This window comes from Streptomyces sp. NBC_01460, assembly GCF_036227405.1.
GTDB lineage: Bacteria > Actinomycetota > Actinomycetes > Streptomycetales > Streptomycetaceae > Streptomyces.
Genome location: NZ_CP109473.1, coordinates 4,237,680 through 4,295,064, shown reverse-complemented (window position 1 = coordinate 4,295,064; position 57,385 = coordinate 4,237,680). Strand labels below are relative to the sequence as shown.

Below are 57,385 nucleotides of genomic sequence, written 5' to 3'. Positions count from 1 at the left end.
CTCAGGGGGCCGGTCAGGAACCCGTGGTGCGGACAGCGACGTTGCGTGACTTCCGCGTACCGCCGTATGCGCAGGTGCCGATGGAGCCGCGCCCGCCGCACCCGGGCAACGTCGTGGTGGGCGACGAGCCTCCGGAGGGGTACACCCCCACCGAGCGCGACCTGCCTGTGATCAACCGGGGCGACACCGTCCAAGTGCGGACCGTTCCCGGGACGCGGACCGCCGACGGCTCCGGCCGCGGCCCGCTGTACGTCGTCGGCGACGTCCATGGTTACCTGGACGAGCTCCTGGGCGCCCTGCACCAACAGGGCCTCGTCGACGCCGACGGCCGGTGGGCGGCCGGCAACGCCAGGCTCTGGTTCCTCGGCGACTTCACCGACCGCGGTCCGGACGGAATCGGGGTCATCGACCTGGTCATGCGCCTCTCCGCGGAGGCCGCGGCGGCAGGCGGGTACTGCAAGGCCCTCATGGGCAACCACGAACTGCTCCTGCTCGGCGCCAAGCGGTTCGGCGACACCCCGGTGAACTCCGGGGCGGGAACGGCGACCTTCCAGGCCGCCTGGCTGCTCAACGGCGGCCAGAAGACGGACATGGAGCGGCTCCAGGACGTCCATCTCCAGTGGATGGCCCGGCTCGACGCGGTCGTCGAGGAGGACGGGCATCTGCTGATGCACTCCGACACGACGGCGTACCTCGACTACGGGTCCACCATCGAGGACGTCAACGACACGGTGCACGCCATTCTCACGCGGAACGACGCCGACGAGTGCTGGGACCTCTTCCGCAAGCTCACCAAGCGGTTCGCCTTCCGGGACGAGGGCGGCGCACAGGCCGTCCGCGAGCTGATGGCGACGTACGGCGGCCAGCGCGTCGTCCACGGCCACAGCCCCATTCCGTACCTGCTCGGCGAGGTCGGGTCCGAGGAAGGCGAGGACGTGCCCCGGCCCGTGGTCGACGGCCCGCACGTCTACGCGGAGGGGCTCGCCATCGCCATGGACGGCGGAGTGACCATGGCCGGAAAGCTGCTGGTCGTCCAACTTCCCCTGCATGGCTGACGGCTGCCGGGGAAGACGCTTCACCACCTGACGGCGTCGACTGCTGGGCCTATTTCCGGAAACCCCCTGTCACCCCGCGCCGTACGCGCTCTACCATCGGCGTATCAGTAGCAGGCTCTCCTCCGTTTCCGCCCGATCGCCCGGCCCGCACGGTCGGTCAGGCCCTACGGAGCATCGGGGGATGCAGATGAAAAGCGCTCCGCACCTGCTGGCCGAGGACCGCCCCGAGTACGAGCGGATCCTTGCCGACGCGCTGCGTCACGCCCACGAACGCCCGGATCTGGACGGAGTCGGCGACCGTCTCAACACGGAACAGCTGCGGACGATGGCGTTCAACGCCACGCCCCTGATCACGGCGGCGGCCGCCACCGAGTACGACCACTACGTGAAGGTCCGCGGCGAGCTCCGCGGGCCGGACGACACGGATGCCCACGCGTCGGTGCCGGGAACCGCCACCGACGAGGCCGAGACCGCGGGGGCCGGGACCCTGGCGGTGATCGCCGTGCTGGCGCCCGTCCTCGCGGGTGCGGCCGCCCTGATATTCCTGCTGATCGGATACCCGCTCACGGCGCTCAGACCCGCTCCGGCCTTCGCCCGGACCATGGTCGCCGCCGGCTGGTTCTTCGCGGCCGTCGCCGCGGCGGCCATCCTCGTCGCCGCGGTGGGGCTCCTCGTCACGGCCCTGCGTAACGGCGCCACCGCGCTGCCCGCCGTGGACGAGGAGGAGGAACTGCCCGAGGACGTCGCGCGCGCCCGGGAGGCCTGGCGCCACGCCCTGCTGGAACGCGGCATCCTGCCCTTCTTCCGAGACGCCCTGGCCGACCCCACGGCGGGGCCCGCGTCGCGGACGCCGCACCGCTCGGTCAACCGGATCCCGAAGATCGGCTACAGCAGGCCCGACTTCTCCGGGCCGGAGGACGGCCCTTCGGCCGGCCCGCGCCCGACCTTCACCAGCCCCGACTTCACCAGCCCGGACTTCGGCGGCCCGGAGCACCAGCCGGAGTGATCTGGCCGGGCCCGGGCGCCGCCCCCGCCGTCGGGCAGGGACGGCATCGCCGTAGGGGCCGGGACGGCGCCGCCGCCCACGAGCCGCGTGGGCGCGGAGGTCAGTCCGCGATCGGCAGATAGACCCTGTTGCCCGCCGCCGCGAACTCCTTGGACTTCTCGGCCATCCCCGCCTCGATCTCGGCCTGCCCGTCCCCGTGCTCCCGGCGGATGTCGTGGGAGATCTTCATCGAGCAGAACTTGGGCCCGCACATCGAGCAGAAGTGCGCCGTCTTGGCAGGTTCGGCCGGCAGCGTCTCGTCATGGAACTCCCGCGCGGTGTCCGGGTCGAGCGCCAGGTTGAACTGGTCCTCCCAGCGGAATTCGAACCGGGCGTCGGACAGGGCGTCGTCCCACTCCTGCGCCCCGGGGTGGCCCTTGGCGAGGTCCGCCGCATGAGCGGCGATCTTGTACGTGATGACACCGGTCTTCACGTCGTCACGGTTCGGCAGCCCCAGGTGCTCCTTGGGCGTGACGTAGCAGAGCATCGCCGTGCCCCACCAGGCGATCATCGCCGCGCCGATGCCCGAGGTGATGTGGTCGTACGCCGGGGCGACATCGGTGGTCAGCGGGCCCAGCGTGTAGAACGGCGCCTCCTCGCAGATCTCCTGCTGGAGGTCGATGTTCTCCTTGATCTTGTGCATCGGGACGTGCCCCGGGCCCTCGATCATCGTCTGGACGCCGAACCGCTTGGCGACGGTGTTGAGCTCACCGAGCGTGCGGAGTTCGGCGAACTGCGCCTCGTCGTTCGCGTCGGCGATGGAGCCGGGGCGCAGGCCGTCACCGAGCGAGTACGTCACGTCGTAGGCCGCGAGGATCTCGCAGAGGTCCTCGAAGTGCTCGTACAGAAACGACTCCTTGTGGTGCGCGAGGCACCAGGCCGCCATGATGGACCCGCCGCGCGAGACGATGCCGGTCTTGCGACGGGCAGTCAGCGGGACGTACGGCAGCCGGACACCGGCGTGCACGGTCATGTAGTCGACGCCCTGTTCGGCCTGCTCGATGACGGTGTCCTTGTAGATCTCCCAGGTCAGCTCCTCGGCCCGGCCGTCGACCTTCTCGAGTGCCTGGTAGAGGGGGACGGTGCCGATCGGCACCGGGGAGTTGCGCAGGACCCACTCACGGGTGGTGTGGATGTTGCGGCCGGTGGAGAGGTCCATGACCGTGTCGGCGCCCCACTTGGTGGCCCAGGTCATCTTGTCCACCTCCTCCTCGATGGAGGAAGTGACGGCGGAGTTGCCGATGTTGGCGTTGACCTTCACCAGAAAACGCTTGCCGATGATCATCGGCTCGATCTCCGGGTGGTTCACGTTGGCCGGAAGGACCGCGCGGCCCGCGGCGATCTCCTCGCGCACGACCTCGGGTTCGACGTTCTCCCGGATCGCGACGTACTCCATCTCCGGTGTGATCTCGCCCCTGCGGGCGTACGCGAGCTGGGTGACGGGCCGGCCGTCACGACTGCGACGCGGCTGCCGGGGGCGTCCGGGGAAGACCGCGTCGAGGTTGCGCAGGCCGCCGCGCGGCGAGGTGTGCTTGAGCCCGTCGTCCTCGGGTCGCGCGGGGCGGCCCGCGTACTCCTCGGTGTCCCCGCGGGCGATGATCCAGTTCTCCCGGAGCGGGGCGAGCCCGCGGCGTACATCGGTGTCGGTGGTGGGATCGGTGTACGGCCCGGAGGTGTCGTACAGCGTCACGTGCTTGCCGTTGGTGAGGTGCACCTGACGGACCGGCACACGGAGGTCCGGGCGCGAACCCTGGACGTACCCCTTGTGCCAGCCGATGGACTTCCCGGCCTCGTCGTTCTTCGCGTCCTGCGCATTCCGCGCATTCTGCGTCGAGGCAGGCGTGCGTGCGTCCGCTGTGGTCATGAGACCTACTCCCTACGCCGGCATTACCCGGTAACAGGTTCGGCGGTCGGCGCAGCGTGTCCCGTACGGATGTACGGAGGTCAGCGCCCTCTCAGCCCGGTGCTCCGAGCTCCCGCGTGTGCAAATGTGCCCCCACGCTAACCTCCCGTCTGGCGTGCTGGCCAGAGGGCCTCCCCCGTTCTTGGGATGATCGCGGGGTGACGTCCCCCGGAAGCGCCCCCGAACCCCACGGCCCCGCCTCAGGCAGCACGCAGAGTCATGCGCACGGCCACACACACAGCCACGGCCCCGCCGCGCCCGTGTCCAAGCATCTGCGCAAGGTCATCGCGGCCGTGGTGATCCCCTTCGCCACCGCGGTCCTGGTCGGTCTCGTGGCGTTCTGGCCGGGTGGAGCACCCGCCCACGAACGCACCGGTGTCGGCTTCGACCGGCAGACCCAGGACGGGCGGGTGACGAAGGTCGTGGCGGTCGACTGCGCGGACGTCAACGCCTCACAGGTGCCGCCGACCGGCGACACCTCCACTCCCTCGGGCCGGGAGGCCGTCAACGAGCGGACGGGAGAGTGCAAGAAGGCCACCGTCGAGGTGACGACCGGTGAGGACAAGGGCCGTACGTTCGTCGAGGTCATCCAGCCCGACGCACCGCGGCAACTGCACGAGGGCCAGGGGGTGGTCGTGGCGTACGCGCCGGACGCGCCCCGTGACCTGCAGTACTCCGTCACCGATGTGGACCGCACGGTGCCGATGGCGCTGCTCGCGGGAATCTTCGCCGTCGCGGTGGTCGTGGTGGGCAGGCTGCGTGGGCTGATGGCGCTGATCGCCCTCGCCGTCTCGTTCGGCGTGCTGACCCTGTTCATCCTTCCGGCGATCCTGCAGGGGTCGAATCCGCTGGTCGTCGCCGTGATCGGGGCGAGCGCCATCATGCTCATCGCCCTCTACACCTGTCACGGCCTGACGGCCCGTACCTCGGTGGCCGTGATCGGCACGCTCATCTCGCTGCTGCTGATCGGGCTGCTGGGCTCCCTGTTCATCGGATGGGCGAGCCTGTCCGGCAACACGGACGACAACACCGGCCTCATCCACGGGCTGTACCCGGACATCGACATGAGCGGCCTGCTCCTGGCCGGTGTGATCATCGGATCTCTCGGAGTGCTCGACGACGTGACCGTCACCCAGACGTCGGCCGTCTGGGAACTGCACCAGGCCGACCCGAGGATGGGCGTGCGCGGGCTCTACCGGGCGGGCATCCGGATCGGCCGCGACCACATCGCCTCCGTCGTCAACACCCTCGTGCTCGCCTACGCGGGCGCGGCGCTTCCCTTGTTGCTGCTCTTCTCCATCGCGCAGAGCAGCGTGGGCACGGTGGCCAACAGCGAACTGGTCGCGGAGGAGATCGTCCGCACGCTGGTCGGGTCGATCGGGCTGGTCGCCTCGGTGCCGGTGACGACGGTGCTCGCGGCCCTGGTGGTCTCCGCGGACCGCACGGGGCTCGGCGCGGAAGCCGGAGCTCCTGCACCCGCACGGACCGGGAGGGGTCGACGCCGCAAGGCGTGAGCCGGGGCACCGGACGCATGCCCCAGGGCCGCCGGTGTTCGATGTTCAGCCGGACCCTCCTGCTCAGCCGGCGTTCTGTTCCTTGGCGAGGATGCGTCCCAGCGCCTCTTCCAGATTGCCGTCGAAGTCACCCAGCGTGTGCTCCTGCCCCAGCGGCACCAGCTTGTCCGTCCGGTCGAGGAAGGCCACAAGAGGCGCCGTACCGGCCCTGAAGAGCGCACGGTCCGCGCCGACCTGAAGGCGGATGTGCACATCCGACAGCCCTTCGGGCTCGGTCGGGCCGATGTGCACATCACCGTCACCACTGGGGCTGTTGAGACCGTCGAGCAGCAACTCGCGGCCGAACGCCCAGGTGACGGGGGCGTCTCCGGGCAGGTGGAAGGTCATCCGGATCGCGTACGGATCACTGACCTCGTACCGGAGCTCCACCGGAATACGGAAGGAGAGCTCCTCGGAGACGAGGAAGCTCATCATGACCTCTGCTTGAACCGACTCGCGCATCGTTCAACCCCGCAGTAGATGAATCTGGCCAGGAATGATCCCCCATGGCCCTATTGACGCCATCGTGGTGCACGCGATAGCAGATCACAAGGAGTGATTTTTCAGATACTGATAGAGAACACGAACGAGCGCAAGAGGGTGGTCACTTCGCAGCGTAGTTGTTCGACTGCGGGGAGCAACCGTTCTTCTTGGTGCAGGGGGAGAGAAACAGCCATCGCCGCCACAGCCGAACCGACAGTGATCGGAATGGCCGCACAGACCGTTCCCATGGCGTACTCCTGGCGTTCGATGACCGGTTCCGTACGTTTCATCGATCTCAGTCGGGTCAGCAACGCCTGACGGTCTCTCACGGAGTAACGGGTCAGCGGCCGGACGGGGTGGCGGTCCAGATGATCCTCACGCGCCCGCTCGTCGAGCTGCCCCAGGAGGCACTGGCCGAGGGCGTGGGCATGGCCCGTCTCACGGAACGAGGCCCACTCGCGCACCGCGGGAACAGCGGGGGTGTCCGCGACGGCGACCATCTCGATCTCGCCATCCTTGTACAGGGCGCAGTACACAGGGGCCCCGATGACGTCCGCCCAGTGCGCGAGCGAGTCGACGATCACTCCCGGACGCGGGGTCGCCGGGCCACCGCTCAGCCGTTGAGCCGCGGCACCGAACAGGAAGACGCCGTTCTCCCTGCGCAGATAGCCCTCATGGGTCAGGGTCCGCAGCAGGTGATAGGCGGTGGGGAGGGGAAGCCCGGCCTCCCGGGCGAGCTGCTTCGCCGGGGCACCGTCCCGATGCGTGCCCACAGCCTCCATAAGTCTCAACGCGCGCTGAACCGAACCGATCAACGTCGGGACAGCGGTACTCGATGCCGTGGTCACAGGTCGCCCCCAGGCATGGTGACGGGCTGTCAGCCCTCCCGCGGAGGCCGCCCCCACGGGCGCCGCGAGCCTGGGGTCCGGAGACCGGACGGTCGCACAAACCACTGGGCAGGATGGTGACGGACCGTCATTTCCCAGCTGGCGGCAGCGGTACGCCACTGTATCGGCGTGCACGTCCAGGAGAGAGGTTTCGTCCTGGACTTAGCTCAGCTGGGCTAATCACGGAGTGGGTGCCCGCCACGCGGCACGTCACTCTCCGTCACAATTCCCGCTCCACCCGGGCCGGTATCCGCCTCCGCCGCAGCTACCAGTCGCTGCGCTCGGACGAGGACATGAACTTGCGTACGACGAAGATCAGGCCGCCCACGAGGACGACGAAGACCAGCGCCTTGAAGAGGAGGCCGATGACGAAGCCGACCACACTGGCGATCAGCCCACCGAACACCACGATCGCGATGAGGGGCACCGCGACCCACTTGACCCACCAGGGCATCCCCGCGAAAATCTCCCGCACCGCCATCGCCGCTACCTCGTCTCTCTGAGTTCCTTGCTCCGATGCTAGAGGCGCGGGGATGGCGGACGGGGGTCCGGGATCCCTTGAAGTCCCCTGAACGATCCCCTAGGGAACCCTGGGGCCGGTGGACCGCCCTACCCGGGGGAGCGCGGTGCCGGCGTAGCCCTTGAAGTGGCCGCCCTGGTGCATGCCCTGCGTGCTGCCCTGGGGCGGTCGCCCTTGAGGTGCCGCCTTTGAGCTGGCTGCTCAGCCCTCCGGCGGGGAGAAGACCACCATGACCCGGAGGTCCTCGGTGACGTGGTGGAACTTGTGGGCCGCCCCCGCGGGCACGTAGACGACGCTTCCCCGTCCCACCTGCGTGGTCTCCGTGCCGACCGTGATCGAGGCGCGTCCGCTGACGACGAAGTACACCTCGTCCTGTCCGTGCGGCTGCTGGGGATCGAGCGCCCCGGCGTCCAGGGCGTAGAGGCCGACGGACATGTTGCGTTCCCGGATGAACTGCAGATAGGCGCCGTCATTGGCAGCCCGTTCCGCCTCAAGCTCGTCCAGTCTGAATGCCTTCATCATCCGTCCGCCCCTCGCATCCGTGCCGCCCTGTCCCGACGGTGACCACCATCGATCATGTCTGCCACGATCAGACACATGAAGAATTTCGTAGTCAAGACGATCGCCAACGCGGGTGCTCTGGCCGTAGCCATCTGGTTGCTCAACGACATCACGCTGACCGGGGACAACACCGGGCGCAAGGCACTCACGCTGATCCTGGTGGCCCTGTTGTTCGGCCTGGTGAACTTCGTCGTCAAGCCCGTCGTGAAGCTCCTCACGCTTCCCCTCTTCATTCTGACGCTCGGGCTGATCACACTCGTGGTGAACGCCCTGATGCTGATGCTCACCTCCTGGCTGGCCGGCGTCGTCGATCTGAACTTTCATGTCGACGGCTTCTGGACCGCGGTCCTGGGTGGCCTGATCATCTCGGTCGTGTCCTGGGCACTCAACGTGGTCCTCCCCGACGAGGACTGATCCGCCTGGTCACACCGCGCGGAAGGACCACTGGAACACCGGCGGGACGAGGAGACGACCATGAGCACCACGGGTGACGGGACACGGGCCGTACGGGCGGGTCTGCCCGAACCGGAGCAGTACGAGCCCACCCTTCCCGGTCCGGTCTTCGCCGCTCACTTCCATCTGTCCGGCGATCCGGTCGGCCCCTACACCTACGGCCGGGACACGAATCCGACCTGGACCCGTCTGGAGCGCGCCATCGGCGAGCTGGAGGCGCCGGGGGAGAAGGTCGGCACCACGGTCTTCGCCTCCGGGATGGCCGCCGTCTCGGCCGTGCTGCTGTCCCAGGCGCGCACCGGCGACGTCGTGGTCCTGCCGGACGACGGCTATCAGGCGCTCCCCCTGGTGCGGGAGCAGCTGGAGGCGTACGGCGTCGAGGTGCGGACCGCACCGACCGGCGGCGATGCCCAGCTGGAGCTCCTGGACGGGGCGAAACTGCTGTGGATCGAGACACCGTCCAACCCCGGTCTCGACGTCTGTGATGTGCGCAGGCTCGTCGAAGCCGCGCACGCCGCGGGCGTACTGGTCGCGGTGGACAACACCCTGGCCACCCCTCTCGGCCAGCGCCCCCTCGGTCTGGGGGCGGACTTCTCCGTCGCCAGCGACACCAAGGGCCTGACCGGGCACGGGGACATCCTTCTCGGCCATGTGACGTGCCGGGATCCGGAGCTCATCTCGGGGGTGCGGCGCTGGCGCAAGGTGGTGGGCGCGATCCCTGGCCCCATGGAGGCCTGGCTCGCTCACCGCTCCCTGGCCACGCTGCAGTTGCGGATCGACCGCCAGTGCGCGACCGCGTCGCTGCTCGCCGAGGCCCTGGCCGAGCGCACCGACGTGACGGGACTGCGCTACCCCGGCCTGCCCGGCGACCCCTCGTACCCCGTCGCCATGCGCCAGATGCGGCGCTTCGGCTCCGTGGTGTCGTTCGTGCTGGCGGACAAGGGCAGCGCCGAGCGCTTCCTCGCGGCACTGCGGTTGGTCGACGACGCGACCAGCTTCGGCGGACTGCGCTCCACCGCCGAGCGCCGGGCGCGCTGGGGCGGGGACGCGGTGCCGGAGGGCTTCATCAGGTTCTCGGTCGGCGCCGAGGACCCCGAGGACCTGCTGGCGGACGTGGAACGCGCACTGGACGAGTCCGCGCGCTGACCGGTGCTCCCTCCGGTCCTGGCAGGACCGGTCCGGGACGGGCGTCCCCTTCCACCGGACCGGTCCTGCTGGGGACGGGCGGTCCGAGCCTCCCCCCTCGTGGCTCGGACCGCCCCGGTTCCTGCGCCGAGAACCGTCTGGACAAGGCTAATTGACTCTGCGTCAGTGTCCAATCACAGTAACGACAGGGACCTATCGACATATTTATAGTTGAGGCCGTTGCGGCCGGCGATGCGGGGCGGCGCAGCATCACGCCGAGCGGCATCACGCCGAGCGGCATCACGCCGAGCGGCATCACGCCGAGCGGCATCACGCCGAGCGGCATCACGCCAGCACCGTCATGCCGCGGGGGGAGGGAACGGACCATGGACCTGGCCCTGCTGCGCACGTTCGTCACGGTGCACCGGGCCGGATCCTTCACCCGGGCCGCCGCACTGCTCGGGCTGTCCCAGCCCGCCGTCACTTCGCAGATACGGGCGCTGGAGCGGCAGCTGGGCCGCCCGCTCTTCCTGCGCAGGGCCCGCGGAGTGACCCCGACCACCGTGGGCGACGAGCTCGCCCACCGGGCGGCCCCTCATCTCGACGCCTTGGTCGACATCGTCGAGGTGGGGCTCGACGACGAGTCGGGGGTACGGACACTGCACCTGGCCGGGCCCCCTGAATTCACCTCCGTACGGGCACTTCCCGCCCTCACTCCGTTGGTCTCCCAAGGGCTCGCGCTGCGCAGCACCTTCGTCGCGAACACCGAGGACACGCTGGAGGGGCTGGCGGCCGGACATCATGATCTGGCCATCACCACGGCCCGTCCACGCGGTGGTCTGCTGACGTCGACCACCCTCTGCGACGAGGAACACGTCCTGGTCGCCGCCCCGCGCTGGGCAGGGCGCCTGGGGCCCGGGGCGCTGCGGCACAAGGGCTCCGTACTGCTGGAGCAGCTGCCGGTGGTCGAGGTGCACGAGAGCCTCCCCCTGGTCTCCCGCTACTGGGCGACGGTGTTCGACAGCCGCCCTGCCGCCTCCGCCGCCGTGATCGCCCCGGACCTCCGAGCGGTTCTGGAGTCGGCGGCAGCGGGAGCCGGCCTCGCCGTGCTGCCGCGCTACCTCTGCGAAGCCGCACTGGAGCGGGGTGAAGTCGTGGCACTGCTCGATCCCCCGGTACCACCGCTCCGCACGTATTTCCTCGTCGCGAGGACCGGCACACTCGGCCTCCCGCACATTGCGCGGGCGCACGAGTGGCTGGTGCGTGCTGCTGTGGACTGGTGACCGGTCGGCCCGCGGGAGTTTCAGACCGGCTCTCCCGGGCCACGCTCTTGCCATGACCGAACGCCCCGTGGTCAAGCGCACAGCCCGCGCCGTCCTGCTCGACGGCGATGACCTCATCCTGATCAAACGCACCAAGCCAGGTGTCGACCCGTACTGGATCACGCCCGGTGGTGGGGTCGAGCCGGAGGACGCGACCGTCGTCGAGGCGCTGCACCGCGAGGTCGACGAGGAGCTCGGCGCCAAGGTCGTCGATGTCGTGCCCTGCTTCGTCGATACCGTCGAACACATCGCCGGCGGCGGCGTCAAAGGCGTGAAGGTGCAGCACTTCTTCGTCTGCCGACTGGCCTCGATGGACCTCTCACGTCGGCACGGTCCGGAGATCGACGAGCCCTGCGGGGAGTACGAGGTCGTCCGGGTGCCGTTCAGCCGCGTGGGAATCGCGGCCGTCCATCTCGTGCCCCTGTCGCTGCGGCACTACCTGGACGCCAACATCGAGGGCGTGCGGGCGATGCACGCGCCGGATCTGGGCTGAAGCCGCCCCGGTGTTTCACGTGAAACTGCTGGGACGCCCGCCCGCGCCATGAGCGCGGGGGACGACCGGCTCGCGGTGCGGCCGATCGCCCCTGCTCCCGGTCTCCGCGGCGTTCAGTCGTGCCCTCGGGCACCACGGCCACGACTCACTTCCTCACCGCTCTGTCGACAGGCCAGCCGTGGGGACCGACCGGCCGGAGTCGGCGCCCGCGCCTGCGGCAGGCTCCGGAAGATGTGCGGACACCAGCCGGCCGCGGGAGCCCGTCCGACGCTCGAGCGTCCCGGAGAGTACCGCCAGGACCAGCGCCGCCCCCGCCAGCGCGGCACCGACCCAGTTGGGCGCGGTGTAGCCGAAGCCGGCCGCGATGACGATCCCGCCGAGCCACGCCGAGAGCGCGTTGCCGAGGTTGAAGGCTCCGATGTTGACGGCCGAGGCCAGGGTGGGAGCCCCTGCCGCCTGATCGAGTACCCGCTTCTGCAGCGGCGGTACGGTCGCGAATCCGAGAGCCCCGATGAGGACGATGGTCACCGCGGCAGCGATCTTGTTGTGCGCGGTCAGGGTGAACAGGGCCAGAACCACGGCGAGTGCACCGAGCGAGACGTACAGCATCGGCATCAGATGACGGTCCGCGAACCTGCCGCCGAGCAGATTGCCGCCGACCATGCCGAGCCCGAAGAGAACCAGCAACCAGGTGACGGACGACGTCGCGTAGCCGGCGGTCTCCGTCATCATCGGAGTGATGTAGGTGATGGCCGCGAAAACGCCGCCGAATCCCAGAACCGTCATCGCCATGGCGAGCAGCACCTGAACGTTGCGCAACGCGGCCACCTCATGACGGATCCGCACGCCTTGGGGCTTCGGCTGCTCGGGGACGAGCTTCGCCACACCGAGGAGGCCCAGGACCCCGAGTCCCGCGACGACGAAGAACGTCACGCGCCATCCGAGGTTCTGGCCGATGAAGGTCCCGAGCGGAACCCCGACGACGTTGGCGACGGTGAGCCCGGTGAACATCATGGCGATGGCACCGGCCTTCTTCTCCGGAGCCACCAGGCCTGCGGCGACGACCGATCCGATACCGAAGAAGGCTCCGTGGGCCAGCGACGCGATCACACGCCCGACCAGCATCATGCCGAAGACAGGGGCGAGTGCGGACACCACGTTCCCCACGATGAACAGCCCCATCAGGAGCATCAGCATCCGCTTCCGGGTCACCCGGGTGCCCAGGACGGTCATGAGCGGAGCACCGAGGACCACGCCCAAGGCATAGCCCGTGACCAGAAACCCGGCGGTCGGGATCGACACCTGGAAGTCCGCCGCGACGTCGGGGAGCAACCCCATGATCACGAACTCGGTGGTTCCGATACCGAATGCCCCGATGGCGAGGGCGAGGAGCGCGAGCGGCATGGGTACACCTTCCGTGGAAATTGCATCTGCGCCTTACAGGCGTACACAATAATTGCAGACGCCTGTTAATTGCAAGCGCGGGCTATTGCACGCGTGCCCTACCCTGGAGGCAAGCAGCTCCCGCACGGAGGAGAGAACATGACAGCGACAGACCCCGCACTGACGGCCCTCGCCCAGAGCTGGTGTGCCCTCTCCCTGCTCCACGGGAAGATCGAGGCCCGCATCGAGCGGGCCCTGCAGTCCCACCACAGCCTCAGCGCGCGTGAGTTCTCCCTGCTCGACGTACTGAGCCGCCAGCACAGCGGTACGGGCGGTCACCTGCAGATGAAGCAGGTGGCTGACGCCGTGGTGCTGAGCCAGAGCGCCACCACCCGGCTGGTCACCCGGCTCGAGGACCGTGGGCTGCTCAGGCGGTACCTGTGCGACACCGACCGGCGGGGCATCTACACGGACGTCACGGACGCGGGCCTCACGCTGCTGAGCGAGGCCAGGCCGACCAACGACACCGCGCTACGCGCCGCGCTCGACGAGGCCGCCGAGAACCCGGAGCTCGCCCCGCTGGTCCGGACGGTCGAGGCGCTGAAGGTACCGGCCTGAACCGTCGGGCTTGCGTAGTCTGCCGATCATGAGCGATCTCGACATACGTCCCGCAGCACTCGCCGACATCCCTGCCGTCGTGGCCATGCTCGCCGACGACCCGCTGGGCGCGCAGCGCGAGTCCCCGGACGACCTCGGCCCGTATCACGCCGCTTTCCGGCGCCTCGCCGACGACCCCCATCAGCACCTGGTCGTGGCCGTGCGCGAGGACCGCGTCGTGGGGACCCTCCAGCTCACCATCATTCCCGGGCTGTCCCGGCGCGGCGCGACCCGCTCCGTCATCGAGGGCGTCCGCGTCCACGCCGATGAGCGCGGCGGAGGCCTCGGTACCCAGCTGATCCAGTGGGCGGTCGACGAATCCAGGCGTCAGAACTGCCAGTTGGTGCAGTTGACGTCGGACGTCTCCCGAACCGACGCCCGCCGCTTCTACGAGCGGCTCGGCTTCACCGCAAGCCATGTCGGGTTCAAACTCACGCTCTGAGACATAGAGTCCGGGCAGGCTTCCGGGAGGTTCCGTGTACCGCATCGACGACGAGCAGCGACGGGCCAGAATCGGCCGGCGGCACCTGCTGGCCCCTTCAGCGCACACGCGTTCCGTCGTAGCGGTGGCGGACGCGGTCGTCGCCCTGCACGCGACCGACGCCGCCACCGTCTATCTCTCCGCCTGCGCACGGCTGATCGATCCTCAGGTCGAAGCGGTGGAACGGGCGCTCTACGAGGACGTCGCGCTGGTGCGGCTGCTGTCCATGCGGAACACCTTGTTCACCGTCTCCGTGGCCGTCGCACCCTCCGTCGACGCGTCGAACGCACGGACCGTGGCGACCAAGGAGCGCAGCAAGCTCCTCAAGCACCTGCGGGAGGACGGCAACGGCCTGGACGAGCGCTGGCTCGCCGATGCCGAGCGGCAGACACTCGGCACGCTGACCGCCCGGGGACGTGCCACGGGGAGCGAGCTCTCGGCCGCCGTACCCGCGCTTCGCACCAAGATCACGGTCTTTCCCGGCACGAGGCAGGAGGCGGTGCAGGGAGTCGCCTCCCGGGTGATCCGAGTGCTGGCAGCCGATGGGCGCATCCGGCGTGACCGCCCCCGGGGTTCCTGGACCTCGAGCCAGTTCCGCTGGACGGCTGCCGAGCCCTGGCCGGCGTCGGACCCCGCCGAGGCGCGGGCGGAGGTCGCCCGGCGATGGCTCCATGCCTACGGTCCCGCGACCGAGGCCGACCTGAAGTGGTGGACGGGCTGGGGCGTGCGGGAGACACGTGCGGCCCTGGCCGCCGTCGGCGCCGAGGAGGTCCTGCTCGACAACGGGGCCGTCGGCCGGGCCGCCCCTGGGGACCTCGACGCCGAGCCGTCCCCGGAGCCGTGGGCGGCCCTGCTGCCCGGCCTGGATCCGAGCGCGATGGGCTGGGCCGACCGCGGCTTCCAGTTGCCTGCCGGGCATCGAGCCGCGCTCTTCGACCGCGCCGGCAACATCGGTCCGACCGTGTGGTGGAACGGCGGAATCGTGGGCGGCTGGGCGCAGCGGGGAAACGGCGAGCTGGTGTGGCGACTGCTCTCCGACGTGGGCCGGGACGTCTCGCAGCTCGTCGAGGCGGAAGCTGCGAGGTTGTCGGCCTGGGTGGGCGCGGCGCGGATCACCCCACGTTTCCGTACACCTCTGGAACGCGAGCTGACGGCCTGACCCGCCCGCTCCCGGGGGGTGGCAGGCCGGGCCGCCCGGATCGACCTTTCGTGCTTCGTATCGTCCACTTCTCGTGCTGCCCGGCTGCTGTTTCACGTGAAACGCCGATCGGCTCTCCTCAGAGGGCGAGCCCTCGCCAGCCGTCCTCGTCCACACCGCCGGGAATGGCCGCGCTGCCCTCGTACGGCTCCCGGGTGAAGACGAACGACCCCAGGTCGAGGTGGTCCACCCTGCCGTCCCCGGCGCGCACCACCCGGAGCGTCTCCCCCGCGTAGTAACCGTTGAGACCTGTCCAGGTCCCGTCAGGGCACGCTCGGAACCGGGCCGCACGGCCGACGCCTCGCATCGGCTGCAACTCGATTCCCCCGCCCGCTGTCAGCTTCAACGTGTATACCTGCGTACCCCAGTACCAGGGCCCCGTGAGCGCCAGCAGCTCCTCGTCGACCTCGGGCAGCGGGCGCCAGGGCTCCGGGATCCTCGGCTCCGCGTCAGCGACGATCTGCACGAGGTCCGCTGCGACCGTGGCGACCGGCGGGCCGGAGGTGGCGTTCGAGAGCACCACGGCCGCCACGTCGTCCTCGACGCTGAACCAGAACGTGGCCAGGAAGCCCGGCAGCGAGCCCGTGTGCCCCAGGAGCGTACGGTCGCCACGCCGTACGGCCTGGAGGCCGAGGCCGTAGGTGCCGGCCCAGTCACCTGCCTCGGCCGCGGCAGCGGGGGCGCGCATCTCCACGACCGAGTCGGCGCACAGCACACGTTCGTCACCCCGAGCCAGGAAGGCCGCGAAGCGGAGCAGGTCGGTGGTCGTCGACCAGAGCTGACCCGCCGGCGCCATGAGCCCGAGGTCCTCGGCGGGCTCGGGCAACATGACGTCGGCCCATGGGTGGACGGCCCAGCCCCCGGCGTGTGGTGCACGCGCCTCCGGACTCGTGCGTTCCATCCCCAAGGGCTCAAGGATCTCGCGGCGCAGCACGTCGGCCCAGGCGTCGCCACGCAGCCTTTCGATCAGCGAGCCGAGCACTGTGTAACCAGGGTTGGAGTAGTGATGCCTGTGGCCGGCCGAGTGGATCAGCGGCCTTTCGCCGAGCACATCCGCCAGTTCCGGGCGGGTACCACCCGGTGTCCTCTCCCACCACGGAGCGGGCGTCTCGGCGCGCAGGCCTCCGCTGTGGCCCAGCAGTTGGAATACGGTCAGGTGCCCGGCGTCCGTGCCCGGCAGGTGCTTCTCCAGGGGGTCGTCCAGATCCAGCAGCCCCTCGTCACGCAGGCGCAGCACCAGCACCGCTGTGAAGGTCTTGGTGAGGGAGCCGATCCTGAACTGCGTATCACCATCGGGTTCGTGGCCGTCCACACAGCTGCGCGCCCCGCTCCAGGCGATCCGTCCGTCCCGCTGGACAGCGGCGACGAGGGAGGGCGTCCGCCCTTCGGCCTGCGCGGTGGCGACGCGGTGCAGCAGGGCACGCCGGGTGGTGGGAAGCAGGGCTTCTTCAGAGGTCATGCCCAAGCATGACCCGCGCGTCCTCAAGCTGACGAACCCATTTCGCGGCCGGAGGGAGCGTTCGGTGGAGTGTGCCCCTCGCATGCTCCAGGTGGCCCCGGGGGCCGGCGTCCAGAGGTCTCGACTCCGTGCCCTTCCTTCATGCGAGCCTCGCCGGCCGACGCGTCCTCACTCCTGGTCCGCATCATCTGTCGCGTGGGGAAGGAGAGGGAAGAGCCGGGTGATGAGAGCCACCGGCCGAGCACTGCCGGGCCGGGCCAAGGGGCGTAGCTCACGCTCCTGGTAGGGCTCGAGCGCCCTTCGGATCACGCCCGCCACCCGGCGCATCTCTTCGGGCGTCAGATAGGCGACGGCGCTGAAGGCCGCGTCGTCGCGCCATTCGGACGGCGCATCGTCGCGCTGGGCGAGCCATCGTTGCCAGCTCTCGTCCTCCAGCCCTCGGGCCAGGTCACCGAACTGCTCCTCTGCGACGCCGCCTACAGGAGAGGTGGGCTGCTTCAGACGCCAGGGTCGTGCGCGGCCCCCGCTGTGCGGAGCCTCTTCGATGAATCCGTGGCGTGCGAGCTGCCGCAGGTGAAATGAGCAGAGGCCCGAGCTGTAGCCCAGCCGGGAGGCGGCTTCGGTCGCCGTGACGGCGCCGACTTCGGCGAGCAGCCCCAGCAGGGCCGTACGGACCTCGTGCTCGCGCAGCACCTCGCCTGTGCCGCGTGCCAGGTCCTTCGGAGCATCGACGTCATCTTCAGTCACTTTGCAAATTTTGCTACTTTGCAAAGCACTTGCAAGCAGTTCCTGCCGAGACATCAGGCCGCGGCGACGACCGGCGTCCGCGGCGTGCGCACAAGGGGAGACCGCCATGTCCGTTCGTCACGAACGACCTCGTCCCGTCGACCGCCGAGTTCGCCTGCAAGGCCGCCCCACCGACTCCTGTCCGGCTCTGCCGCCTGAAGCGGATCGGGGTTCGGTACGCCGGATCACCGTGGTGGGCGAGGAAGTCCTGAGCCGCCCCTGCCAGGAGGTGGCGGAGTTCGGCTCCCCCGAGTTGTCGAGCCTGATCGACGACATGTTCCTGACGATGTACGTCGCCGACGGTGCCGGCCTGGCTGCCAACCAGGTGGGCGTCGACCTGCGACTGTTCGTGTACGACTGCCCGGACGACGACGGGATCCGGCATGTCGGCCACATCATCAACCCGGTCCTCGAACTGCCCGGCCCGGGTAGCCGCCGGCTGGTCGACGACTTCGAGGGCTGCCTGTCCGTGCCCGGTGCGGGCATGGCGGTGCCCCGGACCGATCGTGCCGTCGTCCGTGGGGTCGACAAGGACGGCGAACCCCTTCTCGTCGAAGGAACGGGCTACTTCGCCCGGTGCCTGCAACACGAGACCGACCACGTCTTCGGCCACACGTATCTCGACCGGCTGTCCAAGCGGGACCGTAAGGACGCACTGCGGCAGATGGCGGAGAACCGCGAGGACGTTGTCGCACGGCGCGCCGTCAAAGCCGCAGAACTCGGGCGGTGAGGCCCGGGCGGACCCGATCTCGAAGGAGCCCGCAGGCGCTCGGATCCCGTTGACCCCAGCGGCCTGGCGCCGTGAACGGCATCGGCCCGGCCATCCGGCCGTGCGTCACTTCGAGATGCGGGCTTCGATGCCGTCGAGCAGGAAGTCGAGGCCGGTCCGGAAGGTGTGATCCGCGTCGTGGTGGGCGGCATCGCGCACGACGGTGGCCAGGGCGGGGAACCGTCCGGTGGCGAAGGTCCGCTCCAGATAGGGCCCGAGCGCTGCCTGCCAGCGCTTCTCGTCCAATCCGGTCGCCCGCTCGGCACGCCGATCGGCGATCTCCCGACGCACCGCGCCGACCACGTACGCGTTGACCGCTGCGACCATCGGCATGACGGCGTCCACGTCGATGCCGTCCAGCGCGGCCAACACGGTTTCTCCGCCGGCCAGCGCGTGCGGTCCGAGCTGGGGGCGCCCACCCAGCAGATCGGCGAGCCATTCGTGCTCGTGAACGGCGTGCCGAGTGACTTCGGCGAGCGACCGGAGCACCTCCCGCCAGCCGTCTCCGCCCGGCCGGATCTCGGCGTGGACTGCGTCGACCATCAGGTCGAGCAGCTCGTCCTTGCCTGCGATGTAGCCGTACAGCCGCATCGGGCGGACATCCAACTCGGCGGCCACCTTGCGCAGCGACACCGCGTCCAGGCCGTCCGCGTCGGCCAGCTGGATCGCCACGCGCACGATCCGTTCCCGGCTCAACGGGGCCGGCACAGGCCGATCCGGCGGCTCCGGCCTCTCCCACACCAACATGCCCTCACAATACAACGCACAAAGCGATACAGTGTATCGATCCATGCGGTGTATCGGAGGCATCATGACCATCGCGATCGTCGGAGCCGGCCTGGGCGGGTTGGCCCTTGCCCGGGTGTTGCACGTGCACGGCATCGAAGCCGTCGTCTACGAACGGGAATCGTCACGTGACGCGCGCGGCCAGGGCGGCATGCTCGACATCCACACGGGCCAGCAGGCGCTGCGTGAGGCCGGCCTGATCGACCGGTTCCATGCGATCGCCCGGGCTGAAGGCCAGGACATGCGTCTCTTCGAGCCGGAAGGCACGCTGCTGCTCCAGGAGGACACCCCCGACGACGCCCCGCTGGAGCGACCGGAGGTCGACCGCGCAGATCTGCGCGACCTGCTCCTCGATTCCCTCCCCGAAGACATGGTGCGCTGGGGGCACGCGTTCGCATCCGCCGACGACGACCTGCTGTACTTCGCCGACGGCGGAAGCTCCACGTATGACCTGCTGGTCGGCGCGGACGGTGCGCACTCCCGGGTCCGCACGCTGCTCACCGACGCCCGCCCGGTGCACGTGGGCCAGAACGTGGTCGAGATCGGCATTCCCGATGTCGACCGCACCCACCCCGACCTCGCGGCGATGGTCGGACGTGGCAACTACTGGGTACTCGGCGACGGCAAATCCCTGGCGGCACAGCGCAACGGCGACGGCCGCGTCCGCATCGGCCTCAGCTTCTACCACACGGCCGAGGACTGGTTCGACACCAGCGGGATCCCGTTCGACGACCCGGCCGCCGCCCGGGCGCGGCTGATCGAGCTTCTCCCCGGTTGGGACCCACGGTTCACCGCGCTGATCGCGGCCTGCGACGACATGGTCGTGCCGCGGTCGATCACCACTCTCCCGGTGGGCCTGACCTGGCCGTCGAAGCCGGACGTCACCCTGGTCGGCGATGCCGCACACCTGATGCCGCCGGTCGGAGAAGGCGCCAACATGGCCCTTCTCGACGGCGCCCTGCTCGCTCTCACGCTGGTCGCGCACCCTGACGACGTCCCCGCCGCCGTCAGGGAGTACGAACGCGAGATGTTCGAACGCACCGGCACTGCCGCCCGGATGTCCGCGAACCTTCAGGAGCTGCTGATGTCACCGGACGCCGGCCGGAGAATGCTCGAGTTCTTCCAGCCCGACGGGATCTGAGACGCCGTCGAGAGCGACATCAGGTCTGTGCCATGTCCACGAAGCGGGAGTAGTGGCCCTGGAACGCCACAGTGATCGTCGCCGTCGGACCGTTACGGTGCTTCGCCACGATCAGGTCCGCCTCGCCCGCGCGCGGTGACTCCTTCTCGTACGCGTCCTCCCGGTGCAGCAGGATCACCATGTCGGCGTCCTGCTCGATGGAACCGGACTCACGCAGGTCGGAGACCATCGGCTTCTTGTCCGTGCGCTGCTCGGGGCCACGGTTCAGCTGGGAGAGGGCGATGACGGGCAGCTCCAACTCCTTGGCGAGGAGCTTGAGGTTTCGGGACATGTCCGAGACCTCCTGCTGTCGGCTCTCCGCCCGCTTGGCCCCGCCGGACTGCATCAGCTGCAGGTAGTCGATGACCACGAGCTTGAGGTCGTTGCGCTGCTTGAGGCGACGGCACTTCGCGCGGATCTCCATCATCGAGAGGTTCGGCGAATCGTCGATGTAGAGCGGGGCGGCCGAGACATCCGGCATCCGCCGGGCAAGCCTCGTCCAGTCCTCGTCGGTCATGGTTCCCGAGCGCATGTGGTGGAGCGCCACCCGGGCCTCGGCGGACAGGAGGCGCATCGCGATCTCGTTGCGCCCCATTTCCAGAGAGAAGATCACGCTGGGCAGATTGCTCTTGATCGAGCACGCGCGGGCGAAGTCCAGGGCGAGAGTCGACTTACCCATGGCGGGGCGGGCTGCGATGACGATCATCTGGCCGGGGTGCAGGCCGTTGGTCAGGGAGTCGAGGTCCGTGAATCCGGTCGGCACACCGGTCATCTCACCGCTGCGGGAGCCGATGGCCTCGATCTCGTCGAGCGCACCCTCCATGATGTCGCCGAGCGGGAGGTAGTCCTCGCTGGTGCGCTGCTCCGTGACGGCGTAGATCTCGGCCTGCGCCGAGTTGACGATCTCGTCGACGTCGCCGTCGGCGGCGTATCCCATCTGGGTGATCTTCGTGCCGGCCTCGACGAGACGCCGCAGCACGGCCCGCTCGTGGACGATCTCCGCGTAGTACGAAGCGTTGGCCGCGGTCGGCACGGACTGGACCAGCGTGTGCAGGTACGGGGCTCCGCCTACCTTGGTGATCTCGCCGCGCTTGACCAGCTCGGCCGCCACCGTGATCGGGTCGGCCGGCTCACCCTTGGCGTACAGGTCGAGAATCGCCGTGTAGACGGTCTCGTGGGCCGGGCGGTAGAAGTCGTGGCCCTTGATGATCTCCACGACGTCGGCGATGGCGTCCTTGGAGAGCAGCATGCCGCCCAGGACGGACTGCTCGGCGTCGAGATCCTGCGGAGGCACCCGCTCGAAGCCGGACGAGCCACCGTCCCAGCCGCTCTCCCTGCCGCGCTCGTGCTGCTCGTCGCGCCCTTTGCCCTCTCCGCGGCGCTGACGGGAAACGGGCAGACGGTCGCTGGGACCGACATCGGCCCAGGGGTCGTCCAAAGGCTCGGGAATGCTCACCGGGCCACCTCCTCCCGTCCGCTTCGCGGACCTAGCCGTGCCACTCTTTCTTACGGCACGGCACCGACAAACAAGACGCCCGACTCCGGTTCCGGCGCGTCAAGTTCTGGGGACTTCCAAGCCGGAACGGAGTGCGGGCGCCGCACCACGGTAGGCCGCTCCGCACCGTCAGCCAATCTGGTTATCCACAGGGCATGTGGACGAAGGACCAGATGCTGTGGAGAACCCCTCGGATCCTGTGCACGGACCGGGGGACAGCACTGTGGACAAACTCATACGGGACCCGCCAAGCCTGCTCTGACCTGGCCTTTCTCGATCCACTGGCTGTGGGGGAGAAAAACTTTTGCCCTCAGCTCAAGATCACCGGAATCGCCTCCCCGTCCCGCGCGGGAACCGACCAGATGTAAGGATCTCTCATGCATTGCATCTCTTACCTGTGGAAGATTAGATTGACCCCATGACCCAGGCGCCCGCGGCTCAGCCGCCATCCCGTCGCAGGCATGACCGCGAGATCATCGCACTCGCCGTCCCGGCGTTCGGCGCACTCGTAGCCGAGCCACTCTTCGTCATGGTCGACAGCGCCATCGTCGGGCACCTCGGCACTCCCCAACTGGCCGGCTTGGCGGTCGCCGCAGCGCTGCTGACGACTGCGGTGAGCATCTTCGTCTTTCTCGCCTACGCCACTACAGCCGCCGTCGCCCGCCAGGTCGGCGCCGGAGATCTGGCATCCGCCATCCGCCAAGGAATGGACGGCATCTGGCTCGCTCTGTTGATCGGTGCTGCCGTCATAGCCGTCACGCTCCCCCTGGCGCCATGGCTGGTCGAGATCTTCGGAGCGTCCGACACCGCGAGCCCCTACGCCATCACGTATCTGCGGATCTCGAGCCTCGGCATCCCCGCGATGCTGGTGGTACTCGCTGCGACGGGTGTGCTGCGCGGGCTGCAGGACACCCGGACTCCGCTCTACGTCGCCATCGGCGGATTCGCAGCCAACGGCGCCCTCAATGCCGGGCTCGTCTACGGCGCCGGACTGGGCATCGCGGGATCCGCCTGGGGAACGGTCATCGCCCAGATGGGCATGGCGGTCGCCTATCTCGTCGTCGTGGTCCGTGGGGCCCACAGGCACGGAGCTTCTCTGCGCCCCGACGCCAAGGGCATCCGGGCGAGCGCTCAGGCAGGTGTCCCGCTGCTGATCCGTACGCTTTCCCTGAGAGCGGTCCTGATGATCGCGACCGCCGTCGCGGCCCGTCTGGGCGACACGGATATCGCCGCGCATCAGATCATCCTGTCTCTCTGGAGCCTGACAGCCTTCGCCCTCGACGCGATCGCCATCGCCGGACAAGCCATCATCGGCCGCTATCTGGGGGCGGACGACGTGAAGGGCGCCCGCGAGGCCTGTCGGCGGATGGTGCAGTGGGGGATCGTCTCGGGGGTGGCTCTCGGTGCGCTGATCGTGCTGGCCAGGCCGCTCTTCGTCCCACTGTTCACCAGCGACACGTCCGTACAGGACACCCTGCTGCCCGCGCTCCTGGTCGTCGCGCTCTCCCAGCCGATCTCCGGAGTGGTCTTTGTGCTCGACGGGGTTCTGATGGGTGCGGGGGACGGCCGCTACCTCGCCTGGGCCATGGTCCTGACCCTGGCCGTCTTCGCACCGGCCGCTCTCCTGGTCCCCCGGTTCGGCGGGGGTCTCACCGCCCTCTGGGGAGCAATGACGCTGATGATGACCGTCCGGCTGATCACTCTGTGGCTGCGCACGAGGTCCGGTCGATGGATCGTGACAGGAGCCACGCGCTGAGCAGTGAGCCCCGATCGCGATCGTCACCGGTCCGCCCGGTTTCACGTGAAACGACGAAGGGCCGCACCCAGAGGTGCGGCCCTTCACCTAGCTCTGCTGAGCTGTGCCCTTAGGCAGCAACGACCTCGATACCGAGCTTCGCGGCAACCTCAGGGTGCAGACGGACGGACACCTGGTATCCGCCGAGCGTCTTGATCGGCGAGCCGAGCTCGACGCGACGCTTGTCGACGTCCGGACCACCGGCAGACTTGATCGCCGAGGCGATGTCAGCCGGGGTGACGGAGCCGAAGAGACGGCCGGCGTCGCCGGAGCGAACAGCCAGACGCACCTTGACGGCCTCGAGCTTGGCCTTGATCTCGTTGGCCTGCTCGATCGTCGCGATCTCGTGGATCTTGCGGGCGCGGCGGATCTGCGCCACGTCCTTCTCGCCACCCTTGGTCCAGCGAATGGCGAAGCCACGCGGAACCAGGTAGTTACGGGCGTACCCGTCCTTGACGTCCACGACGTCGCCGGCGGCACCGAGGCCAGTGACCTCGTGGGTGAGGATGATCTTCATGATTCGGTCACCCTTCCCTTATCGCGCGGTGGACGTGTAGGGCAGCAGCGCCATCTCACGGCTGTTCTTGACAGCCGTGGCGACGTCACGCTGGTGCTGCGTGCAGTTGCCGGTGACGCGGCGGGCACGGATCTTGCCGCGGTCGGAAATGAACTTCCGCAGCATGTTCGTGTCCTTGTAGTCCACGTACTGGGTCTTGTCCTTGCAGAACGCGCAGACCTTCTTCTTAGGCTTGCGCACAGGCGGCTTCGCCATGGTGTTTCTCCTGTGTGATCAAGAAGTGGGGGTACGAGCAGCCCTAGAAGGGCGGCTCGTCCGAGTAGCCGCCGCCAGAGGAGGAGCCGCCGGAACCGCCGGAGCTTCCGCCCCAGCCGCCCCCGCCGCCCTGCTGGCCCCCGCCCTGCTGGCCGCCGGACGGAGCGTTGGTGGCCCACGGGTCGTCGGCGGGAGCACCGCCGCCACCCTGCTGGCCACCGCCACCGGGACCGCCGCCCCAGTTACCGCCGCCCTGCTGGCCACCGCCGTATCCACCCTGGCCGCCGCCCTGGCCACCGCGACCCGTGGTCTTGGTGACCTTGGCCGTGGCGTTCTTCAAGCTGGGGCCGACTTCCTCGACATCCAGCTCGTAGACCGTGCGCTTGACGCCCTCACGGTCCTCGTAGGACCGCTGCTTCAGCCGGCCCTGCACGACGACGCGCATGCCTCGCTGGAGCGACTCCGCGACGTTCTCCGCCGCCTGACGCCAGACCGAGCAGGTGAGGAACAGGCCTTCGCCGTCCTTCCACTCATTGGTCTGCCGGTCGAAGATGCGGGGAGTGGACGCGACACGGAACTTCGCGACCGCCGCACCGGACGGGGTGAAGCGCAGCTCGGGGTCGTCGACGAGATTGCCGACGACCGTGATGACGGTCTCGCCTGCCATGGGTGAACCTCTCGGCGGGGATTGCTTCTGGCTGCTTGCTACTCGAACCCGATGACCACTGAGCTAGATGCTCAGTGGGTCTCGGGACGGAGGACCTTGGTCCGGAGGACCGACTCGTTCAGGTTCATCTGTCGGTCGAGCTCCTTGACGACCGCAGGCTCGGCCTGCAGGTCGATGACCGAGTAGATGCCCTCAGGCTTCTTCTTGATCTCGTAAGAGAGACGACGACGGCCCCAGGTGTCGACCTTCTCAACCTTTCCGTTGCCCTCACGGACGACGGAGAGGAAGTTCTCGATCAGCGGGGAGACTGCTCGCTCCTCGAGATCGGGGTCGAGGATGACCATCACCTCGTAGTGACGCATGTGGAACCCACCTCCTTTGGACTCAGCGGCCACGGTCGTTCCGTGGCAGGAGGGTCGTGATGCGTAAGCAACAGTGTCTCCGAGTAAAACAGCCGCCACTGACAACGCCCGTCTTCGGTAGTCGAGGGGAGCTGCAGTGCTGGCCCAAGGCAGACACCGGTGCAGACCGTACAGAGTACCCGCAGACCGGCTTCCGGTTGAAATCCGGTGTTCAGGGCGCACAATCGAGACAGATGCGGTGTGAGAGGCGCTACATCGCACCGCCCTTCCGCCAGGAGGTACTCCATGGCACAGACAGTCCGACCTGCCGGCATCCGGCCGGCTCCCAGCCGGGTGGCCAATGCCCGCCCGGCCACCGGATCCCTCTTCGCGACCGACGGCAGGCCGCACCCCGTCCAGGAAGCCCTGATGGCGGTGACCGGGGTCCTCGGCGTCCTCGCGTTCGTGACGGCGATGTTCCACAGCCTGCACCTGATCAGCTCGTGGGCCGGGCTGATCGGCATCCTGACCGGTGCCTACGGTCAGTACATCTCCAGGACGACCTGGCAGCGGTTCGGGCTGATCATGGGGCTCGGCGCATCCGCGCTCGGCTTCTTCCTCGGCATGGCGCACGGCGGTCTCTTCGGCAGCGTCATCACCTGACCGGCAGAGCGGCGGTCGGGGAGGCCGACCTCCCCACGCACTGCGTGGCAGGGCGGTCCCGTGTGGGTGGCGCCCGGTCCGGTCCGTACGGGCCAGACCGGGCGCCTCTCGGTCACAGTAGGCTTCGGCGCGAGAGCCGGAGCCCCTGACCGATGGGGACACACCTGCCGAGGAGCGCCCCGCATGAGCCTGACCCTGAGGACCATCAGCCGAGAACAGCATCTGGCGTACATCCAGAGTCTGCCCTCGGCCAGTCACTGCCAGGTCCCGGCGTGGGCTGACGTGAAAACCGAATGGCGCTCGGAGAACCTGGGATGGTTCGACAAGAACGGCGAGATGGTCGGCGCCGGGCTGGTCCTGTACCGCCAGCTGCCCAAGATCAAGCGCTATCTCGCCTACCTCCCCGAGGGCCCGGTCATCAACTGGTACGCCCCGAATCTGGACGAGTGGCTCCAGCCGATGCTCGCCCACCTGAAGCAGCAGGGCGCCTTCTCCGTGAAGATGGGCCCGCCCGTCGTCATCCGCCGCTGGGACTCGGCCGCCATCAAGTCGGGTATCCAGGACCCGGACGTGAAGCGGCTGCGTGACGTCGAGGCCAGTCATATCGAGCCGCGCGCCTTCGAGGTCTCCGACCGGCTGCGCAAGATGGGCTGGCAGCAGGGCGAGGACGGCGGCGCCGGTTTCGGCGACGTGCAGCCCCGCTACGTCTTCCAGGTCCCGCTGGCCAACCGCTCCCTCGAGGACGTGCTCAAGGGCTTCAACCAGCTCTGGCGCCGCAACATCAAGAAGGCCGACAAGGCCGGTGTCGAGGTGGTCCAGGGCGGCTACGAGGACCTCGCCGAGTGGCAGCGGCTGTACGAGATCACCGCTGTGCGTGACCACTTCCGGCCCCGCCCGCTCTCGTACTTCCAGCGCATGTGGTCGGTGCTCAACTCCGAGGACCCCAACCGCATGCGGCTGTACTTCGCCCGGCACAACGGGGTGAACCTCTCGGCCGCCACGATGCTCGTCGTCGGTGGGCACGTCTGGTACTCCTACGGCGCCTCGGACAACATCGGGCGCGAGGTCCGTCCCTCCAACGCCATGCAGTGGCGGATGCTCCGCGACTCGTACGCGATGGGCGCGACCGTCTACGACCTGCGCGGCATCAGTGACTCGCTGGACGAGACCGACCACCTCTTCGGCCTGATCCAGTTCAAGGTCGGCACCGGTGGCGAAGCCGTCGAGTACGTCGGCGAGTGGGACTTCCCCCTCAACAAGTTGCTGCACAAGGCGCTCGATATGTACATGTCGCGCCGCTGACCGCATCCTGACCACCATCCATCAGCTCCTCTCCCTCTCTCTCAGTTACACCGCAGCCACCAGAAAGGTTCCGGGCCGGCCATGGCGCTCTCCCTCTACGTCGACACCGCGCGCTGGCGGGCGCACCAGAAGTCCGTCCTGGACCAGTTCCCCGGTCTCGTGCCCGTCTGCAAGGGCAACGGATACGGCTTCGGACACGAGCGGCTGGCCGACGAGGCGATCCGCTTCGGGTCCGACACGCTGGCCGTCGGCACCACGTACGAGGCCGCGCGCATCAAGGACTGGTTCAGCGGCGACCTGCTGGTCCTCACGCCCTTCCGCCGGGGGGAGGAGCCGGTACCGCTGCCCGACCGCGTCATCCGTTCCGTCTCCTCCGTGGACGGCGTGCACGCCCTGGTGGGGGCTCGCGTGGTCATCGAGTGCATGAGCTCGATGAAGCGCCACGGCGTGAAGGAGGAGGAGCTCGGCCAGCTGCACGCGGCCATCGAGGACGTGCGCCTCGAAGGCTTCGCGCTGCACCTGCCGCTCGACCGTACGGACGGCTCGGACGCGGTCGAGGAGGTCATCTCCTGGATGGACCGGCTGCGCGCGGCCCGGCTGCCCCTGCACACGATGTTCGTCAGCCACCTGCGGGCCGAGGAACTGGCGCGCCTGCGGCAGCAGTTCCCGCAGACCCGCTTCCGCGCCCGTATCGGCACGCGGCTCTGGCTGGGTGACCACGAGGCGACGGAGTACCGCGGTGCGGTCCTCGACGTCACGCGGGTCGTGAAGGGCGACCGGTTCGGCTACCGCCAGCAGAAGGCCGCGTCCGACGGCTGGCTGGTGGTCGTCGCCGGCGGGACCTCGCACGGTGTCGGGCTGGAGGCGCCGAAGGCCCTGCACGGAGTGATGCCCCGGGCCAAGGGCGTCGCACGCGCCGGTCTGGCGACGGTCAACCGCAACCTGTCGCCCTTCGTCTGGGCGGGCAAGCAGCGCTGGTTCGCCGAGCCGCCGCACATGCAGGTCTCGATCCTCTTCGTGCCCTCGGACGCCCAGGAGCCGAAGGTCGGCGACGAACTGGTGGCCCATCTGCGCCACACGACCACCCAGTTCGACCGCCTCGTGGACCGGTAGACCGGTAGCTCAGTCCGAGACCGCTCCGCCCGCGGTTCCCCACTCCACCCGCGGTCCTTCGACCGCGGGTGCCGTGTGCCGGGACCGGTGAGGGTGCGCCTGCGTCAGTGCCACCCGGTCCGGCGCCCCGTCGAGCACGCCTCCCGACGGATCGTCGGACCCGTCGTGCCGTACGGGGTCACGCTCAGGCCTCAGGACGTCCCTGACGACCACGGCGCACATGTAGAGCGTTCCCAGCAGGTGCAGGGCGATCGCGACCTGGTAGCCGTCCTGCGGCAGACCCTGGTGCTTGTCCCCGCTCGTCGTGTAGGCGAGGTAGAACCAGATCCCCAGGAAGTACATGACCTCGCAGGCCTGCCAGACGAGGAAGTCCCTCCATCGCGGCCTGGCCAGCGCGGCCAGCGGGATCAGCCAGAGCACGTACTGCGGTGAGTAGACCTTGTTGGTCAGGATGAAGGCGGCCACGACGAGGAACGCCAGCTGGGCGAAGCGGGGCCGGTGCCGTGCCGTCAGGGCCAGTCCTGCGATCCCCGCGCACAGCACGATCATCAGCAGCACCGAGGCCGTGTTCACCGTGGCCACGTCGATGGACACCCCGGTGCGCTGGGTGATGACCAGCCAGAACGAGCCGTAGTCGATCTGCCGCTCCCGGCTGAAGGTGTAGAACTTCTTCCACCCCTCGGGGGCGTACGCCATCACCGGTAGGTTCACCAGCAGCCAGGCCCCCGCCGCTCCGAGGAGGGCCACCCCGTACTCCCGCCACTTCCCGGCCCGCCAGCAGAGCACCAGCAGCGGCCCGAGGAGCAGTACGGGATAGAGCTTGGCTGCGGTCGCCAGGCCGATGAGGATGCCGAAGAGAAGGTTCCTGCCGCGGGACCACATGAGCATCGCCGCGGCGGTCAGCGCGACGGCGAGCAGATCCCAGTTGATGGTCGCGGTGAGCGCGAACGCCGGGGCGAGCGCGACCAGCAGCCCGTCCCAGGGCCGGCGCCGGTGCGTGCGGGCGACACAGACCACGAGGATCACGGCGCAGACCATGAGCATGCCCGCGTTGACCATCCAGTACATCTGCTCGCGCTGCTGCATGGGGTCCGAGGAGGGGGTCAGCGTCAGCCAGGAGGCGACCTGCATGAACAGCCCGGTCAGGACGGGGTACTCGAGGTAGGACATGTCGCCGCCGAGCCGGTCGGCGTAGGGCACGAGGCCGTCGGCGAACCCGCGGCCGCCGTAGAGGTGCGGGATGTCGGAGTAGCACGCGTGCGTGTACTGCGAGCTGGCGCCGCGGAACCAGGCCCAGTCGTAGCAGGGGACCTTCTGCACCATGCCGAGCGCGAACATTCCGATCGCCACCAGGACGATGACGCGGACCGGTGTGAGCGGGCCCGATCCGAACCGTGCCCAACGGCCCGCGGGCCCGCCGATCAGCTCGCTGCCCGCCGCGGCGATCTCGTCCTGTCGCGTGGGCGGTACGACGGACGGCTCCTGGTGCACGCTCGTGTCTTCTGCGCTTGGCATGCCGCACATCCTGCCGTACGGCGCTGTGTGCGGGCGTGGCCCACGTCCGGGACACATGAACGAGGGCCGCCGCACCCGGCAGGTGCGGCGGCCCTCTTCATGCTTCTACGGGAGGCTCGGATAAAGCTCCGAAGGCGGTGGTGCTACCCGCCTCCGAAGATCCCTCCGCGCTCGTTCTCGTCGCCCTCCGTCGTTCCTTCCGTCGTTCCCTCGGTGGTCCCGGTGTCCGTCCCGCCGTCGGTGGTCCCGGCGTCCGTCCCACCGTCGGTGGTTCCGCCCGTGTTCCCTTCGGTGCCGTTCCCGTTGGTGGCCGCCCCGCCGTTCTGGTTGTTCCTGCACTCCCAGTCGAGCGGCTGGCACGTCTCGCTCGGTGTGGGGGTCGGCGACGACGGTGTGACGGACGGCGTGGGCGACGCGCTGGACTCCGAAGGCGTAGGCGTCGGGCTCGGCGTCGGGGTGGGGCTGACCGCGCCGCCACCGTAGAGCGTCTCGCCGTACGGCTCCGGCTTCGGGAAGGCCACGACCTTGGTGCCCTTGACCGCCTCGGTCATGTAGTCGTGCCAGATCTGCGCGGGGAACGAGGCACCGTGGATGGACTTCTCACCGCCGGTCCCGTACATCTCCAGGAACTCGCGGTCCTTGCTCTTCTCGTCGTCGTCCATGCGGAACATGCTGACGGCGGTGGACAGCTGCGGGGTGTAGCCGACGAACCACGCCGACTTGTTGCCGTCGGTGGTACCCGTCTTGCCGGCCGCGTCACGCCCTGCCAGCTTGGCAGGGGTTCCTGTGCCGTGCTCCACGACGTTCTTCAGCACATCGGTCACGTTGTCCGCGACGACGCTGGAGAAAGCAGGGTTGGTCTTCGTCTTGTGCTGGTAGATGACGGCACCGTCATGCTTCACCTCGGTGACGGAGAACGGCTCCCGCTGCTTGCCGCTGGTGGCGAAGGTGGCGTACGAGCCCGCCATCCGGATGGCGCTCGGCGAGGAGGTACCGATGGAGAAGGAAGGGACGTCGGCCTTCGCCATGTAGTCGTCGTCACGCAACCCCGCGGAGATGGCCGCCTCCTTCACCTTGTCGGTGCCGACATCCATTCCGAGCTGGACGTACGGGGAGTTCGCGGACTCCTGCATGGCGTACCGGAGGCTGATGTCTCCGTAACTGTGGTCTCCGTCGTTGGTCTGGAGCCACTCCTTGTTGTCGTCGTTCATCCAGACCGAGCCGTCGTAGTTATTGATCTTCAGCTTGTTGTCGCCGTTGTAGATGCTCTTCGGTGAGACGGGCGTGCGCTCCGACTCGCCCTGCACCTTTTCGCCCTCGGGGTTCCGCTTCCCGTACTTCATCGCGGCTGCCAGCACGAAGGGTTTGAACGTCGAACCGACCTGCGCACCGGTCGCGTCGGCGTTGTTGGTGTAGTGCTGGGTCGCATCCTGGCCGCCGTAGGTGGCCACGATGGCACCCGTCTTGGTGTCCACCGACGCCCCTCCGAACTGGACGTGCGTGTCCTTGTCGGGGCGCGCCTTCGGGCTGATCTTGGCCTCGTAGACCTTCTTGATCGACTTCTCGAGCTCGTCGACCTTCTTCTTCTCGAAGGTCGTGTGGATCTCGTAGCCGCCCTGGGCCAGTTCCTTCTCGGTGACGTTCCGGTCGTTGTGCGCGAGGAAGTACTTGGTAGCGAGGTCGACCAGGTATCCGGTCTGACCGCCGAGCTTGGCGTCCTTCCTCGGCTCGATCGGCATGGGGAACTCGGTGTACTTCGCCCGCTCCGCCGCGCTCAGCTTGCCGTCCTTCACCTCTTCGTCGAGGATCCAGCCCCAGCGCAACTTGGCCCGCCTGGTGTTCTCCTTGCGGGAAGCCTTCACCGGGTCGACTTCAGGGGCGCCCGCGGGGTCGTAGTAGCTCGCACCCTTGAGCAGCGTCGCGAGGAAGGCGCACTCGCTCGGGTTGAGGTCCGTCGCGTCCTTGTTGTAGTACGCCCGTGCGGCTGCCTGGAGTCCCGACGCACCGCGACCGTAGTAGGAGACATTGAGGTACCCCTCCATGACCTCCTTCTTGCCCACCGTCTCACCGACCTTGAGCGTGATGAAGAGTTCCTTGAACTTCCGGCTCAGCGTCTGGTCCTGGGTGAGCATGGAGTTCTTCACGTACTGCTGGGTGATCGTGGAACCACCCTGCGTTTCACCACCGCGGGCCATGTTGTAGAAGGCGCGGGCGATACCCATGGGGTCGATGCCCCGGTCGGTCTGGAACGACTTGTTCTCGGCCGAGATGACGGCGTTCCGCATCGCCGGAGGGATCTGGGCGTACTCGATCGACTGACGGTTGACGGACCCGCCCGTGGCAACCATCTGTGTGTCGTCGGCCCAGTAGTAGACGTTGTTCTGCGCCTTGGCGAGATCATTGACCTTGGGCGGTACCACCAGCGCGTACGCGACGCCGGCAACACCCATCATGAGACCCAGGAACCCCAGGCACAGGCCGGAGACCAGCTTCCACGAAGGGACCCAGCGGCGGAAGCCGTACTTGCCGGCCCGCGGGTAGTCGATGAAGCGCTTCTTCCCGGAGTCCACGCGGCCCCGGCCGCGGCCCTCGTGACTGCTGCTGTCGTCACCTCCCCGCCGCCGGCCCCCGCCCCGCTGGGCGGCTCGACGCGCCTCGGCGCGGCTGCCGTAGGTCGGCTCCTCGCCATGCGCTGCGGAAGGTGATGGCGGTGTGGCTCTGCGTGACGAATCACTGCGACGTCCAGCAGGCTGTTGGGCGGCTCGTCTGGCCGCTGCGCGCCCGCCACCTTGAGGTTGCGGCGCTTTGCGACGGTGCTCGCTCATCGAACGACTACTCCTCGGGCAGGCGAGAGCGCCTGGAAGCGGCAGTTGTGATCCGGTCCCCCCGAATTACGGACAAGCACTGCGGAAGGCTCACCCTCAGCGCATCCGGCAGTCCGCGATTACTGACGCACGGTGGCGCGTCATGGTTCCCGGTGGTCTGCATGCCGCACAGACTACGCACGGTCAAAAACCTCCGGGGACCGAACTTCACCCCAAATTACGCAAGTCACTCCCTATGAATCAGGGATGTGACGCCGCTCACGAACCGTCCTCTTGTCGAACATCACGAGCCGATCTATCGTGCTGATGTATCGAGTCGATACATCAGCACGGCATAAGGTGGGGCCTACGGCCCGCGGAAGCATCCAGGCGAAGGAGGGGACGAACGTGAGCAGACGCTCCGGCATCCTCGAGTTCGCCGTGCTCGGCCTGCTCCGCGAGTCCCCCATGCACGGGTACGAGCTGCGCAAGCGCCTCAACACGTCTCTGGGGATCTTCCGCGCCTTCAGCTACGGCACCCTCTACCCCTGCCTCAAGACGCTGGTCACCAACGGTTGGTTGATCGAGGAGCCGGGAAGCGTTCCGGCCCTGCCGCCGGCCACAGGCCGTGGGGTCGCCCCCGCGTCCTCGTTGGCGGGACGCCGGGCAAAGATCGTCTACCGGTTGACGGCAGAAGGTAAGGAGCACTTCGAGGAGCTGCTCTCGCACACCGGCCCGGACGCCTGGGAGGACGAGCACTTCGCGGCTCGTTTCGCCTTCTTCGGGCAGACGGAGCGCGAAGTGCGGATGCGCGTACTCGAAGGCCGCCGCAGCAGGCTGGAGGAGCGCCTCGAGAAGATGCGCGCCTCTCTCGCCCGCACCCGCGAACGACTCGACGACTACACGCTTGAGCTGCAGCGACACGGCATGGAGTCCGTGGAGCGCGAAGTGCGCTGGCTGAACGAGCTCATCGAGAGCGAGCGGTCGGGACGGGACCAGCGACGGTCCTCCCCCGAGGGCTCCACTCAGCACGACACATCAGGAGAGACGGGCGGCCTGCCCCGGCACCGGGACGACACCCGGCCGGATCCGTCCGACGACACCAAGTGACATCCCCGAAGATCCGCAAGGCCTCGTCGGGGAACACCGAGAACACACAGGGAGCAATCGGCATGGGTTCGGTTCGCGTAGCCATCGTCGGCGTGGGCAACTGCGCCGCCTCGCTGGTGCAGGGCGTCGAGTACTACAAGGACGCCGATCCGGCCGGCAAGGTGCCCGGTCTGATGCACGTCCAGTTCGGCGAGTACCACGTGAGCGACGTCGAGTTCGTCGCCGCCTTCGACGTCGACGCGAAGAAGGTCGGCCTCGACCTCTCGGACGCCATCGGCGCCAGCGAGAACAACACCATCAAGATCGCCGACGTGCCGAACACGGGCGTGACCGTTCAGCGCGGCCACACCCACGACGGTCTGGGCAAGTACTACCGCGAGACGATCGAGGAGTCCGCCGACGCCCCCGTCGACATCGTCCAGATCCTCAAGGACAAGCAGGTCGACGTCCTCGTCTGCTACCTGCCCGTCGGTTCCGAAGTGGCTGCGAAGTTCTACGCGCAGTGCGCCATCGACGCCAAGGTCGCGTTCGTCAACGCGCTCCCGGTGTTCATCGCCGGCACCAAGGAGTGGGCGGACAAGTTCACCGAGGCCGGTGTCCCGATCGTCGGCGACGACATCAAGTCGCAGGTCGGCGCCACCATCACGCACCGCGTGATGGCGAAGCTCTTCGAGGACCGGGGCGTCGTCCTGGACCGCACGATGCAGCTGAACGTCGGCGGCAACATGGACTTCAAGAACATGCTCGAGCGTGAGCGCCTGGAGTCCAAGAAGATCTCGAAGACGCAGGCCGTCACCTCGCAGATCCGTGACCGTGAGCTCGGTGCGGACAACGTCCACATCGGCCCCTCGGACTACGTGGCCTGGCTGGACGACCGCAAGTGGGCGTACGTGCGCCTCGAGGGCCGCGCCTTCGGTGACGTTCCGCTGAACCTGGAGTACAAGCTCGAGGTCTGGGACTCCCCGAACTCCGCCGGTGTCATCATCGACGCCGTGCGCGCTGCGAAGATCGCCAAGGACCGCGGCATCGGCGGCCCGATCCTCTCGGCCTCCTCGTACTTCATGAAGTCCCCGCCGGTCCAGTACTTCGATGACGAGGCCCGCGAGAACGTCGAGAAGTTCATCAAGGGCGACGTCGAGCGCTGACCGGACGGTCACCGCGTCATCGACGCTTCTCCACGTGGGGGGTCCCCGGCAATCCGCCCGGAGGCCCCCCACGTGTGTGACCCTTGCACACATGCCTGTCGTGCGTGATCTGGGCGTACTCCTGCGCCTTCGGAACTTCCGCCGTCTGCTCGTCGTACGACTCCTCTCGCAGTCGGCCGACGGCGTCTACCAGGTCGCGCTCGCCACCTACGTCGTGTTCTCGCCCGAGAACCAGACAACACCGGGAGCCATCGCCTCAGCCATGGCTGTGCTGCTGCTCCCGTACTCCCTGATCGGTCCGTTCGCGGGAGTCCTGCTCGACCGATGGCCCCGCCGACAGGTCTTTCTCTACGGGAACCTGCTGCGCGCCGCCCTGGCCTGCTGCACGGCCATACTTCTCCTGGGCTCCGTCCCGGACTGGCTGTTCTACGCCTCCGCCCTCTGCGTCACCGCGGTCAACCGCTTCGTACTGGCGGGGCTGTCCGCTGCCCTGCCCCGTGTCGTCGACAGCGAACGGCTCGTGCTCGCGAACTCCCTCTCCCCGACAGCCGGCACGCTTGCCGCCACCGCGGGCGGGGGCCTCGCTCTGGGCATCGGTCTCCTGACAGGCGGGTCGGACGCCTCCGTGGTCCTGCTGGGCGCGGTCCTCTACCTCCTCTCGGCCCTGGCGTCCCTGACGCTGCCTCGCACACTCCTCGGGCCCGATCGGACCCTGCACCACGTGGCGCTGCGGGATGCGCTCACCACGACCGCCAGGGGACTCGTCGCGGGGTTGCGCCATCTGGCCGAGCGGAGGGATGCGGCGCATGCACTCGCCGCCATAACGGTGCTCCGCTTCTGCTACGGAGCCCTGACCGTGATGGTCCTGATGCTCTGCCGCTACGCATGGTCCGACGGCGAGTCGGACGGCCTGGCCCTTCTCGGCCTCGCACTCGGCGCATCAGCCGCGGGGTACTTCGCGGCCGCCGTACTGTCTCCCTGGGCGGTCGGACGGTTCGGCCGGTACGGCTGGCTCGCGGGCTGCGCCGGGGCAGCCGCCTTCCTGGAACCAGCTCTGGGACTCCTGTTCGCCCCCGCACCGATGCTGGCGGCCGCCTTCGTCCTCGGGCTCGTGACCCAGGGGGCGAAGATCGCGACGGATACCGAGGTCCAGACCTCCGTGGACGACGCCTACCGAGGTCGGGTCTTCTCCCTCTACGACGTGTTGTTCAACGTCGCCTTCGTCGCCGCGGCGGCCATGTCCGCCCTCGTGCTCCCCGCTGACGGAAGATCTGTCGTCGTGGTGCTCACGGTGGCCGTGCTGTACGCCCTTGTCTCCGTTGCCATGCTCCACCGACGACGTACGAGCATCGCGCTGCAGCGCGCCCGAACCAAGGAGTGAGGGGCGTTGTTTCACGTGAAACAACGCCCCTCAGTGCCGAACCCAGATCGTCCCGCTCGGCGCATAGCCATGTTTCACGTGAAACATGGTGGGCTCGTCAGCACACGACACCGCACGCGACCGGGAGCAGCGCCCTTCAGCCCTGGGTCGCCCACCAGTCCTTGAGAGCCGCCACCGCAGTCTCGCGGTCCATCGGTCCGCTCTCCAGCCGCAGTTCGAGCAGGAACGCGTACGCCTTGCCGATCACGGGTCCGGGGCCGACGTCCAGGATCCGCATGATCTCGTTGCCGTCCAGGTCCGGCCGGATCGAATCCAGCTCCTCCTGCTCCTGCAGTTGAGCGATGCGCTCCTCAAGACCGTCGTACGTGCGCGACAAGGCATTCGCCTTGCGCTTGTTCCGCGTCGTGCAGTCGGAGCGCGTCAGCTTGTGCAGCCGGTCCAGCAGCGGCCCCGCGTCCCGCACATACCTGCGCACTGCGGAGTCGGTCCATTCGCCGTCGCCGTACCCGTGGAAGCGCAGATGCAGCTCCACCAGCCTCGAGACGTCCCTGACCATCTCGTTGGAGTACTTGAGCTCGGTCATGCGCTTCTTGGTCATCTTGGCTCCGACCACCTCGTGGTGGTGGAACGAGACGCGACCGTCCTTCTCGAAGCGCCGCGTGCGCGGCTTCCCGACATCGTGAAGCAGGGCAGCAAGCCGCAGCACGAGGTCCGCCCCGTCCTCCTCCAGATCGATGGCCTGCTCCAGGACCGTCAGGGAGTGCTCATAGACATCCTTGTGGCGGTGATGCTCGTCACTTTCCAGGCGGAGCGCGGGAAGTTCGGGCAGCACGTGGTCGGCCAGGCCCGTGTCCACGAGAAGCCCCAGACCCTTGCGGGGGTGACCGGAGAGCAGGAGCTTGTTCAGTTCCTCACGGACCCGCTCAGCCGAGACGATCTCGATGCGTCCCGCCATGTGCGTCATGGCCTCGACGACATCGGGGGCGACCTCGAAGTCCAGCTGTGCGGCGAAACGGGCTGCGCGCAGCATGCGAAGCGGATCGTCGGAGAAGGACGCCTCGGGAGTGGCCGGCGTGCGCAGGACGCGCTGCGCGAGGTCGTCGAGCCCGCGGTGCGGATCGATGAACTCCTTCTGCGGCAGCGCGACGGCCATGGCGTTGACGGTGAAGTCACGGCGCACGAGGTCGTCCTCGATCGAGTCGCCGTAGGAGACCTCGGGCTTGCGCGAGGTCCTGTCGTACGCCTCGGACCGGTAGGTCGTGACCTCGATCTGGTATCCGTCCTTCTGCGAGCCGACGGTGCCGAACGCGATTCCGACCTCCCAGACCGAGTCGGCCCAGGGACGGACGATCTTGAGCACGTCCTCCGGGCGGGCATCGGTCGTGAAGTCCAGATCGTTTCCGAGCCGGCCGAGCAGCGCGTCGCGGACCGACCCGCCGACCAGGGCGAGACCGAATCCGGCCTCCTGGAACCGCAGGGCGAGGTCGTCGGCGACGGGGGACACCCGCAGCAGTTCACTGACTGCGCGGTGCTGCACCTGGCTCAGTGCACGGGGGCTGTCTTCGTTGGCGTTCGACACAACAGAAAAGGGTACGTGCCCTGACCGGCCCGGGCGTCATCGTTTCCTGCGGCCCTGCGAGACTCTCCCGATCATGTGGCACGGTCCCCGGCACTCAGGTGTCGAGCACATCGTTACCATGCGGGGACGCAGAGACCGGCAGGACCGGCACCAGCTGACGACGACGAGGGACGGATACGCGTGGCCGAGGCGGCAGACTTTCAGGGGATGAATCCCTCCCCTGCCCGCCGGTGGCTCCGGCGCACAGCCTCCTTGATCGTCGGGGCGCCGCTGATCGCCGGCCTCCTGGCCGGTCCCGCAGCGCCGTCGGCCCAGGCCGAGGTGGCGACGAAGGCCCCGACCGGATCCCGCACCGTCGATGTGTCCCTGGACACGCTCGCCCCCAGCGCGCCGGTCGAGGGCGACACACTCACCGTCTCCGGCACGCTGACCAACAAGGGCAGGAAGACGATCACGGACGCCGAGGTCGACCTGCGCGTCGGGCCGCGGCTGTCCGGACGCGGTGCGATCGACGAAGCCGCCAAGCGCACCGGATACCTCCCCGGCAGTGACCCGACCAAGCTCGGCGGGTCGTACACGCTGAAGGTCTCCAAGCTCGCTTCCGGCGTCAGTCAGGACTTCACCCTCGCCGTCCCGGTGAACAAGCTGGACCTGGACGCCGAGGGCGTCTACCAGCTCGGGGTGTCCGTCACCGGCAAGACCACCGACTACGCCTACGACCAGGTTCTCGGCATCCAGCGGACCTTCCTGCCGTGGCAGCCCGAGGACGCCGGGAGCAGGACGAAGCTCACCTTCCTCTGGCCTCTGATCGCTTCAGCACATGTCACCGCCGAGACGGGCTCCGACGAACAGCAGACCCCCGTGCTCGCCAACGACGATCTGGCCCTCGAACTCGCGCCGGGCGGCCGCCTGGAGCAGTTGGTCTCGCTCGGACGACAGCTCCCTGTGACGTGGGTGATCGATCCGGACCTGCTGGCCACGGTCGACGCGATGACGAAGAACTACCGCGTCAAGGCCGGTGACACGACGGTCGCGGGAACGAACCAGGCCATCGCCAAGAAGTGGCTGACGGATCTGCAGGCGGCCGTGAAGGAGGGGAAGGTGGTGGCCCTCCCGTTCGCCGATCCCGATCTGGCGTCCATCGCCCACCGCGGCAAGAACGTGTCGGGCGCCCTGAGCAACCTGCGGACGGCGACCGAGGTCGCCGGGACGACGGTGGAGACCGTCCTCCACGTGAAGCCGTCCACGGACTTCGCATGGCCGGTGGACGGTGCGATCGATCCCTCCGTGGTCGACGTCGCCACCTCTGCGGGCGCGCACAAGGTGATCGCCCGCAGCGACAGTCTCAAGGAGACGGGCGGGCTGCTCTACACACCGACGTCGGCCCGGCCGATCGGTGGTGGCACCACTGCCGTCGTCTCCGACCACCGACTCTCCACCGCCTTCACCGGGGACATGTCCAAGGCCGGCGCCTCGACACGTGCCGTCCAGAACTTCCTCGCGCAGACACTGGCCCTGACCCAGCAGGATCCCGACAACGAACGCAGCATCGTGGTCGCCCCGCAGCGGACACCCAGCGCCGCCCAGGCACAGACCATGGCGCGTGCCCTGCAGGCACTCACGGCCGAACACTGGACCCAGCCCGCGGACCTCATGGCAGCGGCTGAGCAGAAGCCCGACGCGCAGGCCACCGCCAAGGTGCCCGCGGCCTCGCAGTACCCGAAGAGGCTGCGAAGCCAGGAGCTGCCCACCCAGGCGTTCCAGGACATCAGGACGACCCAGGACTCGCTCAACAGTTTCCAGATCATCCTCACGCAGCCCGACCGCGTGGTGACCCCCTTCGGAAACGCGATCAACCGTGCCGTGTCGACGTCGTGGCGTGGCAGGCCGCTGGAGGCACAGCAGTACCGGGACGCGGTCCGCACCTACCTGCAGGGCCTCACCAACGAGGTCCAGCTGATCACGAAGTCGGACGTGACCCTGTCCGGGCGCAGCGCTACGATCCCCGTGACCGTGCAGAACAAGCTGGTCCAGGATGTCGATCACCTGGTACTGCGTCTGACGTCGGGCAACGCCACGCGACTCAAGCTCAACGACGGCGCAGCCGTCGCCGAGCAGCCGGTCAAGATCGCCGGCGGTCACAGCCAGTCCGTGAAGTTCGACGCCGCGGCCAACGCCAACGGGCAGGCGCAGGTCACGGCACGGCTCTTCACCGAGGACGGTGTGCCGTACGGCGAGGAGATGACCTTCACGGTGAAGGTCTCGGAAGTCACACCGACGGTGCTCCTGGTGATCGCCGGCGGTCTGCTGCTGCTGGTCCTGGCGGGCATCAGGATGTACACCCACCGCAAGCGCACGGTCGCGGGCGGAGCAGTGGACGACAACGGCGGCGAACCCGAGCAGCCGAGTGACCCGGCGCCGGACACCGGTCCGGAAAGCGGGAACCCATCGGGCCCGGGTGAGAAAGTGGACCGTTGAGCGATGTCTGTCGGGGCCTGTCGGCCGGGGACAATGAGGTGGGGTTTCGATGAACGCGCCGTACGACGGTGACCGCGGCCAGGGCGCGGGCGGAGCTGGGTCTTCCAGCGGTCCGCCGGTGCCCCCGGGCGCCGGCCGGGACGGGGAGGCACCTGACCCCTACCTGCAGCACGCCTACGACCACGATCCGTACCGCGGCCAGGACCTCGCCTCCCAGGATCCCGTGGCCGAGGCGCTCTACGACCGCGCCTCACACCCTCCACCGCCTCCGGGCACCTATCAGGAGCCGCAGGCCCTCTACCAGCAGCCTCCCGCTGCCCAGCACGCCCCCGACCCCCGGATCTGGGCCCAGACACCGCCTCCGGAGCCCGCAGGCCCCTCCCGGCACCTCCCTTACGGGGACAACGCCGGTACCACCCAGTACGTAGGGGTGGACGACCTGGTCACGCAGGCTTCGGGCGACCGTGGGGAGCAGGACGCGTTCGCCCACCTCTTCCGCGACCAGGAGGGGTCCGGGCGGCCTCCAGGGCCTCCCGCGGAGCCCGAGGCGGCTCCTGCACCCGTTCCGCCGAAGTCCGGTGGCAAGGCCGCGGGGATACTGAAGTCGAGCGCGCTGATGGCCGCGGGCACCCTGGTGTCCCGCCTGACCGGCTTCGTCCGCAGCCTCGTGATCACCGCCGCTCTCGGTGCGGCGGTGCTCGGTGACGCCTTCACCATCGCGTACACCCTTCCCACGATGATCTACATCCTCACCGTCGGCGGCGGCCTGAACTCGGTCTTCGTTCCTCAGCTCGTGCGGTCCATGAAGGACGACGAGGACGGCGGCGAGGCGTATGCCAACCGGCTACTGACGCTGGTCATGGTCGCGCTCGGCCTGATCGTTGCGATCGCCGTGCTCGCGGCACCGCAGCTGGTGCACCTCATGTCGAGCACCATCGCGAACGATCCGCCGGCGAACACGGTGGCCGTCACCTTCGCCCGCTACTGCCTGCCGACCATCTTCTTCATGGGCGTCCACGTGGTGATGGGGCAGATCCTCAACGCCCGTGGGAAGTTCGGCGCGATGATGTGGACCCCGGTCCTCAACAACATCGTCATGATCTTCACGTTCGGCCTGTTCATCTGGGTCTACGGCACGTCGGCCGAATCCCGGATGGGCGTGGAGACGATCCCGGCGGAAGGTGTCCGGCTGCTGGGTATCGGCACCCTGCTCGGCCTTGTGGTCCAGGCCCTGGCGATGATCCCGTACCTCCGCGAGGCAGGGTTCCGGTTCCGGCCCCGCTTCGACTGGAAGGGCCACGGACTCGGCAAGACGATCAAGCTCGCGAAGTGGACGGTCCTCTTCGTCCTCGCCAACCAGGCGGGCGTGCTGGTCGTCACCCAGCTCGCGACGTCCGCGGGCAAGCTCGCGGACAAGGACGGATCGGGCTTCCTCGCCTACTCCAACGCCCAGCTCATCTGGGGCATGCCGCAGGCCATCATCACCGTCTCGGTCATGGCGGCCCTGCTGCCCCGCATCTCCCGCGCCGCCCACGACAACGACCCGGGAGCCGTCCGCGACGACATCTCGCAGGGTCTGCGCAACTCGGCGGTAGCCATCGTTCCGGTCGCCTTCACCTTCCTCGCGCTCGGCCTGCCGATGTGCACCCTGCTCTACGCCTCCAGCGGCACCGAGGCCGCGCGGTCGATGGGCTTCATCCTGATGGCGTTCGCCCTCGGCCTGATCCCGTACTCCGTGCAGTACGTCGTGTTGCGCGGCTTCTACGCGTACGAGGACACCCGCACCCCCTTCTACAACACGGTCATCGTCGCAGCGGTCAACGCGGCAGCGTCCGCCCTCTGCTACGTGATTCTTCCGGCCCAGTGGGCAGTCGTGGGAATGGCGGCCTCCTACGGGCTGGCCTACGCGGTCGGCGTCGGCATCGCCTGGCGACGACTCAGTAATCGGCTCGGCGGTGACCTCGACGGCGCCCGTGTCGTGCGTACCTACGCCCGTCTCTGCATGGCCGCGCTCCCTGCGGCTGTGGTCGGTGGCGGAGTCGGCTTCGGTCTCCTGAAGGCTCTCGGAGACGGGGCCGGCGGGTCGGTGGTGGCGCTGGTCTGCGGCAGCGTCGTCCTGCTGGGCATCTTCTTCGTCGCCGCGAAGAAGATGCGCATCGAAGAGCTCAACGGCATGGTCGGCATGGTCCGGGGACGCCTCGGACGCTGAACACGCTCCGAGCCGCACAACCATCGCTGGACACCGCGTGTCGTGCATAGCGCCGGAGTGTGGGCACAATTGGCGTGACTGTGCAGAGCTGGCTGGCTGGCATCGCGCAACGGATGGGGAGGCAGGAACGACGGTGGCGGAACGTAGCACGGCTGCTGTCGACGTGGCCGACAACAGCGGCGACGAGCCGCTGACCGCCAAGGCGGACGCGGCCACGACCGACGGGACGGCACAAACCCAGGACGCGGAAGGCGCGAGCGCCAAGGACACGGAGGGCGGGCGTGACGGCTCGGACTCCGTCCCGGCATCGCCCGATCTGCACAGCGGTCACAAACTCGCCAGGCGCTACCGCCTTGAGGAGTGCGTCACCCGGCTGGACGGATTCAGCAGCTGGCGCGCTGTCGACGAGAAACTGCGCCGGGCGGTGGGCGTGCATCTGCTGCCTGCCGATCATCCGCGCGCCCGCTCGGTACTGGCCGCGGCCCGCTCCTCGGCGCTGCTCGGTGACCCCCGCTTCGTCCAGGTCCTGGACGCCGTGGAGGAGGACGACCTCGTCTACGTCGTCCACGAATGGCTCCCCGACGCGACCGAGCTGACCGCCCTGCTGGCGGCCGGGCCCCTGGAAGCCCATGACGCCTACCAGCTCGTGAGCCAGATCTCCCAAGCCATGGCCGCCGCGCACCGCGAAGGGCTCGCGCATCTGCGCCTCACCCCGGGCGCGGTCCTGCGCAGCTCGACCGGCCAGTACCGGATCCGCGGTCTGGCCGTGAACGCCGCCCTGCGAGGCATCACGGCCGATCAGCCCCTCCGCACGGACACCGAGGCCATCGGCGCACTTCTCTACGCGGCCCTGACCCGTCGCTGGCCCTACGAGAGTGACGCCTACGGCCTCTCCGGGCTCCCCAAGGACCTGGGCCTGATCCCTCCGGACCAGGTGCGCGCGGGCGTCCACCGCGGTCTCTCCGAGCTCGCCATGCGCGCTCTGGTCAACGACGGCGCAACCGCGTCGCGGCAGGAACAGCCGTGCACGACCCCTGACGAGCTCGCCAAGGCCGTCGCGGCCATGCCCCGCGTACTCCCCCCGGAACCAGCCTTCACCGCGCCGCCGGAGTATCAGCGCACGACCTACCAGCAGGGCACCTACGGGCGCCCGTCAGCGCGGCCCGCATCCGCCACCCAGCCCGTCATCCCCGTCCCGCCGGCCCCTCTCCAGAGCCGCACCGGGAAGGCGCTGAAGTGGGCGGTGTCCGCGCTGCTCATCGCGGCTCTGGGCCTCGGAAGCTGGCAGCTGGCGGAAACCGTCCTCCACCGAGGCAAGGACTCGGGTGAACAGGTCCCTACCCAGACCACCGAGAACGGGGGCGACGACAACAACGCCGTCGAACCCAGCAAGCCCGTCACCATCACCAAGGCCCAGGACTACGACCCTCTCGGTGCCGACGGCTCCGAGAAGCCGGCCTCGATAAAGAACGTCTACGACGGGGACGCGAGCTCCTACTGGAACACGGACGGCTACTTCAGCGCTGATTTCGGGCGGCTCAAGGAAGGCGTCGGCGTCGTTCTCGACCTCGGCAAGGTCCAGCAGGTGGGCAACGTCGAGGTGTCCTTCCTCGGCAGCACCTCCGTCGAGTTGAGGACCACCGAGGACCCGTCCGTTCCTCGGATGCCCGACGGATTCACCAAGGCCGCCGAGGGATCCGGAACAAAGGTGTCCCTCAAGCCCGACAAGCCGGTGCAGGCACGGTACCTTCTGGTCTGGCTGACCGAACTGCCTCCGAGTGACGACGGCAACTACCGGGGCAAGGTCTCGGACATCAAGGTCACCAGCTGACTGCACCAGGGAAGGGGGATCACTGTTGGACGACGCCAGATTCGCCGACACCAGCGACCAGGATCTCCTGGCCCAGCACGTCGCAGGCGACCCGGACGCCTTCGGAGAGCTCGTGCGGCGGCACCGTGACCGGCTCTGGGCCGTCGCCCTGCGCACGCTCGGCGACCGGGAGGAGGCCGCCGACGCCGTGCAGGACGCCTTGGTCTCCGCGTTCCGCGCGGCCCACACCTTCCGTGGTCAGTCCGCCGTCACCACGTGGCTGCACAGGATCACCGTCAACGCCTGCCTGGACCGTGCTCGCAAGGCGGCCTCACGCAAGACTGCACCGGTCGACGACGCCGAGCGTCTCGATCAGCTCATGGAGCCGCACGAGTCCGCCGAGGCCCCCGCCGAACGGCAGGACCTTCACCGCGAACTTCTGGCCGCGCTCGCCACTCTTCCCGCCGAACAGCGAGCCGCCCTTGTGCTTGTGGACATGCAGGCGTATCCGGTGGCGGAGGCGGCCCGCATCCTCGAAGTACCGACGGGCACGGTGAAGAGCCGCTGTGCGCGGGGCCGGGCCAGACTGCTCCCCTTGTTGTCCCACCTGCGCACCACCAGAGGTGAGCACAAGGACGGGTCCACAGGAAGGAACCGGACGCCGGGGGCATCCGTCCCACCGGCGTCAGGACCAAGAGACGTAGGCAACGGCGACCCTGCCGCAGTAAAGGGTGGAGGTGGGCTCGCATGACATCCACAGCCGACACGGCTCAGCACCCGGACGTCTCGGAGATCTCCGACCTCACCGAAGGCCTTCTTCCGCCGTCCCGCGAGGTAGTGCTCCGCCGCCACCTCGACGCCTGTGACGACTGCCACGACATTCACACCTCCCTGGAAGAAGTGCGCTCGCTCCTGGGGACGGCTCTGCCCCTTCACGAGCGCATGCCGGACGATGTCGCAGAACGGATCGACGCGGCCTTGGCGGCGGAAGCGGCACCTTCCGCCACAACCCCGCCCCCCGCTGCGGCATCGCATGTTTCACGTGAAACATGCGATGCCCCCGAAGAGAGCCTCGTCGTGCCGCGCCCGGCCGGTCGCCCTCGGGGTGCCACCGGGCCCGGCCGGGGCTCGTCCCGCCGTCGCCGTCGCACGGTGATCCTCGGTACTGCTTTCGGGGCCGCGGCCGTCGGGATGAGCGTCTTCCTGTTCCAGGCCATCCAGCCGTCCCAGGATTCGGCCAGCTCGATGGCCGACCAAGGTGTCAGCGCCGCCGAAAAGAGCGGGGCGGACTTCTCGGAAGGCACGCTGGAAGGCCAGGTGCACACACTTCTGAGCGGGGCGTCCGCTTCCGACGCTCCGGGCAATGAAGACCCGGGTAAACCGTCCCTGGACACCAAGTCCTCCCCCGAGGAGACATCCCCCCGGACCCCGTCTCCGCGCACACCGCTGCGTGCACCGGCCGTGGATGTTCCGCCCTGCGTCCAAGAGGGCACAGGAAGGGACACCCCTGCCCTGGCAGTGGACCAGGGCAGCTACAACGGCACTGCCGCTTTCCTCGTCGTCCTACCCGACGCGAACGACTCGAGCCGTGTCCAGGCCTATGTCGTCGACGCGGCGTGCGTGGATTCCACGCCCGCGACAAAGGGACAACTGCTGCTCACGCAGTCCTACGCACGCCCCTGACGGCCGGGCCGGGAGCCGGACCGGTAGTTCGGGAATGCATGCCCCGTAGGATCCGTTGGGTGGGGTGAGAGTCGTGGAACCGACCCCAGTAGGCAGTAGGCAGTCCGCAGAGACGAGGAAGAACCCGTGAGCGACGTCCGTAATGTGATCATCATCGGCTCCGGACCGGCTGGTTACACCGCCGCCCTGTACACCGCTCGCGCGTCGCTGAAGCCGCTGGTGTTCGAGGGCGCTGTCACCGCCGGCGGTGCTCTGATGAACACCACCGACGTGGAGAACTTCCCGGGCTTCCAGGACGGAATCATGGGCCCTGAGCTCATGGACAACATGCGCGCCCAGGCGGAGCGCTTCGGCGCTGAGCTCCTCCCCGACGACGTGGTCTCGGTCGACCTCTCCGGTGACATCAAGACCGTCACCGACACCGCCGGCACCGTGCACCGTGCCAAGGCTGTCATCGTCACCACGGGATCCCAGCACCGCAAGCTCGGCCTGCCGAACGAGGACGCGCTCTCCGGGCGTGGTGTCTCCTGGTGCGCCACCTGCGACGGTTTCTTCTTCAAGGACCAGGACATCGCCGTGGTCGGTGGCGGCGACACCGCCATGGAGGAGGCGACCTTCCTCTCCCGGTTCGCCAAGTCCGTCACGATCGTCCACCGCCGTGACTCCCTGCGCGCCTCCAAGGCCATGCAGGACCGCGCTTTCGCCGACCCGAAGATCAAGTTCGCGTGGGACAGCGAGGTCGCCACAGTTCACGGCGACCAGAAGCTCTCCAGCCTCACCCTGCGCAACACCAAGACCGGCGAGACCTCCGAGCTGCCGGTGACAGGTCTGTTCATCGCCGTCGGCCACGACCCCCGCACGGAGCTCTTCAAGGGCCAGCTCGACCTCGACGACGAGGGCTACCTCAAGGTCGACGCGCCCTCGACGCGCACCAACCTGAAGGGTGTCTTCGGCGCCGGCGACGTCGTCGACCACACCTACCGCCAGGCCATCACCGCCGCTGGGACCGGCTGCTCGGCGGCTCTCGACGCAGAGCGTTTCCTGGCCGCGCTCTCCGACGAGCAGCTCGCCGAGCCGGAGAAGACCCCGGCAGTCTGAACTGCATCCCCCAACCCACACCCCCCGAAGTCAAGGAGGCCGCCGTGGCCGGCGCGCTGAAGAACGTAACCGACGACTCGTTCGATGAGGACGTCCTGAAGAACGACAAGCCCGTGCTGGTGGACTTCTGGGCGGCCTGGTGCGGCCCGTGCCGTCAGATCGCGCCTTCGCTGGAGGCCATCGCGGCTGAGTACGGCGACGAGATCGAGATCGTCAAGCTCAACATCGACGAGAACCCGGGAATCGCTGCGAAGTACGGCGTGATGTCGATCCCCACGCTCAACGTGTACCAGGGGGGCGAGGTCGCCAAGACCATCGTCGGCGCCAAGCCGAAGGCCGCGATCATCCGCGACCTCGAAGGCTTCATCACCCAGAAGTAGTCGGCGACGTCAGCAGCGGCTGACGGTTTCACGTGAAACGGGTCCACCCTCAGGGGTGGACCCGTTCTGCGTGTGCCCCGCCATCGGATGAGCTGTTCAGAGAGGCCGCAACGCCGGCTCCTTCTGCACCGCCCCCAGCAATCTGTCCAGTGCCAACTCGACGTCTTCCTTCCACGAGAGCGTCGTACGCAGTTCGAGTCTCAGCCGAGGATGCACGGGATGGGGGCGCACCGTCTTGAAGCCGACCGCGAGCAAGTGATCCGCCGGCAGCACACAGGCCGGCTCCTTCCACCGGGCGTCGCCGAACACCTCGATCGCCCTGAACCCACGCTGCAACAGATCCTTGGCGACGGTCTGCACCATCACGCGGCCGAGCCCTTGCCCTTGGAAGCCTGGGACGATCAGGGCAGTCATCAGCTGGACCGCGTCGGGAGACACAGGGCTGGTCGGAAACGCGGTGGAACGCGGTACGTACGCGGGAGGTGCATAGAGAACGAAGCCTGCGGCAACATCATCCACGTAGACGACCCGCCCGCAGGAGCCCCACTCCAGCAGCACTGCGGAGATCCAGGCTTCCTTCTCGACCTCGGCTCTGCCGTCTTTTACCGCGGCTTTCCCGCTGACCGGATCAAGTTCCCAGAAGACGCACGAGCGGCAACGCCTGGGGAGATCCGGAAGGTTGTCCAGTGTGAGCGGTACAAGCCGTCGCCCCATGTAGGCGGTTCCTCGCTTCCTTCGCCCGCCGCATCCCGCGCGGCTGTCAGCGCACTCCGTTCTCGGAACAAGCTGCCGACGAAGCCTCCGACAGCGCCAAGCCCCAACCCGACTGTCACCAGGTGGCTGCGATTCACTGATCGCACGGCCCCCGCCTCCTCTGAGGTGGATCACGGTGGTGGATACGGCATACCAGAACGCATCGTATCCACCCAGAGGTGAGGGGGATACCGAGAGACGGCAAAGGGCGGGCCGAGTCCCGGAAAGTTCTTCCGTGACTCGGCCCGCCCTGTGCACGTCCGGCGGACTCAGGCCTCGTCGGACGCAGCCTGCTCTTCCTCGACGCTCCGCTCCAGCACGCGTCCCTCACCCGGAGCAAGGCTGCCGAGAATGCGGTCCAGATCCTCCATCGAGGCGAACTCGACGACGATCTTTCCCTTCTTCTGACCGAGATCGACCTTCACTCGGGTCTCGAAACGGTCCGAGAGACGCGAGGCAAGATCGGTCAGAGCCGGCGAGAGCCGACCGCCGGCCCTGGGTCCCCGGGGCTTCGCAGAACTCGTGGGCTCGGATCCGAGAAGATTCACGATCTCCTCGACCGCCCGTACCGAGAGCCCTTCGGCCACGATGCGGTGAGCCAGCCGGTCCTGCTCCTCTGAGTCGTCCACCGAAAGCAGCGCCCTCGCATGACCGGCCGAGAGGACTCCTGCCGCGACCCTGCGCTGTACCGGCGGGGAGAGCCGCAGCAGCCGGAGCGTGTTCGAGACCTGAGGGCGGGACCGCCCGATCCGGTCCGCCAGCTGGTCATGGGTGCACTTGAAGTCCTTCAGAAGCTGGTCGTACGCCGCCGCCTCTTCCAGGGGGTTCAGCTGAGCGCGGTGGAGGTTCTCCAGCAGCGCGTCGAGAAGGAGCTTCTCGTCATCGGTCGCACGGACGATGGCCGGGATGCGTTCCAGGCCGGCTTCACCGCAGGCCCTCCAACGGCGCTCACCCATGATGAGCTCGTAGCGGTCCTCAGCGACCTTGCGCACGACGACAGGCTGGAGGAGACCCACCTCCTTGATGGAGGTGACCAGCTCCGCCAGAGCGTCCTCGTCGAAGACCTCACGAGGCTGCTTCGGGTTGGGCGTGATCGAAGGGAGCGGAATCTCGGCAAAGTAGGCGCCCGCGGAATTCGTCTGCTCCTCAAGGGGCTCCGCTTCCCCGACGGGCGAACTCGGCTCCGGAACCAGTGCGCCGGAGGGAAGAGCGGCCAGCTTCGCAGCAGCCACCCCTCGCTCGGCGGTCAGTACGGGTGACGCGCCCGCACCGGACGCAGGGCTCGCGATCTGCTTCTCCTGGGGAGCGGCGGGAATCAGCGCACCGAGTCCACGCCCCAGCCCTCTACGACGCTCACTCACTGCATGCCCTCCGAATTGCTCTGCCGACTGTTCTGGACGCCCGTGTGGGCAGGCTCCCCCGCAGGGGCGTGCTGGGCCTCGTAATGCACCCCAACCCCTCGCAGCGCGATCTCACGGGCCGCTTCGAGGTAGGACAGGGATCCGCTGGAGCCCGGATCGTACGTCAGGACGGTCTGCCCGTAGCTCGGCGCCTCCGAGATCCGTACAGACCTCGGGATGCTGGTGCGCAGCACCTCCTTGCCGAAGTGGGTGCGCACCTCCTCAGCGACTTGTGACGCGAGCCTCGTCCTGCCGTCGTACATGGTGAGCAGGATCGTCGACACGTGCAGGTCGGGGTTGAGATGCCCTCGGACCAGGTCGACGTTGCGCAGTAGCTGTCCGAGACCCTCCAGCGCGTAGTACTCGCACTGGATCGGAATGAGCACCTCTGCCCCGGCCACGAGGGCGTTGACCGTCAGCAGGCCGAGTGAGGGCGGACAGTCGATGAGGATGTAGTCCAGCGGCTGGTCATAGGCCTGGATCGCCCGTTGCAGTCGGCTCTCCCTCGCCACCAGCGACACCAGCTCGATCTCCGCACCGGCGAGATCGATGGTCGCGGGGGCACAGAAGAGACCTTCGACATCCGGCACCGGCTGTACTACCTCGGAGAGCGGCATGCTCTCCACCAGGACGTCGTAGATGGAGGGGACTTCCGCGTGATGGTCGATCCCCAGAGCAGTGGAGGCATTCCCCTGCGGGTCGAGGTCCACCACCAGGACACGGGCACCATGGAGTGCGAGCGATGCGGCGAGATTGACCGTCGAGGTCGTCTTGCCGACACCACCCTTCTGGTTGGCGACAACCATGACCCGCGTCCGGTCCGGCCGTGGCAGCCCTTCGCCGGCGCGGCCAAGGGCCTCGACCGCCAGCTGAGCGGCACGACCGATAGGTGTGTCGTCCATGGGCGGCGGTGTTTCACGTGAAACACCATCCCCCAGGGACTCGGTACGGGGACCGGGGACCGGATCGGTCATCGGTCCCGCGATGTTGGCGTCGGACCGCAAGGATTCACTCTCCTCGACTACAGGCTCGCAATGAACAGAGCCTGCCATGCTTTCGGGGTCGTGAACCAGCGAGGCCGACTGTTCTGTGGATGAATCCGGTTCTGTGGACAACTTGGGAACCCTTGCGGGCTTGCGGTCGCGCGGCGCAGCAGCCGCACGACCGCGGTCGATGATGCCCTGCAGCAGAGATCGACGTTTCACGTGAAACACGATGCCCTTGCAGCCCAGCGGCAGAGTCCCGACACTCCGCAGCTAGGGCATATCGCTGCTTGCATGGAGCATCTTCGCAAAGAGTCTCCATAGGCAGAAAAAAGACAAAAAGAACCTCACTGAGCTGTCGCTCAGCGACGTCGTCGGGTACGGCCCACCCGCGCGGCCTTGGCCCGCTTTGCGGCGAACCTCACACCGCCGGGGCTCTCCCCGACCACTACCCGCACCACCGTGGACGCCGGATCGACCAGCCCCTCACCGACCTGCAGCACCTCGGTCTCCACCACCCCGAGCTTGCTCAGGGCGGCACGCGCCCCCTGAATCTCCTCCTCGGCTGTCCCGCCCTTGAGCGCCAGCATCTCTCCGTACGGGCGGAGCAGAGGTACTCCCCACCCAGCGAGCCGGTCGAGCGGGGCAACCGCCCGTGCCGTCACGACGTGAACGGGCTGAAGCGTTCCGAGAACCTCTTCGGCACGGCCCCGGACGACCGTCACATGGTCGAGCCCCAAGAGCTCGACGACCTCCTGGAGGAAGTTCGTGCGGCGCAGCAGCGGCTCCAGCAACGTGATCTTCAGGTCAGGGCGCACCAGCGCGAGGGGGATGCCGGGAAGCCCGGCCCCTGATCCCACGTCGCACACCGTGACACCCTCGGGAACCACCTCGGAGAGCACCGCACAGTTCAGCAGGTGCCGCTCCCAGAGACGCGGCACCTCGCGAGGGCCGATCAGCCCGCGCTTGACGCCCGCGTCCGCGAGCAGTTCGGCATACCTGACAGCCTCGGGGAAGAACTCACCGAATACCGCCTGCGCCTCCTTGGGCGCCTGAGGGAGCTCTGCTTCCTCCGTCACGGGAACCGTCCTTCCGTACCGCACTAGCGCGCTGACTATCGGGCTGACAAAGATCGGCCCCGCCTGCGAACAGACGGGGCCGACAGTACAAGGATCCGGTCAGGCCGGGAGAACGACGACGAAGCGCTGAGGCTCCTCGCCCTCGGACTCGCTGCGCAGACCAGCGGCCGCGACCGCGTCGTGCACGACCTTGCGCTCGAACGGCGTCATCGGCTCCAGCTTCACCGGCTCGCCCGAGCTCTTGACCTCGTCCGCGGCCTTGGCACCCAGCGCCGCGAGAACCTCGCGCTTCTTGGCGCGGAAGCCGCCGATGTCCAGCATCAGCCGGCTGCGGTCTCCGGTCTCGCGGTGAACGGCCAGGCGCGTCAGTTCCTGCAGCGCCTCCAGCACCTCACCGTCACGGCCCACGAGCTTCTGCAGGTCACGCGGCGATTCGCTGATGATCGAGACCGCGGCCCGGTCCGCCTCCACGTCCATGTCGATGTCGCCGTCGAGGTCGGCGATGTCGAGCAGGCCTTCGAGGTAGTCAGCCGCAATCTCCCCCTCCTGCTCGAGGCGGGTCAGAGTGTCGCTGCCCTCAGCGGCCGTGGTGATGGTGCCGTCCGTCACGGATGGACTCCTTCTTACTTCTTGGACGGGTGCTTGGGCCGCTGCGGGCCCTTGCGCTGTCCGGACTTGGCTTGGCGTGAGGAGCCGGACGCGGCGGGCTTGCCCGTCGGCTTCGGCTTGTCGTCCTGCGATGCGTCCTGCTTCTCGAGCGAGGTCTTGGACTCCGAACCGCTGGAGCCCTCGTCCTCCTCCTTCGCCGCACCGGCGTGCGTGGCGGCGGTGTGACGCTTCGCCTTGGTCTGCCGCTTCGGCTGCTGGCGCTTGGGCGCCGTACCACCCTCTGCCTCGAGGACAGCGGCTTCGCTCTTCGCGACCGTCCCGTCCTCCTGGGCGGCGAGGCCGAGCTTGCTCAGACCGGTGATGAACTTGCGCTCGATGTCGTTGCGGTCGGTGCCCTTGGCGAAGATCCGCTTGACGGTGTTGCGCCGCGTCCTGCCACGGACCTCACCGTGCGCCGTCACGCTCTTCAGCAGACGGCCGAGGTACTGGTCCTGCGCCTTGCTGCCGGGCGTCGGGTTCTGGTTGATCACGTACATCTGCTGACCCATGGTCCAGACGTTGGTGGTCAGCCAGTACACGAGGACACCCACGGGGAAGTTGATCCCCATGACCGCGAAGATCAGCGGGAAGATGTACATCAGCATCTTCTGCTGCTGCATGTACGGAGTCTTCACCGTCAGGTCGACGTTCTTCGTCATCAGCTGGCGCTGCGTGAAGAACTGCGACGCGGACATCATCACGATCATGATCGCGGTGACGACACGAACGTCGGTCAGCGAGGCGCCGAGCGCCGAGACCTTCTCCTCGCTGTCCATGAACTTGGCGGCCAGCGGGGCACCGAAGATATGAGCCTGACGGGCACTGTCCAGCAGCGGCTGGTCGATGACACCGATCGTCTTGCCCGAGGCGATGGCCGAGAGCACGTGATAGAGGGCGAAGAAGAACGGGGACTGCGCCAGGATGGGAAGGCACGAGGAGAGGGGGTTGGTCCCCGTCTCCTTGTACAGCTTCATCATCTCTTCGGACTGACGCTGCTTGTCGTTCTTGTAGCGCTCCTGGATCGCCTTCATCTTCGGCTGGAGCACCTGCATGTTCCGGGTCGACTTGATCTGCTTCACGAAAAGCGGGATCAGGCAGATCCGGATCAGGACCACCAGGGACACGATGGACAGGCCCCAGGCCCACCCCGTGTCATCGCCGAAGAGCGCTCCGTACAGCTTGTGGAACTGGACGATGACCCATGAGACGGGCGTGGTGATAAAGCTGAACAGACTGGCAATCGTGTCCACTAATCAGGCTCCTTGAGCATTGGGCGAGGTCTCTGTGGCCGGGCTCAGGGGTTCGGAGACCGACCCCCCGGAAGGCACATCGGCGGCGGAGTCCCCGCCCTTGCCGCCACGCACACAGCTGCGCAGCAGTTCGTGCCAACGCGGACGTTTGCGTGGCGGTACGTGATCCACGCCGCCGGGTGACCACGGATTGCACCGCAGGATGCGCCATGCGGTCAGCGCTGTTCCCTTGATCGCACCGTGCCGGTCGATCGCCGTATATCCATAGTGGGAACACGACGGGTAGTAACGGCAGACAGGCCCGAGGAGCGGGCTGATCGTCCACTGATACAGCTTGATGAGAGCCAGCAGCGGGTACTTCATCGCGCGCCCCCTCCCAGCAGCCGCTGAAGAGCGGCATCCAGGTCTCGGGCCAGCTGTGCATGGTCGGCGTCGCCCGATCCGGGCAGCGCTCGTACGACAACAAGGCTACCGGGGGGCAGCTGAGGAAGCCGATCGCGCACCAGATGGCGAAGCTTCCGCTTCACCGCGGTGCGAACGACCGCTCCACCCACTGCTTTGCTGACAACGAAACCCGCACGTGGCGGGGGAGCACTCTCCCCTGTCACGTGCGGGTCCGTAACACCGCTGCGTAGATGCACGACGAGTAGCGGGCGTCCGGCCCGACGTCCTCGGCGTACAGCGGCTGCGAAGTCCTCGCGCCGCCTCAGCCGATTCTCGGTAGGCAGCACGTCATGACCTGGCCGCGATCAGGCGGACAGGTTGGCGCGACCCTTGCCACGGCGGTTCGCGAGAATCGCGCGGCCGGCACGGGTACGCATGCGCAGTCGGAAGCCATGGGTCTTGGCGCGACGACGATTGTTCGGCTGGAAGGTGCGCTTGCTCACTCGGGGGCTCCAGAAATGATTCGTGTGTTGGCGGGACATCGCCTGGCTGTCACCGTGCGCCCACGAGGAACTCGCGTAAACGCCTTAGTGCACCGCTTCACAATCACAGATCGTGATCTTTGCCCATCGGAGGCAGGCGGCAGCAGCCATCGACAACTCGACCTGGTCACGGTACGCGCGGCTGCGCCATTCGGTCAAACCGGCTCCGCATCACCCCGTGCTGTACACAGCCTGTGGACAACAACTTGAACCGCGCGGGTCGGCCTGACTACCGTGGATGAACTCCGGTTCCTTTCCTTCCTGCCTGCCGGGCCTCACCCGACCCGACCCATCCCGTCCCGAGAAGCACACATTCGTGGGACATGCGAGAGAGCGTGCCTTGTGGCTGACGTACCTGCCGATCTTGCCGCAGTGTGGCCACGAGTGCTGGAGCAACTCCTCGGGGAGGGCCAGCAGGGCATCGAGCCGAAGGACAAGCAGTGGATCGAGCGCTGTCAGCCCTTGGCACTCGTCGCCGACACCGCCCTGCTCGCCGTACCCAACGAATGGGGCAAGCGGGTCCTGGAGGGCCGGCTCGCTCCGCTCATCAGCGAGGCGCTCACCCGTGAGTGCGGGCGCCCGATCCGGATCGCGATCACCGTCGACGACTCCGCGGGCGAGCCCCCCTCCCCGCCCGCGCCCCCGATGCGCCAACACCAGGGGCAGCAGTCCCACCGCTACCAGGGGCCGCAGCACGACGAGCCCTCACGCAACGACGGGTACGACACCTACGGCCCGCGGCCCACCGACGACGGGATGCCGACGGCACGACCGGCCTACCCGGACTACCAGCAGCACCGCCCCGAGCCCGGTGCCTGGCCCCGCGCCCAGGAGGACCTCTCCTGGCAGCCCCGGCACGGTGGCTACCAGGACCGCGACCCGTACGCGAGCCCGCGCCCCCAGCAGCCGCAGCACGACTACCGCCCGCAGCCGCCCGAGCACCAGGGCTACGAGCAGCAGCGGGACGGCCGTGACCGCCACGACCTGCAGGATCAGCAGCCCCAGCACCGCCAGAGCGGGCCCGGGACCGGAAGGGCCGGCGGCGGCCCCATGGGAACGCAGTCCGCGCCCCCGCCGGGTACCGGTGAGCCGCACGCCCGGCTGAATCCGAAGTACCTCTTCGACACCTTCGTCATCGGAGCGTCCAACCGCTTCGCGCACGCGGCGGCCGTCGCCGTCGCCGAGGCCCCCGCGAAGGCGTACAACCCCCTGTTCATCTACGGGGAGTCGGGGCTCGGCAAGACCCATCTGCTGCACGCCATCGGCCATTACGCGCGGAGCCTCTACCCGGGCACCCGGGTGCGCTACGTGAGCTCCGAGGAGTTCACCAACGAGTTCATCAACTCGATCCGCGACGGCAAGGGCGACACCTTCCGCAAGCGCTACCGCGACGTGGACATCCTCCTGGTCGACGACATCCAGTTCCTGGCGAGCAAGGAGTCGACGCAGGAGGAGTTCTTCCACACCTTCAACACGCTCCACAACGCGAACAAGCAGATCGTGCTGTCCTCGGACCGTCCGCCCAAGCAGCTGGTGACCCTCGAGGACCGGCTGCGCAACCGGTTCGAGTGGGGTCTCACCACCGATGTGCAGCCGCCGGAGCTGGAGACGCGTATCGCGATCCTCCGCAAGAAGGCCGTGCAGGAGCAGCTCAACGCCCCGCCGGAGGTGCTCGAGTTCATCGCCTCCCGTATCTCGCGCAACATCCGCGAGCTGGAGGGCGCGCTCATCCGCGTGACCGCCTTCGCGAGCCTGAACCGGCAGCCGGTGGATCTCGGCCTCACCGAGATCGTGCTCAAGGACCTGATCCCGGGCGGCGAGGACTCGGCTCCCGAGATCACCGCTCCGGCCATCATGGCGGCGACCGCGGACTACTTCGGACTGACCGTGGAGGATCTCTGCGGATCCTCACGCAGCCGTGTGCTGGTGACGGCGCGCCAGATCGCCATGTACCTGTGCCGTGAGCTGACGGATCTCTCCCTGCCCAAGATCGGCGCCCAGTTCGGCGGGCGCGACCACACCACGGTGATGCACGCCGACCGGAAGATCCGGGCTCTGATGGCGGAGCGTCGCTCCATCTACAACCAGGTCACCGAGCTGACCAACCGCATCAAGAACGGCTGACGCGCCAGCACCGCGACCGCCGCCCGGCCGGCCCGAAAAGGCGCCCCACCGAGGACCGCACGACGTCCTCGGTGGGGCGCCTTTCGTCGTCGGGAGCACAGGGGAGCGACGGCAGGAACCCCTGAACCCGTCCCCAGGAGCGCTGCTCGGGAGCGCCGTGAACCACCCCAGAGGGCTCCGAGACCGTTCCACACCCTCACTCCGGCCCTGGTTCCCGGCCCGCAGGAGGGCAAGGTTCCGTGCCGAGTGTTCGAATACCTGCCCCGGACGAGCCCTTCTCCACAGAAGATGGAGGAAACAGGCGTCCACAGCCTGGGGACTGCGAAGTTGTCCAGATTGCGTCCACAGGACTCGCTGCCGATACTCCATCAGGCCAGGTCACGCGCCTGGGGATTTGTGGTCAACAGTGATCCACAGCCTGTGGACAGATTTTTCGTCCACAGGGTCCCGATGATGTTGTCCACCGGCGACCCACAGGCGGGCCGTGGTTGTCCCCAGCTTCTCCACACCCCTGTCCACTGTTCGGCAACCCGACACCGCCTTTCACTGCCGAGAGTGAAAGGCGTCACACGAGGGAGGTCGATTGAGCTGTGGGGAACGCGGGTAAAGCTGGGGACAGCCCTGGGGAGAAGTCACCCCGGCCTGTGCATCGGGTGTGCAGAACTTTCGCGTGTCCACAGAAACGTCTGGTTGTCCACCGGTTCCACCCACAGGGTCGGTGGACAAAAAACAGCTTCTGACCTGCGAAAACGACGTTATCCACGGTTTCCACAGGGCCTACTA

Annotated in this window: 53 protein-coding genes (1 of these 53 running past the window's edge); 27 read left to right on the top strand and 26 right to left on the bottom strand. The window is 68.1% G+C overall.

Annotated features, from left to right (window positions below; all coding sequences use genetic code 11):
- Together OG488_RS19100 and OG488_RS19095 are read left to right on the top strand one after the other, a co-directional pair.
- Positions 1-1,055 carry the 3' portion of a metallophosphoesterase gene (locus OG488_RS19100; protein WP_405693376.1) on the top strand. 19 nt of this gene lie to the left of the window's left edge, so the window shows 1,055 of its 1,074 coding nt (coding positions 20-1,074); its start codon lies beyond the left edge, outside the window; the stop codon is at positions 1,053-1,055.
- Between the two features lie 181 nt (positions 1,056-1,236).
- Entirely contained in the window at positions 1,237-2,061 is an 825-nt protein-coding gene (locus tag OG488_RS19095) for a hypothetical protein (protein WP_329230824.1), read from the top strand.
- Positions 2,062-2,161: 100 nt separating this feature from the next.
- On the opposite strand, the gene thiC is transcribed toward OG488_RS19095, so the two are convergent.
- Positions 2,162-3,964 carry a phosphomethylpyrimidine synthase ThiC gene (thiC, locus tag OG488_RS19090; RefSeq protein ID WP_329230823.1) on the bottom strand — a complete coding sequence of 601 codons (1,803 nt, stop codon included), beginning with the start codon at positions 3,962-3,964 and terminating at the stop codon, positions 2,162-2,164.
- Positions 3,965-4,161: 197 nt separating this feature from the next.
- On the opposite strand from thiC, the gene OG488_RS19085 reads away from it, so the two are divergent.
- Entirely contained in the window at positions 4,162-5,517 is a 1,356-nt protein-coding gene (locus tag OG488_RS19085; RefSeq protein ID WP_329230821.1) for a YibE/F family protein, read from the top strand.
- Between the two features lie 63 nt (positions 5,518-5,580).
- Here the strand turns inward: OG488_RS19085 and OG488_RS19080 are convergent, their stop codons facing one another.
- The 4 genes from OG488_RS19080 to OG488_RS19065 all read right to left on the bottom strand — a co-directional run bounded on the left by OG488_RS19080 (position 5,581) and on the right by OG488_RS19065 (position 7,965).
- Complete coding sequence (locus tag OG488_RS19080; RefSeq protein ID WP_073750747.1) at positions 5,581-6,018, bottom strand: SsgA family sporulation/cell division regulator; 438 nt, start codon at positions 6,016-6,018, stop codon at positions 5,581-5,583.
- A gap of 101 nt (positions 6,019-6,119) precedes the next feature.
- Positions 6,120-6,887: an IclR family transcriptional regulator gene (locus tag OG488_RS19075; RefSeq protein WP_329230819.1), complete on the bottom strand. Its 768-nt coding sequence runs from the start codon at positions 6,885-6,887 to the stop codon at positions 6,120-6,122.
- A 304-nt stretch (positions 6,888-7,191) separates the two neighbouring features.
- Complete coding sequence (locus tag OG488_RS19070) at positions 7,192-7,401, bottom strand: DUF5326 family protein (RefSeq protein WP_099173639.1); 210 nt, start codon at positions 7,399-7,401, stop codon at positions 7,192-7,194.
- Positions 7,402-7,647: 246 nt separating this feature from the next.
- Positions 7,648-7,965 carry a cupin domain-containing protein gene (locus OG488_RS19065; protein ID WP_329230817.1) on the bottom strand — a complete coding sequence of 106 codons (318 nt, stop codon included), beginning with the start codon at positions 7,963-7,965 and terminating at the stop codon, positions 7,648-7,650.
- A 78-nt stretch (positions 7,966-8,043) separates the two neighbouring features.
- Here OG488_RS19065 and OG488_RS19060 point away from each other — a divergent pair, with 78 nt between their 5' ends.
- From OG488_RS19060 to OG488_RS19045, 4 genes are all read left to right on the top strand, one after another.
- Positions 8,044-8,421: a phage holin family protein gene (locus tag OG488_RS19060; protein ID WP_329230816.1), complete on the top strand. Its 378-nt coding sequence runs from the start codon at positions 8,044-8,046 to the stop codon at positions 8,419-8,421.
- Positions 8,422-8,481: 60 nt separating this feature from the next.
- A complete protein-coding gene (locus tag OG488_RS19055; protein ID WP_329230814.1) occupies positions 8,482-9,606 on the top strand; it encodes a cystathionine gamma-lyase in 1,125 nt (374 codons plus the stop codon).
- 365 nt (positions 9,607-9,971) lie between these two features.
- Positions 9,972-10,868, top strand: coding sequence for a LysR family transcriptional regulator (locus tag OG488_RS19050; protein ID WP_329230812.1), 897 nt, complete (start codon positions 9,972-9,974; stop codon positions 10,866-10,868).
- A gap of 52 nt (positions 10,869-10,920) precedes the next feature.
- The gene (locus tag OG488_RS19045) at positions 10,921-11,400 is read left to right on the top strand and encodes an NUDIX hydrolase (protein ID WP_329230810.1); all 480 of its coding nucleotides are present in this window, start codon (positions 10,921-10,923) and stop codon (positions 11,398-11,400) included.
- Between the two features lie 153 nt (positions 11,401-11,553).
- Here OG488_RS19045 and OG488_RS19040 read toward each other — a convergent pair whose 3' ends face one another.
- Positions 11,554-12,804 (bottom strand): MFS transporter, encoded by a 1,251-nt coding sequence (locus OG488_RS19040; RefSeq protein WP_329230807.1) that lies wholly within the window; start codon positions 12,802-12,804, stop codon positions 11,554-11,556.
- A gap of 138 nt (positions 12,805-12,942) precedes the next feature.
- Between OG488_RS19040 and OG488_RS19035 the strand changes: the two genes are divergently transcribed.
- Genes OG488_RS19035 through OG488_RS19025 form a run of 3 tightly spaced genes read left to right on the top strand, consistent with a single transcriptional unit; the run spans position 12,943 to position 15,080 of the window.
- Positions 12,943-13,401 carry a MarR family winged helix-turn-helix transcriptional regulator gene (locus OG488_RS19035; RefSeq protein ID WP_329230805.1) on the top strand — a complete coding sequence of 153 codons (459 nt, stop codon included), beginning with the start codon at positions 12,943-12,945 and terminating at the stop codon, positions 13,399-13,401.
- A gap of 28 nt (positions 13,402-13,429) precedes the next feature.
- On the top strand, positions 13,430-13,882 hold the full coding sequence (locus tag OG488_RS19030) for a GNAT family N-acetyltransferase (RefSeq protein WP_329230803.1): 453 nt from the start codon (positions 13,430-13,432) through the stop codon (positions 13,880-13,882).
- Between the two features lie 34 nt (positions 13,883-13,916).
- On the top strand, positions 13,917-15,080 hold the full coding sequence (locus tag OG488_RS19025) for a winged helix DNA-binding domain-containing protein (protein ID WP_329230801.1): 1,164 nt from the start codon (positions 13,917-13,919) through the stop codon (positions 15,078-15,080).
- Positions 15,081-15,198: 118 nt separating this feature from the next.
- Here the strand turns inward: OG488_RS19025 and OG488_RS19020 are convergent, their stop codons facing one another.
- Both OG488_RS19020 and OG488_RS19015 read right to left on the bottom strand, forming a co-directional pair.
- Positions 15,199-16,578: a serine hydrolase domain-containing protein gene (locus OG488_RS19020; protein WP_329230799.1), complete on the bottom strand. Its 1,380-nt coding sequence runs from the start codon at positions 16,576-16,578 to the stop codon at positions 15,199-15,201.
- A 168-nt stretch (positions 16,579-16,746) separates the two neighbouring features.
- Positions 16,747-17,325 carry a winged helix-turn-helix domain-containing protein gene (locus OG488_RS19015; RefSeq protein ID WP_329230796.1) on the bottom strand — a complete coding sequence of 193 codons (579 nt, stop codon included), beginning with the start codon at positions 17,323-17,325 and terminating at the stop codon, positions 16,747-16,749.
- Between the two features lie 106 nt (positions 17,326-17,431).
- On the opposite strand from OG488_RS19015, the gene def reads away from it, so the two are divergent.
- Positions 17,432-18,094, top strand: a complete 663-nt coding sequence (def, locus tag OG488_RS19010) for a peptide deformylase (RefSeq protein WP_329230794.1) — start codon at positions 17,432-17,434, stop codon at positions 18,092-18,094.
- A 105-nt stretch (positions 18,095-18,199) separates the two neighbouring features.
- Here def and OG488_RS19005 read toward each other — a convergent pair whose 3' ends face one another.
- Positions 18,200-18,880: a TetR/AcrR family transcriptional regulator gene (locus tag OG488_RS19005; RefSeq protein WP_329238800.1), complete on the bottom strand. Its 681-nt coding sequence runs from the start codon at positions 18,878-18,880 to the stop codon at positions 18,200-18,202.
- Between the two features lie 64 nt (positions 18,881-18,944).
- Between OG488_RS19005 and OG488_RS19000 the strand changes: the two genes are divergently transcribed.
- Positions 18,945-20,060 carry an FAD-dependent oxidoreductase gene (locus tag OG488_RS19000; protein ID WP_329230792.1) on the top strand — a complete coding sequence of 372 codons (1,116 nt, stop codon included), beginning with the start codon at positions 18,945-18,947 and terminating at the stop codon, positions 20,058-20,060.
- A 19-nt stretch (positions 20,061-20,079) separates the two neighbouring features.
- On the opposite strand, the gene dnaB is transcribed toward OG488_RS19000, so the two are convergent.
- Complete coding sequence (dnaB, locus tag OG488_RS18995; protein WP_181011555.1) at positions 20,080-21,537, bottom strand: replicative DNA helicase; 1,458 nt, start codon at positions 21,535-21,537, stop codon at positions 20,080-20,082.
- Positions 21,538-22,012: 475 nt separating this feature from the next.
- Between dnaB and OG488_RS18990 the strand changes: the two genes are divergently transcribed.
- The gene (locus tag OG488_RS18990) at positions 22,013-23,350 is read left to right on the top strand and encodes an MATE family efflux transporter (protein WP_329230790.1); all 1,338 of its coding nucleotides are present in this window, start codon (positions 22,013-22,015) and stop codon (positions 23,348-23,350) included.
- Between the two features lie 109 nt (positions 23,351-23,459).
- Here the strand turns inward: OG488_RS18990 and rplI are convergent, their stop codons facing one another.
- From rplI to rpsF, 4 genes are all read right to left on the bottom strand, one after another.
- On the bottom strand, positions 23,460-23,906 hold the full coding sequence (gene rplI / locus OG488_RS18985; RefSeq protein WP_028441692.1) for a 50S ribosomal protein L9: 447 nt from the start codon (positions 23,904-23,906) through the stop codon (positions 23,460-23,462).
- 18 nt (positions 23,907-23,924) lie between these two features.
- A complete protein-coding gene (rpsR, locus tag OG488_RS18980; RefSeq protein WP_003967857.1) occupies positions 23,925-24,161 on the bottom strand; it encodes a 30S ribosomal protein S18 in 237 nt (78 codons plus the stop codon).
- A gap of 43 nt (positions 24,162-24,204) precedes the next feature.
- Positions 24,205-24,828, bottom strand: coding sequence for a single-stranded DNA-binding protein (locus tag OG488_RS18975; RefSeq protein ID WP_329230788.1), 624 nt, complete (start codon positions 24,826-24,828; stop codon positions 24,205-24,207).
- A gap of 71 nt (positions 24,829-24,899) precedes the next feature.
- Positions 24,900-25,190 (bottom strand): 30S ribosomal protein S6, encoded by a 291-nt coding sequence (rpsF, locus tag OG488_RS18970; RefSeq protein WP_006604399.1) that lies wholly within the window; start codon positions 25,188-25,190, stop codon positions 24,900-24,902.
- Between the two features lie 285 nt (positions 25,191-25,475).
- Between rpsF and OG488_RS18965 the strand changes: the two genes are divergently transcribed.
- The 3 genes from OG488_RS18965 to OG488_RS18955 all read left to right on the top strand — a co-directional run bounded on the left by OG488_RS18965 (position 25,476) and on the right by OG488_RS18955 (position 28,247).
- Complete coding sequence (locus tag OG488_RS18965) at positions 25,476-25,832, top strand: hypothetical protein (protein ID WP_329230786.1); 357 nt, start codon at positions 25,476-25,478, stop codon at positions 25,830-25,832.
- Between the two features lie 183 nt (positions 25,833-26,015).
- A complete protein-coding gene (locus OG488_RS18960; RefSeq protein WP_033296787.1) occupies positions 26,016-27,134 on the top strand; it encodes a lipid II:glycine glycyltransferase FemX in 1,119 nt (372 codons plus the stop codon).
- A gap of 81 nt (positions 27,135-27,215) precedes the next feature.
- Positions 27,216-28,247, top strand: coding sequence for an alanine racemase (locus OG488_RS18955; RefSeq protein WP_329230784.1), 1,032 nt, complete (start codon positions 27,216-27,218; stop codon positions 28,245-28,247).
- 9 nt (positions 28,248-28,256) lie between these two features.
- Here the strand turns inward: OG488_RS18955 and OG488_RS18950 are convergent, their stop codons facing one another.
- Together OG488_RS18950 and OG488_RS18945 are read right to left on the bottom strand one after the other, a co-directional pair.
- Positions 28,257-29,762, bottom strand: a complete 1,506-nt coding sequence (locus tag OG488_RS18950) for a glycosyltransferase family 87 protein (RefSeq protein WP_329230782.1) — start codon at positions 29,760-29,762, stop codon at positions 28,257-28,259.
- A gap of 143 nt (positions 29,763-29,905) precedes the next feature.
- Complete coding sequence (locus OG488_RS18945; RefSeq protein ID WP_329230780.1) at positions 29,906-32,587, bottom strand: transglycosylase domain-containing protein; 2,682 nt, start codon at positions 32,585-32,587, stop codon at positions 29,906-29,908.
- A 387-nt stretch (positions 32,588-32,974) separates the two neighbouring features.
- Here OG488_RS18945 and OG488_RS18940 point away from each other — a divergent pair, with 387 nt between their 5' ends.
- From OG488_RS18940 to OG488_RS18930, 3 genes are all read left to right on the top strand, one after another.
- Positions 32,975-33,676: a PadR family transcriptional regulator gene (locus OG488_RS18940; RefSeq protein WP_329230779.1), complete on the top strand. Its 702-nt coding sequence runs from the start codon at positions 32,975-32,977 to the stop codon at positions 33,674-33,676.
- 62 nt (positions 33,677-33,738) lie between these two features.
- Positions 33,739-34,821 (top strand): inositol-3-phosphate synthase, encoded by a 1,083-nt coding sequence (locus OG488_RS18935; RefSeq protein WP_329230777.1) that lies wholly within the window; start codon positions 33,739-33,741, stop codon positions 34,819-34,821.
- A gap of 91 nt (positions 34,822-34,912) precedes the next feature.
- Positions 34,913-36,202: an MFS transporter gene (locus OG488_RS18930; protein WP_329230775.1), complete on the top strand. Its 1,290-nt coding sequence runs from the start codon at positions 34,913-34,915 to the stop codon at positions 36,200-36,202.
- Positions 36,203-36,338: 136 nt separating this feature from the next.
- On the opposite strand, the gene OG488_RS18925 is transcribed toward OG488_RS18930, so the two are convergent.
- The gene (locus OG488_RS18925) at positions 36,339-37,781 is read right to left on the bottom strand and encodes a CCA tRNA nucleotidyltransferase (protein WP_329230773.1); all 1,443 of its coding nucleotides are present in this window, start codon (positions 37,779-37,781) and stop codon (positions 36,339-36,341) included.
- A 180-nt stretch (positions 37,782-37,961) separates the two neighbouring features.
- On the opposite strand from OG488_RS18925, the gene OG488_RS18920 reads away from it, so the two are divergent.
- From OG488_RS18920 to trxA, 7 genes are all read left to right on the top strand, one after another.
- Positions 37,962-40,259 (top strand): DUF6049 family protein, encoded by a 2,298-nt coding sequence (locus OG488_RS18920; protein ID WP_329230771.1) that lies wholly within the window; start codon positions 37,962-37,964, stop codon positions 40,257-40,259.
- Between the two features lie 49 nt (positions 40,260-40,308).
- Positions 40,309-42,468: a murein biosynthesis integral membrane protein MurJ gene (murJ, locus tag OG488_RS18915; protein WP_329230769.1), complete on the top strand. Its 2,160-nt coding sequence runs from the start codon at positions 40,309-40,311 to the stop codon at positions 42,466-42,468.
- A gap of 133 nt (positions 42,469-42,601) precedes the next feature.
- Positions 42,602-44,299 (top strand): serine/threonine protein kinase, encoded by a 1,698-nt coding sequence (locus OG488_RS18910; RefSeq protein WP_329230768.1) that lies wholly within the window; start codon positions 42,602-42,604, stop codon positions 44,297-44,299.
- A gap of 25 nt (positions 44,300-44,324) precedes the next feature.
- Positions 44,325-45,029: an RNA polymerase sigma factor SigM gene (gene sigM, locus OG488_RS18905; RefSeq protein ID WP_329230766.1), complete on the top strand. Its 705-nt coding sequence runs from the start codon at positions 44,325-44,327 to the stop codon at positions 45,027-45,029.
- Positions 45,026-45,961: an anti-sigma factor family protein gene (locus tag OG488_RS18900; RefSeq protein WP_329230765.1), complete on the top strand. Its 936-nt coding sequence runs from the start codon at positions 45,026-45,028 to the stop codon at positions 45,959-45,961. The genes sigM and OG488_RS18900 overlap by 4 nt, the downstream gene beginning before the upstream one ends.
- A 126-nt stretch (positions 45,962-46,087) precedes the next feature.
- Positions 46,088-47,059, top strand: a complete 972-nt coding sequence (gene trxB / locus OG488_RS18895) for a thioredoxin-disulfide reductase (protein ID WP_329230763.1) — start codon at positions 46,088-46,090, stop codon at positions 47,057-47,059.
- Between the two features lie 44 nt (positions 47,060-47,103).
- On the top strand, positions 47,104-47,439 hold the full coding sequence (gene trxA, locus OG488_RS18890; RefSeq protein WP_329230761.1) for a thioredoxin: 336 nt from the start codon (positions 47,104-47,106) through the stop codon (positions 47,437-47,439).
- Positions 47,440-47,535: 96 nt separating this feature from the next.
- On the opposite strand, the gene OG488_RS18885 is transcribed toward trxA, so the two are convergent.
- From OG488_RS18885 to rpmH, 9 genes are all read right to left on the bottom strand, one after another.
- Positions 47,536-48,153, bottom strand: coding sequence for a GNAT family N-acetyltransferase (locus OG488_RS18885; protein ID WP_329230759.1), 618 nt, complete (start codon positions 48,151-48,153; stop codon positions 47,536-47,538).
- A 308-nt stretch (positions 48,154-48,461) separates the two neighbouring features.
- The gene (locus OG488_RS18880; protein ID WP_329230757.1) at positions 48,462-49,553 is read right to left on the bottom strand and encodes a ParB/RepB/Spo0J family partition protein; all 1,092 of its coding nucleotides are present in this window, start codon (positions 49,551-49,553) and stop codon (positions 48,462-48,464) included.
- Entirely contained in the window at positions 49,550-50,644 is a 1,095-nt protein-coding gene (locus tag OG488_RS18875; protein WP_329238795.1) for a ParA family protein, read from the bottom strand. Before OG488_RS18875 ends, OG488_RS18880 begins: the two co-directional genes overlap by 4 nt.
- 293 nt (positions 50,645-50,937) lie before the next feature.
- Positions 50,938-51,654 (bottom strand): 16S rRNA (guanine(527)-N(7))-methyltransferase RsmG, encoded by a 717-nt coding sequence (rsmG, locus tag OG488_RS18870; RefSeq protein ID WP_329230755.1) that lies wholly within the window; start codon positions 51,652-51,654, stop codon positions 50,938-50,940.
- 99 nt (positions 51,655-51,753) lie between these two features.
- Positions 51,754-52,263 carry a Jag family protein gene (locus tag OG488_RS18865; protein ID WP_329230753.1) on the bottom strand — a complete coding sequence of 170 codons (510 nt, stop codon included), beginning with the start codon at positions 52,261-52,263 and terminating at the stop codon, positions 51,754-51,756.
- Between the two features lie 14 nt (positions 52,264-52,277).
- Entirely contained in the window at positions 52,278-53,552 is a 1,275-nt protein-coding gene (gene yidC, locus OG488_RS18860; protein WP_329230752.1) for a membrane protein insertase YidC, read from the bottom strand.
- A gap of 3 nt (positions 53,553-53,555) precedes the next feature.
- On the bottom strand, positions 53,556-53,915 hold the full coding sequence (gene yidD / locus OG488_RS18855; RefSeq protein WP_103760661.1) for a membrane protein insertion efficiency factor YidD: 360 nt from the start codon (positions 53,913-53,915) through the stop codon (positions 53,556-53,558).
- A complete protein-coding gene (rnpA, locus tag OG488_RS18850; RefSeq protein ID WP_329230750.1) occupies positions 53,912-54,283 on the bottom strand; it encodes a ribonuclease P protein component in 372 nt (123 codons plus the stop codon). Before rnpA ends, yidD begins: the two co-directional genes overlap by 4 nt.
- Before the next feature lie 18 nt (positions 54,284-54,301).
- The gene (rpmH, locus tag OG488_RS18845) at positions 54,302-54,439 is read right to left on the bottom strand and encodes a 50S ribosomal protein L34 (protein ID WP_014047156.1); all 138 of its coding nucleotides are present in this window, start codon (positions 54,437-54,439) and stop codon (positions 54,302-54,304) included.
- 381 nt (positions 54,440-54,820) lie between these two features.
- Here rpmH and dnaA point away from each other — a divergent pair, with 381 nt between their 5' ends.
- Positions 54,821-56,602 (top strand): chromosomal replication initiator protein DnaA, encoded by a 1,782-nt coding sequence (gene dnaA, locus OG488_RS18840; RefSeq protein ID WP_329230748.1) that lies wholly within the window; start codon positions 54,821-54,823, stop codon positions 56,600-56,602.
- The last annotated feature ends 783 nt before the right edge of the window (positions 56,603-57,385 follow it).

Excerpts from the sequence above, each read along its gene's own strand:
- OG488_RS19095 (WP_329230824.1), top strand. The coding sequence starts at position 1,237 with ATGCAGATGAAAAGCGCTCCGCACCTGCTGGCCGAGGACCGCCCCGAG.
- OG488_RS18960 (WP_033296787.1), top strand. The coding sequence starts at position 26,016 with ATGAGCCTGACCCTGAGGACCATCAGCCGAGAACAGCATCTGGCGTAC.
- OG488_RS19040 (WP_329230807.1), bottom strand. The coding sequence starts at position 12,804 with ATGCCGCTCGCGCTCCTCGCCCTCGCCATCGGGGCATTCGGTATCGGA.
- OG488_RS19035 (WP_329230805.1), top strand. The coding sequence starts at position 12,943 with ATGACAGCGACAGACCCCGCACTGACGGCCCTCGCCCAGAGCTGGTGT.
- OG488_RS19060 (WP_329230816.1), top strand. The coding sequence starts at position 8,044 with ATGAAGAATTTCGTAGTCAAGACGATCGCCAACGCGGGTGCTCTGGCC.
- OG488_RS18945 (WP_329230780.1), bottom strand. The coding sequence starts at position 32,587 with ATGAGCGAGCACCGTCGCAAAGCGCCGCAACCTCAAGGTGGCGGGCGC.
- OG488_RS19030 (WP_329230803.1), top strand. The coding sequence starts at position 13,430 with ATGAGCGATCTCGACATACGTCCCGCAGCACTCGCCGACATCCCTGCC.
- OG488_RS19000 (WP_329230792.1), top strand. The coding sequence starts at position 18,945 with ATGACCATCGCGATCGTCGGAGCCGGCCTGGGCGGGTTGGCCCTTGCC.
- yidD (WP_103760661.1), bottom strand. The coding sequence starts at position 53,915 with ATGAAGTACCCGCTGCTGGCTCTCATCAAGCTGTATCAGTGGACGATC.
- OG488_RS19080 (WP_073750747.1), bottom strand. The coding sequence starts at position 6,018 with ATGCGCGAGTCGGTTCAAGCAGAGGTCATGATGAGCTTCCTCGTCTCC.
- OG488_RS19045 (WP_329230810.1), top strand. The coding sequence starts at position 10,921 with ATGACCGAACGCCCCGTGGTCAAGCGCACAGCCCGCGCCGTCCTGCTC.
- OG488_RS19020 (WP_329230799.1), bottom strand. The coding sequence starts at position 16,578 with ATGACCTCTGAAGAAGCCCTGCTTCCCACCACCCGGCGTGCCCTGCTG.
- rpsF (WP_006604399.1), bottom strand. The coding sequence starts at position 25,190 with ATGCGTCACTACGAGGTGATGGTCATCCTCGACCCCGATCTCGAGGAG.
- OG488_RS19055 (WP_329230814.1), top strand. The coding sequence starts at position 8,482 with ATGAGCACCACGGGTGACGGGACACGGGCCGTACGGGCGGGTCTGCCC.
- OG488_RS18990 (WP_329230790.1), top strand. The coding sequence starts at position 22,013 with ATGACCCAGGCGCCCGCGGCTCAGCCGCCATCCCGTCGCAGGCATGAC.
- OG488_RS18885 (WP_329230759.1), bottom strand. The coding sequence starts at position 48,153 with ATGGGGCGACGGCTTGTACCGCTCACACTGGACAACCTTCCGGATCTC.
- OG488_RS18875 (WP_329238795.1), bottom strand. The coding sequence starts at position 50,644 with ATGGCAGGCTCTGTTCATTGCGAGCCTGTAGTCGAGGAGAGTGAATCC.
- OG488_RS18955 (WP_329230784.1), top strand. The coding sequence starts at position 27,216 with ATGGCGCTCTCCCTCTACGTCGACACCGCGCGCTGGCGGGCGCACCAG.
- thiC (WP_329230823.1), bottom strand. The coding sequence starts at position 3,964 with ATGACCACAGCGGACGCACGCACGCCTGCCTCGACGCAGAATGCGCGG.
- OG488_RS18930 (WP_329230775.1), top strand. The coding sequence starts at position 34,913 with ATGCCTGTCGTGCGTGATCTGGGCGTACTCCTGCGCCTTCGGAACTTC.
- OG488_RS18900 (WP_329230765.1), top strand. The coding sequence starts at position 45,026 with ATGACATCCACAGCCGACACGGCTCAGCACCCGGACGTCTCGGAGATC.
- OG488_RS19065 (WP_329230817.1), bottom strand. The coding sequence starts at position 7,965 with ATGAAGGCATTCAGACTGGACGAGCTTGAGGCGGAACGGGCTGCCAAT.
- def (WP_329230794.1), top strand. The coding sequence starts at position 17,432 with ATGTCCGTTCGTCACGAACGACCTCGTCCCGTCGACCGCCGAGTTCGC.
- murJ (WP_329230769.1), top strand. The coding sequence starts at position 40,309 with ATGAACGCGCCGTACGACGGTGACCGCGGCCAGGGCGCGGGCGGAGCT.
- rpsR (WP_003967857.1), bottom strand. The coding sequence starts at position 24,161 with ATGGCGAAGCCGCCTGTGCGCAAGCCTAAGAAGAAGGTCTGCGCGTTC.
- OG488_RS19005 (WP_329238800.1), bottom strand. The coding sequence starts at position 18,880 with ATGTTGGTGTGGGAGAGGCCGGAGCCGCCGGATCGGCCTGTGCCGGCC.
- OG488_RS18935 (WP_329230777.1), top strand. The coding sequence starts at position 33,739 with ATGGGTTCGGTTCGCGTAGCCATCGTCGGCGTGGGCAACTGCGCCGCC.
- rplI (WP_028441692.1), bottom strand. The coding sequence starts at position 23,906 with ATGAAGATCATCCTCACCCACGAGGTCACTGGCCTCGGTGCCGCCGGC.
- OG488_RS18950 (WP_329230782.1), bottom strand. The coding sequence starts at position 29,762 with ATGCCAAGCGCAGAAGACACGAGCGTGCACCAGGAGCCGTCCGTCGTA.
- OG488_RS18965 (WP_329230786.1), top strand. The coding sequence starts at position 25,476 with ATGGCACAGACAGTCCGACCTGCCGGCATCCGGCCGGCTCCCAGCCGG.
- OG488_RS19050 (WP_329230812.1), top strand. The coding sequence starts at position 9,972 with ATGGACCTGGCCCTGCTGCGCACGTTCGTCACGGTGCACCGGGCCGGA.
- OG488_RS18975 (WP_329230788.1), bottom strand. The coding sequence starts at position 24,828 with ATGGCAGGCGAGACCGTCATCACGGTCGTCGGCAATCTCGTCGACGAC.